Annotated in this window: 50 protein-coding genes and 1 tRNA gene (1 of these 51 cut by a window edge); 26 read left to right on the forward strand and 25 right to left on the reverse strand. The window is 65.3% G+C overall.

The features are described from left to right. The first annotated feature begins 61 nt into the window (after window positions 1-61). From moaA to GRX03_RS07180, 5 genes are all read left to right on the forward strand, one after another. Window positions 62-1129, forward strand: a complete 1068-nt coding sequence (gene moaA / locus GRX03_RS07160; RefSeq protein WP_159763513.1) for a GTP 3',8-cyclase MoaA — start codon at window positions 62-64, stop codon at window positions 1127-1129. A 47-nt stretch (window positions 1130-1176) separates the two neighbouring features. After that, window positions 1177-1773: a MogA/MoaB family molybdenum cofactor biosynthesis protein gene (locus tag GRX03_RS07165; protein WP_159763514.1), complete on the forward strand. Its 597-nt coding sequence runs from the start codon at window positions 1177-1179 to the stop codon at window positions 1771-1773. 48 nt (window positions 1774-1821) lie between these two features. Then, window positions 1822-2379: a DUF420 domain-containing protein gene (locus GRX03_RS07170; RefSeq protein ID WP_159763515.1), complete on the forward strand. Its 558-nt coding sequence runs from the start codon at window positions 1822-1824 to the stop codon at window positions 2377-2379. A gap of 61 nt (window positions 2380-2440) precedes the next feature. Continuing rightward, window positions 2441-2851: a cytidine deaminase gene (cdd, locus tag GRX03_RS07175; RefSeq protein ID WP_159763516.1), complete on the forward strand. Its 411-nt coding sequence runs from the start codon at window positions 2441-2443 to the stop codon at window positions 2849-2851. Next, window positions 2848-3675 (forward strand): nucleoside phosphorylase, encoded by an 828-nt coding sequence (locus GRX03_RS07180; RefSeq protein WP_159763517.1) that lies wholly within the window; start codon window positions 2848-2850, stop codon window positions 3673-3675. The genes cdd and GRX03_RS07180 overlap by 4 nt, the downstream gene beginning before the upstream one ends. 28 nt (window positions 3676-3703) lie before the next feature. Here the strand turns inward: GRX03_RS07180 and GRX03_RS07185 are convergent, their stop codons facing one another. The 3 genes from GRX03_RS07185 to GRX03_RS07195 all read right to left on the reverse strand — a co-directional run bounded on the left by GRX03_RS07185 (window position 3704) and on the right by GRX03_RS07195 (window position 6535). Next, window positions 3704-4567, reverse strand: a complete 864-nt coding sequence (locus GRX03_RS07185; RefSeq protein ID WP_159763518.1) for a hypothetical protein — start codon at window positions 4565-4567, stop codon at window positions 3704-3706. Window positions 4568-4672: 105 nt separating this feature from the next. After that, the gene (locus GRX03_RS07190; RefSeq protein WP_159763519.1) at window positions 4673-5839 is read right to left on the reverse strand and encodes an NAD(P)/FAD-dependent oxidoreductase; all 1167 of its coding nucleotides are present in this window, start codon (window positions 5837-5839) and stop codon (window positions 4673-4675) included. Between the two features lie 162 nt (window positions 5840-6001). Continuing rightward, on the reverse strand, window positions 6002-6535 hold the full coding sequence (locus GRX03_RS07195) for an Rrf2 family transcriptional regulator (protein ID WP_159763520.1): 534 nt from the start codon (window positions 6533-6535) through the stop codon (window positions 6002-6004). 205 nt (window positions 6536-6740) lie between these two features. Between GRX03_RS07195 and rocF the strand changes: the two genes are divergently transcribed. Beyond that, window positions 6741-7643, forward strand: a complete 903-nt coding sequence (rocF, locus tag GRX03_RS07200; protein ID WP_159763521.1) for an arginase — start codon at window positions 6741-6743, stop codon at window positions 7641-7643. A gap of 11 nt (window positions 7644-7654) precedes the next feature. Here the strand turns inward: rocF and GRX03_RS07205 are convergent, their stop codons facing one another. Together GRX03_RS07205 and GRX03_RS07210 are read right to left on the reverse strand one after the other, a co-directional pair. Continuing rightward, complete coding sequence (locus tag GRX03_RS07205; RefSeq protein WP_159763522.1) at window positions 7655-9646, reverse strand: AMP-binding protein; 1992 nt, start codon at window positions 9644-9646, stop codon at window positions 7655-7657. Between the two features lie 49 nt (window positions 9647-9695). Then, the gene (locus GRX03_RS07210; RefSeq protein ID WP_159763523.1) at window positions 9696-10964 is read right to left on the reverse strand and encodes a hypothetical protein; all 1269 of its coding nucleotides are present in this window, start codon (window positions 10962-10964) and stop codon (window positions 9696-9698) included. A gap of 102 nt (window positions 10965-11066) precedes the next feature. Between GRX03_RS07210 and dnaJ the strand changes: the two genes are divergently transcribed. Both dnaJ and GRX03_RS07220 read left to right on the forward strand, forming a co-directional pair. Then, the gene (gene dnaJ, locus GRX03_RS07215; protein ID WP_159763524.1) at window positions 11067-12209 is read left to right on the forward strand and encodes a molecular chaperone DnaJ; all 1143 of its coding nucleotides are present in this window, start codon (window positions 11067-11069) and stop codon (window positions 12207-12209) included. Beyond that, on the forward strand, window positions 12210-12986 hold the full coding sequence (locus GRX03_RS07220) for a hypothetical protein (protein WP_159763525.1): 777 nt from the start codon (window positions 12210-12212) through the stop codon (window positions 12984-12986). Here GRX03_RS07220 and GRX03_RS07225 read toward each other — a convergent pair. From GRX03_RS07225 to GRX03_RS07245, 5 genes are all read right to left on the reverse strand, one after another. Then, entirely contained in the window at window positions 12952-13149 is a 198-nt protein-coding gene (locus tag GRX03_RS07225; RefSeq protein WP_159763526.1) for a DUF7333 family protein, read from the reverse strand. The genes GRX03_RS07220 and GRX03_RS07225 overlap by 35 nt on opposite strands. A 133-nt stretch (window positions 13150-13282) precedes the next feature. Further along, entirely contained in the window at window positions 13283-14023 is a 741-nt protein-coding gene (locus GRX03_RS07230) for a hypothetical protein (protein WP_159763527.1), read from the reverse strand. 48 nt (window positions 14024-14071) lie between these two features. Beyond that, on the reverse strand, window positions 14072-14884 hold the full coding sequence (locus GRX03_RS07235) for an aldo/keto reductase (protein WP_368278149.1): 813 nt from the start codon (window positions 14882-14884) through the stop codon (window positions 14072-14074). Between the two features lie 125 nt (window positions 14885-15009). Next, window positions 15010-15393, reverse strand: coding sequence for a hypothetical protein (locus tag GRX03_RS07240; protein WP_159763528.1), 384 nt, complete (start codon window positions 15391-15393; stop codon window positions 15010-15012). Window positions 15394-15480: 87 nt separating this feature from the next. Further along, window positions 15481-16860: a geranylgeranyl reductase family protein gene (locus tag GRX03_RS07245; RefSeq protein WP_159763529.1), complete on the reverse strand. Its 1380-nt coding sequence runs from the start codon at window positions 16858-16860 to the stop codon at window positions 15481-15483. Window positions 16861-16999: 139 nt separating this feature from the next. Between GRX03_RS07245 and GRX03_RS07250 the strand changes: the two genes are divergently transcribed. The 3 genes from GRX03_RS07250 to GRX03_RS07260 all read left to right on the forward strand — a co-directional run bounded on the left by GRX03_RS07250 (window position 17000) and on the right by GRX03_RS07260 (window position 20404). Next, on the forward strand, window positions 17000-18070 hold the full coding sequence (locus tag GRX03_RS07250) for a hypothetical protein (RefSeq protein ID WP_159763530.1): 1071 nt from the start codon (window positions 17000-17002) through the stop codon (window positions 18068-18070). Window positions 18071-18124: 54 nt separating this feature from the next. Further along, on the forward strand, window positions 18125-19393 hold the full coding sequence (locus GRX03_RS07255) for a geranylgeranylglyceryl/heptaprenylglyceryl phosphate synthase (protein ID WP_159763531.1): 1269 nt from the start codon (window positions 18125-18127) through the stop codon (window positions 19391-19393). Window positions 19394-19723: 330 nt separating this feature from the next. Continuing rightward, window positions 19724-20404: an HD domain-containing protein gene (locus tag GRX03_RS07260; protein WP_368278151.1), complete on the forward strand. Its 681-nt coding sequence runs from the start codon at window positions 19724-19726 to the stop codon at window positions 20402-20404. On the opposite strand, the gene GRX03_RS07265 is transcribed toward GRX03_RS07260, so the two are convergent. Further along, window positions 20401-21081: a LysE family translocator gene (locus tag GRX03_RS07265; protein WP_159763532.1), complete on the reverse strand. Its 681-nt coding sequence runs from the start codon at window positions 21079-21081 to the stop codon at window positions 20401-20403. The two genes, GRX03_RS07260 and GRX03_RS07265, sit on opposite strands and share 4 nt — an antisense overlap. A 205-nt stretch (window positions 21082-21286) precedes the next feature. On the opposite strand from GRX03_RS07265, the gene GRX03_RS07270 reads away from it, so the two are divergent. After that, entirely contained in the window at window positions 21287-22372 is a 1086-nt protein-coding gene (locus GRX03_RS07270) for a DoxX family protein (RefSeq protein WP_159763533.1), read from the forward strand. A gap of 26 nt (window positions 22373-22398) precedes the next feature. On the opposite strand, the gene GRX03_RS07275 is transcribed toward GRX03_RS07270, so the two are convergent. Beyond that, window positions 22399-22692: a DUF7116 family protein gene (locus tag GRX03_RS07275; RefSeq protein WP_159763534.1), complete on the reverse strand. Its 294-nt coding sequence runs from the start codon at window positions 22690-22692 to the stop codon at window positions 22399-22401. A gap of 60 nt (window positions 22693-22752) precedes the next feature. Further along, window positions 22753-22992 (reverse strand): DUF5816 domain-containing protein, encoded by a 240-nt coding sequence (locus tag GRX03_RS07280; protein WP_159763535.1) that lies wholly within the window; start codon window positions 22990-22992, stop codon window positions 22753-22755. A gap of 83 nt (window positions 22993-23075) precedes the next feature. On the opposite strand from GRX03_RS07280, the gene GRX03_RS07285 reads away from it, so the two are divergent. From GRX03_RS07285 to GRX03_RS16970, 5 genes are all read left to right on the forward strand, one after another. Continuing rightward, entirely contained in the window at window positions 23076-23474 is a 399-nt protein-coding gene (locus GRX03_RS07285; RefSeq protein ID WP_159763536.1) for a universal stress protein, read from the forward strand. 85 nt (window positions 23475-23559) lie between these two features. After that, the gene (locus tag GRX03_RS07290) at window positions 23560-23940 is read left to right on the forward strand and encodes a winged helix-turn-helix domain-containing protein (RefSeq protein WP_159763537.1); all 381 of its coding nucleotides are present in this window, start codon (window positions 23560-23562) and stop codon (window positions 23938-23940) included. Between the two features lie 63 nt (window positions 23941-24003). Then, complete coding sequence (locus tag GRX03_RS07295; RefSeq protein ID WP_159763538.1) at window positions 24004-25047, forward strand: glycosyltransferase; 1044 nt, start codon at window positions 24004-24006, stop codon at window positions 25045-25047. Window positions 25048-25377: 330 nt separating this feature from the next. Then, window positions 25378-28503 (forward strand): adenosylcobalamin-dependent ribonucleoside-diphosphate reductase, encoded by a 3126-nt coding sequence (locus GRX03_RS07300; protein ID WP_159763539.1) that lies wholly within the window; start codon window positions 25378-25380, stop codon window positions 28501-28503. A gap of 24 nt (window positions 28504-28527) precedes the next feature. After that, a complete protein-coding gene (locus GRX03_RS16970) occupies window positions 28528-28647 on the forward strand; it encodes an HVO_2523 family zinc finger protein (RefSeq protein WP_303646652.1) in 120 nt (39 codons plus the stop codon). Here the strand turns inward: GRX03_RS16970 and GRX03_RS07305 are convergent. Next, complete coding sequence (locus GRX03_RS07305; RefSeq protein WP_159763540.1) at window positions 28641-29303, reverse strand: TVP38/TMEM64 family protein; 663 nt, start codon at window positions 29301-29303, stop codon at window positions 28641-28643. The genes GRX03_RS16970 and GRX03_RS07305 overlap by 7 nt on opposite strands. A gap of 59 nt (window positions 29304-29362) precedes the next feature. Here GRX03_RS07305 and GRX03_RS07310 point away from each other — a divergent pair, with 59 nt between their 5' ends. Next, entirely contained in the window at window positions 29363-29743 is a 381-nt protein-coding gene (locus tag GRX03_RS07310; RefSeq protein ID WP_368278153.1) for a DUF5830 family protein, read from the forward strand. Here GRX03_RS07310 and GRX03_RS07315 read toward each other — a convergent pair whose 3' ends face one another. The 4 genes from GRX03_RS07315 to GRX03_RS07330 all read right to left on the reverse strand — a co-directional run bounded on the left by GRX03_RS07315 (window position 29744) and on the right by GRX03_RS07330 (window position 36330). Continuing rightward, window positions 29744-30799 carry a DUF7115 domain-containing protein gene (locus GRX03_RS07315; protein WP_159763541.1) on the reverse strand — a complete coding sequence of 352 codons (1056 nt, stop codon included), beginning with the start codon at window positions 30797-30799 and terminating at the stop codon, window positions 29744-29746. A 52-nt stretch (window positions 30800-30851) separates the two neighbouring features. Beyond that, window positions 30852-32999, reverse strand: coding sequence for a phosphoribosylformylglycinamidine synthase subunit PurL (gene purL, locus GRX03_RS07320; protein ID WP_159763542.1), 2148 nt, complete (start codon window positions 32997-32999; stop codon window positions 30852-30854). An 88-nt stretch (window positions 33000-33087) separates the two neighbouring features. Then, window positions 33088-35166 (reverse strand): DHH family phosphoesterase, encoded by a 2079-nt coding sequence (locus GRX03_RS07325; RefSeq protein ID WP_159763543.1) that lies wholly within the window; start codon window positions 35164-35166, stop codon window positions 33088-33090. A gap of 108 nt (window positions 35167-35274) precedes the next feature. Further along, entirely contained in the window at window positions 35275-36330 is a 1056-nt protein-coding gene (locus GRX03_RS07330; protein ID WP_159763544.1) for a M20/M25/M40 family metallo-hydrolase, read from the reverse strand. Between the two features lie 78 nt (window positions 36331-36408). Here GRX03_RS07330 and GRX03_RS07335 point away from each other — a divergent pair, with 78 nt between their 5' ends. Both GRX03_RS07335 and GRX03_RS07340 read left to right on the forward strand, forming a co-directional pair. Next, window positions 36409-36696, forward strand: a complete 288-nt coding sequence (locus GRX03_RS07335; RefSeq protein ID WP_159763545.1) for a hypothetical protein — start codon at window positions 36409-36411, stop codon at window positions 36694-36696. A gap of 38 nt (window positions 36697-36734) precedes the next feature. Beyond that, a complete protein-coding gene (locus tag GRX03_RS07340; RefSeq protein WP_159763546.1) occupies window positions 36735-37688 on the forward strand; it encodes a zinc-dependent metalloprotease in 954 nt (317 codons plus the stop codon). A 10-nt stretch (window positions 37689-37698) separates the two neighbouring features. Here the strand turns inward: GRX03_RS07340 and ubaA are convergent, their stop codons facing one another. Genes ubaA through rpl7ae form a run of 5 tightly spaced genes read right to left on the reverse strand, consistent with a single transcriptional unit; the run spans window position 37699 to window position 39999 of the window. Then, entirely contained in the window at window positions 37699-38508 is an 810-nt protein-coding gene (gene ubaA / locus GRX03_RS07345) for an SAMP-activating enzyme E1 (protein ID WP_159763547.1), read from the reverse strand. Window positions 38509-38556: 48 nt separating this feature from the next. Continuing rightward, window positions 38557-39021 (reverse strand): nucleoside-diphosphate kinase, encoded by a 465-nt coding sequence (gene ndk / locus GRX03_RS07350; protein ID WP_159763548.1) that lies wholly within the window; start codon window positions 39019-39021, stop codon window positions 38557-38559. Then, entirely contained in the window at window positions 39018-39395 is a 378-nt protein-coding gene (locus GRX03_RS07355) for a 50S ribosomal protein L24e (protein WP_159763549.1), read from the reverse strand. Before GRX03_RS07355 ends, ndk begins: the two co-directional genes overlap by 4 nt. Further along, complete coding sequence (locus tag GRX03_RS07360) at window positions 39395-39625, reverse strand: 30S ribosomal protein S28e (RefSeq protein WP_159763550.1); 231 nt, start codon at window positions 39623-39625, stop codon at window positions 39395-39397. The genes GRX03_RS07355 and GRX03_RS07360 overlap by 1 nt, the downstream gene beginning before the upstream one ends. Window positions 39626-39636: 11 nt before the next feature. Further along, the gene (gene rpl7ae / locus GRX03_RS07365) at window positions 39637-39999 is read right to left on the reverse strand and encodes a 50S ribosomal protein L7Ae (protein WP_159763551.1); all 363 of its coding nucleotides are present in this window, start codon (window positions 39997-39999) and stop codon (window positions 39637-39639) included. Between the two features lie 292 nt (window positions 40000-40291). Between rpl7ae and thyX the strand changes: the two genes are divergently transcribed. The 6 genes from thyX (at window position 40292) to GRX03_RS17040 (ending at window position 55337) form a co-directional block, all read left to right on the forward strand. Beyond that, the gene (gene thyX, locus GRX03_RS07370) at window positions 40292-41035 is read left to right on the forward strand and encodes an FAD-dependent thymidylate synthase (protein ID WP_159763552.1); all 744 of its coding nucleotides are present in this window, start codon (window positions 40292-40294) and stop codon (window positions 41033-41035) included. 223 nt (window positions 41036-41258) lie between these two features. Then, window positions 41259-44396, forward strand: a complete 3138-nt coding sequence (locus GRX03_RS07375; RefSeq protein ID WP_159763553.1) for an FAD-binding and (Fe-S)-binding domain-containing protein — start codon at window positions 41259-41261, stop codon at window positions 44394-44396. Window positions 44397-44463: 67 nt separating this feature from the next. After that, complete coding sequence (locus GRX03_RS07380) at window positions 44464-45648, forward strand: helix-turn-helix transcriptional regulator (RefSeq protein ID WP_159763554.1); 1185 nt, start codon at window positions 44464-44466, stop codon at window positions 45646-45648. 67 nt (window positions 45649-45715) lie between these two features. Continuing rightward, window positions 45716-45790 (forward strand) — tRNA-Glu (locus GRX03_RS07385). A gap of 239 nt (window positions 45791-46029) precedes the next feature. Further along, entirely contained in the window at window positions 46030-46368 is a 339-nt protein-coding gene (locus tag GRX03_RS07390) for a hypothetical protein (protein WP_159763555.1), read from the forward strand. After that, on the forward strand, window positions 46365-55337 hold the full coding sequence (locus GRX03_RS17040) for a choice-of-anchor D domain-containing protein (protein ID WP_159763556.1): 8973 nt from the start codon (window positions 46365-46367) through the stop codon (window positions 55335-55337). Before GRX03_RS07390 ends, GRX03_RS17040 begins: the two co-directional genes overlap by 4 nt. An 89-nt stretch (window positions 55338-55426) precedes the next feature. Here the strand turns inward: GRX03_RS17040 and GRX03_RS07400 are convergent, their stop codons facing one another. Beyond that, window positions 55427-57253 (reverse strand): hypothetical protein, encoded by a 1827-nt coding sequence (locus GRX03_RS07400; protein WP_159763557.1) that lies wholly within the window; start codon window positions 57251-57253, stop codon window positions 55427-55429. Window positions 57254-57255: 2 nt separating this feature from the next. Continuing rightward, a protein-coding gene (locus GRX03_RS07405; RefSeq protein WP_159763558.1) for a hypothetical protein crosses the window boundary here: on the reverse strand, window positions 57256-57356 show its final stretch. The gene runs 1366 nt beyond the window's last position; only the last 101 of its 1467 coding nucleotides appear in the window; the start codon falls outside the window, past its right edge; the stop codon is at window positions 57256-57258.

Raw genomic sequence — 57356 nt, forward strand, 5'->3', positions numbered from 1 at the left:
TCCCCGCTCAGCGAACATATTCACCATACATCTATAAGCCCTCGCCTACAGAAATTATGGTATGCCCCTCGAAGACGAGTTCGGTCGGGAAGTAACGGGGATTCGTATCTCGCTGACCGACCGCTGTAACTTCGATTGCGTGTACTGTCACAATGAGGGGTTGGGTGACACGCGCGGTCCGATGGATCCACAGGACGACGAGATGACGGCCGACGAGGTGGTCCGCATTCTCGAAGTCGTCTCGGAATTTGGCATCGATTCGGTCAAGTTCACCGGTGGGGAACCGATGCTTCGGGACGACCTCGAAGAGATCATCCGTCGCACGCCCGAGGAGATGGAGGTGTCGATGACGACGAACGGAACCTTCCTCCCGGGGCGGGCGACCGACCTCGTCGACGCCGGCCTGGACCGCGTCAACGTCTCGCAGGACGCACTCGACCCGGACGATTTCGCGGAGTTGACCCAGAGTGGCGCGTACGACCGCGTCATCGAAGGCGTGGAGGCGGCGCTGGACGCGGGACTCGCGCCGGTGAAACTGAACATGGTCGTCTTCGAGCCGACGGCGGGGTACGTCCCGCAGATGGTCGATCACGTCGCCAGAAACGACGGGCTCCGTCTGCAGTTGATCGAGTACATGCCCGAGATCTCGGGCCACCCGGAGTGGGCCATCGACATCGACCGCGTCCACGACTGGCTGGCCGAACAGGCCCACCGCATCGAACGCCGTGAGATGCACGGCCGGGCGCGGTATTTCATCGCCGAGGGCGAGGCGACCGACGAGGAGCCAGTGCGGATCGACCTCGACAGCGGCGACACCGATCTGGAGGCGCTCCCCGAGACCGCCGGTGAGGGGATGGTCGAAATCGTCGATCCCGTCGAGAACGCCGAGTTCTGTGCGAACTGCCACCGGGTTCGGGTCACCCACGACGGTAAGTTCAAGGGCTGTCTGAACCGCCACGACGACCATCGCCCGATGGGAGCGATGTCGAAAGCGGAGATCCGGGAGAGCTTCCGCGAAACGGTCGCCAACCGGGTCCCCTACTACGGCGAGTACATGGTCCGCGAGGACGGCGAGTGGGTCCCGAACGAGGAGTATCTCGACGCGGTCGAATCACCGGCCGACGACTGAGTGACGCGTACTTTCTTACTGCCGGCGGGCGAATCCCCGACAGAGCAATGAGCGATCACGATCACGGTGAGTCCCACGACCACGGTGGATCGGAGGGAGACGGTCACGAGCACTCACACGGACACGATAGCGGAGACGACGAGGGGCACCAGCACAGCCATCTCGAACTCGATACTGTCTCCTTCGCAGTGGTGACCGTCTCGTCCAGTCGCACCCTGGAGAACGACCCCGGCGGCGACCGACTCGAGGAGTTGATCGAGGCGGGCGGCCACGAGGTCGCAGTCCGGGAACTGGTCGGAGACGAACGCGAGGCCATCGCGGCGACGGTCGAGGCCCTCGTCGAACGGTCGGACGTCGAAGCGGTGGTGTTGACCGGGGGTACCGGTCTCTCCCCGGAAGACGTGACCGTCGAGGCGGTCCGGCCGCTGTTCGATCAGGAGATTCCCGGTTTCGGCGAGCTATTCCGGATGCTCTCCTACGAGGACATCGGGCCGCGCGCCCTGCTCTCGCGGGCCTTCGCGGGGTCGAAAGACGGCGTCGCGGTCTTCTGTCTCCCGGGGAGCGAGCAGGGTGCGGCCTTCGGGACCGAGGAACTCGTTCTCCCGACGGTCGCACACGTGCTCGGGCACACCCAGGGGGAGTGAGCCGAGACCAAACACAACGTATAGGCGTCCGTGGTCGAACCAACAGGTATGCAACTGCAGGCACGTGAGCACGTCCCGGCGCTGACCGGACTGCTGACGGTCATCTCGCTCGCGCTGGTGTTCGGTGCGGTCGGCGGGATGGTTCCCGAGGGGGTGCTCCCTCACGTCGGGGGACTCGTCTCGGTGATTCCCCACGTCAACGCCGCCCTGAGCCTCGCCGCGATCGGAACGATCAGCTACGGGGTGGCCTCGATTCGGCGCAACAACGTCGTCGAGCACCGCCGCGCGATGCTCACGGCCACGGCGTTGTTCGCGCTCTTTCTGTTGCTCTATCTCTACCGCATCTCACTTGAGGGGACGACGGAGTTCGGCGGTCCCGAGCTGGTCTACCAGTACCTCTACCTCCCGATGCTCGCGGTCCACATCCTGCTCGCGATGCTCTGTATCCCGTTCGTCTACTACGCGCTGCTGCTGGCCGGCACTCACTCGATCAGCGAGCTTCCGGAGACGAACCACCCGAAGGCGGGGAAAGTCGCAGCAGTCCTGTGGCTGGTCTCGTTCGCGCTCGGCATCGCTGTGTACCTGCAACTGTACGTCCTGTTCTGAGGCCGAGGTGTCGTCTCCGACACCGGTGGCTATTTTGTGGACTCTGCCCGACAGGCCTGGTATGGAGGAAACCGAACTGCTCGCCGCCGCACGGGAGGCCTTCGAGACGGCGTACACCCCGTACTCGGAGTATCCGGTCGGCGCGGCGCTGGAAGCCGTCGACGGAACCGTCTACACGGGATGTAACGTCGAAAACGCGAACTACTCGAACAGCCTCCACGCGGAGGAAGTCGCCGTCGGAGCCGCGATCAGCGACGGCAAAGACGAGTTCGAGCGCCTCGCCGTCGCCTCGGCGGCGGCGGACAACGTGACCCCGTGTGGGATGTGCCGACAGACGCTCGCGGAGTTCTGCGGGGACGCCTTCGAGATTCTCTGTGGGACGCCCGCGGAGTTCGAGCGCCACACGCTCGGGGAGCTGCTTCCGGAGACGATTACCAGAGCACACCTCGACACCGCGGAGGGAGAGCGATGAGCGAACACACCGGCGACGAGGATCCCAGGGAGGACGAACAGTACCACCTCGAAGTGACCGAGGACGACGTGGCCGACAGTGTGCTGTTACCCGGCGACCCGGGCCGAATCGAGACGATCACCGACTGCTGGGACGAGGCCGATGTCGTCGCGGATCACCGCGAGTACAGGACCGCGACCGGGACGACCGACGGCGCGCCCATTTCGGTCACCTCGACCGGAGTCGGGTCGCCGGGTGCCGCGATCGCCGTCGAGGAACTGGCGCGGGTCGGCGCGGAGACGCTGATCCGGGTCGGCTCCTGCGGAGCCATCCAGCCCGAAACCGATGTCGGTGATCTGATTATCACGAGCGGGGCCGTGCGACAGGAGGGAACCAGCGACGAGTACATCCGCGAGGACTATCCGGCGGTGGCGGACCACGCCGTCGTGGCTGCCCTGGCGGCCGCCGCCGAGGAGTTGGGCTACGAGTACCACGTCGGTCTGACAGCCAGCACGGACAGTTTCTACGCGGGCCAGAGCAGGGAAGGATTCGGCGGGTTTCGGAGTCGAGACAGCGAGGCGGATATCGAGGAACTCAAGCGAGCGAACGTGCTCAACTTCGAGATGGAAGCCAGCGCGATCCTGACCCTCGCGAACATCTACGGGCTTCGGGCCGGGGCCGTCTGCACCGTCTACGCGGACCGGACGACCGGGGAGTTCGAGGTGACGGGCGAGCAACGCGCTGCGAAGACGGCGAGCAAGGCGGTGAGTCTGCTGGCCGAGATGGACCGGGCGGTAGACGATGCGGACAGTTCAGCGTGGCACGCAAAACTCGGGCTGGAGTAATCCCCGTCGCCTCGACGGGCGAGGCGGCTCAGAGATTGTAGTTTTCGGTTTCGGCCTTTCCGACCACGTACCGCCCGTCCTGGGAGAGGTCGACGAGCGTCGTGCTGTCGTCCTCTTCGATCGAACCGATCAGATCGTCTTCGTTCTCGTCGAGAACCGTCTCGGCGTCACTGGCCGACTCGAACAGGATGTGGACCTCCATCAGCGCGTTGCCGCCGTCCGCCGAACTGATTCCGACTCCGCCTCGCAGCGGTTCCGCCGCCAACTCGGCGCTCGTGACAGCCTCGTCGCCCGAGACAGCACCCGACAGTGTGGCAGAGGAGACGCGATCGATTGTCGTCTTCAGATCGCCGCTACCGTCGTCGACGGTCGAGACGTTGCCGTTGTCGGCGTCGATGAACGATTTCGGTGACGGCGCGATGATGAGCGCCGACTCCCCCAGCGCGACGTTCGATCCCCGGCCCTGGGTAGCGACCTGGTATCCGTTGTACTGTTCGGTCTCCTCGGCCGGGACGGAGAACGTATCGAGTAGTTCCTGTGGGTTCAGCGGCGCGACCATAATCACGACCTGTGCCCCGTTTTCGGCCGTATCGGTCACCGTGATGAAATCTTGGATCTCCGACGGCTCGACGTTGTACTGCTCGGAGAGGCTGTCGATGCCCAGATTACTCTGTGCCTCGTCGGGAAACTCCGCGACCGCCGACGGCACGTCGAGGTGGATTATATCGGTCTCTCCGGCGACCGCAGACTGCGGAATCCAGCCGAGCCACTCGGCGCTGCCACTAGAACCGCTGGAAGAGTCATCGTCCGGCCCGCTCGAACAGCCGGCGAGTGCACTCACGGTGAGGGTCCCGGCTGCCAGCAGCACCTCTCGTCGGTTTCGATCTATCATACCGCGTATTGTTTCACGGGGGATAAAAAATCACGGGGATCCATCGGAGGTCTGCGAGTACGCTGTATCCGTACTGCGAGCGTGTTCGAAAAAGGTGAGGCGAGGTTACATGTCGGCCCAGGCGTCCACCGCGCGCCCGACGCCGGTGATGTCCGAGATCCAGTTCGCCGCGATGGCCTTCTTCAGCGTCCGGGCGGGGAACCCGCCGAAGGTGTCGACGAACGGGATGATGTAAACGTCGTGAGCGACCGCATCCTCACCGACGGAGACGACAGTTCCTTTGTCTTTGTACGTCCAGTTTTTCAGCGGCTGACCGCGGATCTCGCGGGCGATGTTCTCGCCGGCGACTTCGGCGGCCTGCCAGGCGGCCTGTGCCGTCGGGGGGGCGGGGTCGTCGCCTGGCTGGTCGATCAGCGCCGCGTCGCCGATGGCGAAGACGCGGTCGTCGGAGGTCTGGAAGGTCTGGCCGGCTTCCAGCCGGTAGTTTCGCTCGTCCTTGTCGACGTTGGCATCTCGGACCGCTTCGCGGCCGGTGATACCGCCGGTCCAGATCAACACGTCGTAATCGAGTTCGGTCTCCTCGCCGATGTAGACAGTGTCGTCGTCGACTTCGCCGATGAACTCGCCGGTGAGAATGTTCACGTTGCGTTCCTCGAGGAGGTCTCGAAGCGCCGACTGGATGCTGTCGTCGTTCCCGGGGAAGATTTCGTCGAGGCCTTCGACGAGGTGGATATCAAGCGGTGCGGACCGTTCGTCGCGGAGACGGGCAATCTCTCCCGCGGTCTGGATGCCGGATAGCCCCGCGCCGCCGATGACGATCTGGGCGGGATCGGTCTGGGTCGCTTCGTCGGCCGCCGCGACGACAGCGTCGTGAATACCGAGCGCGTCGTCGAGACTCTTCAGCGTGTGTGCGTGTTCCTTGAGGCCATCGATGCCGAAGAAGGCTGTTTGGGTCCCGAGACCGACCAGGAGGTAATCGTACCCGATCGTCTCGCCGTCTTCGAGGTCGACCGTCCGCTCGTCGGTATCCACGCCCTCGACTGTCGCCTGGATGAACTCGGTCGAGGAGGATTTGATCTCCTCGATCGGAATCGCGACTTTCTCTTTCACGCTCGGGTCGCTGATACAGCGGTGGGTCTCGTGCAGAATGAGATGATAGTCGACGTCCGATACCCACGTGATCTCTGCGTCGCCCGAGAGCGACGATTCGAGGCTCTGAACTGCTCCGGCACCAGCGTACCCGGAGCCGAGAACGACGACCTGCTCTGTCATATCCTCCCGTCAGTAATCCGCCGATACAAAGGTTTGCAATTTACCCTACAATGACGTGTGATAACATATGTCACCAAGGTCGTCGGGGGAAGAGACGGCGGCGCGATGGCTGACGAGTGCGACCCGCGCCGACATCACCCGCACGGCAACGGTACGACCCGGTCAGTGATCCGGTTCTTCGACCGGGGCCTGCATATCGTCGATCGTGAGAATCAGCGCGTTGTCGGTGTCGTCTTTCCCTTCGAGCGTGCCGATGATCTGTAGCTTCGACAGCGGCGTCGGGCCGACAGTTACCTTGTCGCCCTCGTCGAACCGCGAGAGGGAACCGCGCATGTTGATCTTCGCGCGACACTCCTCCGGGTGGTGGACGCTGGTCAGATCGATCTGTTCGACGTTGGCCTCCTCGATCAGTTCGCCGTTGTGATACAGCGGAACGTCGGCGGCCTGGTCCATGTCCTGAATCTGGAGTGCGTCGTAGGCCGTTCCCGTCGGCTTGTACCCCCCTTTCGGCCCGGGTACCCCCTCGACCAACTGCAGGGCCTTCAGACTCTGCATCTGGTTCCGGATCGTCCCGGGATTACGGTTTACCTCCTCGGCAATATCCTCACCCTTGACTGCGCTGTCGGACTCCTTGTGGAGATTTATCAACTCCTGGAGAATAGTTTTCTGACTCGGTGTCAGTTCGATTGATGACATAATCAGATTTTCGGCGCTTGCGTTCTTAAAGCCGACGGTAACAATCATGATATTTTGATGTTTTGTTAGAGAGGAACCACCGAGTGAGCTATCCCGGCGGCTTTGCTGGTATTCCGACGGCAGACGGCCGGCAATGGTCGTTCTGATGGGTCATCCGTTTCGAGCGCCGGATGGGTTTTTGTGAGTCGCTCTGTTCTGTCGAGATATGGACCAGCCAGTGGACCTGATCGGCGTCCCGATGGATCTCGGTGCCGACCGGCGGGGCGTCGACATGGGGCCGTCGGCGATTCGGTACGGAGGGCTGCGCGATCAGTTGGAATCGCTCGGTATCGACTGCACCGACAGCGGTGATATCGGCGTTCCACAGCCGGAGCACTGCCGATCTGAGTCCGACATCGAGGGCGAGGCGAAGTACCTCGACGCGACGCAGACGGTGTGTGAACAGGTGAGCGAGCGGGTGCGCGAGATCCGAGCGACGGAGACGGTACCGCTCGTCCTGGGGGGCGATCACTCGATTGCAATCGGGACGGCACACGGCGTCACCGACAGGCCGACCGGACTGCTCTGGTTGGACGCCCACGCCGATCTGAACACGCCGACGACCACGCCGAGCGGAAACGTCCACGGGATGGCGCTGGCGGCGATTCTGGGGGAAGGGCCGTTCAGCGAGATGGACTGGGCACATGCGCCGAATATTCGACCGGAGAACGTGGCCGTCGTCGGTCTCCGGAGCGTCGATCCGGGCGAGCGATCTCTGCTCGAATCCAGTCCGATTCACGCGTACACGATGACCGACATCGACCAGCGCGGCATCTCGACGGTCGTTCGAGAGGCGCTAGAGGCAGTGACCACGACGACCGATCAACTCGCGGTCAGCCTGGATCTCGACCTGCTGGATCCGAGCGAAGCCCCGGGCGTCGGAACCCCCGTCAAGGGCGGGGCGTCGTACCGCGAGGCGCACGCCGCGATGGAAATCGTCGCGGAGACATCGACGGACCTCTGTTCGCTCGAACTCGTCGAGGTGAACCCGATTCTCGACGAGTCGAACCGGACCGCCGAGTTGGCCTGCGAACTCGCCGCCAGCGCCCTCGGCAAGCGGGTGCTGTGACCCCCGGGCGGTCACCGGGCGGCTTCGATCTCCTCCAGCGCTTCGGGATTCTCGATGCTGGAGAGGTCTCCGAGTTCCTCGTCCTCGTGGACCGCCTGGATGAGCCGTCGGACGATCTTGCCGCTCTGTGTCTCGGGGAACTCGTCGACGAAGTACAGTTCGGACGGACGGAACGGCTTGCCGAGTTCCTCGCCGACGTGGTCGGTCAACTCGGCCCGCAGGTCGTCTGTCTCCTCGTAGTCCTCTTCGAGGATGACGTAGGCGACCACGGCAGTGCCGGTGGTGTCGTCGTCGGCGCCGATCACCGCGGCGGCGTTGACCGCCTCGTGGTCGATCAGCGCGCCTTCGACCTCGGCGGGGCCGACCTTCCGGCCGGCGACGTTGAGCACGTCGTCCGCGCGACCCTGCAGGAACCAGAAGCCGTCCTCGTCCTTTTCGGCCCAGTCGCCGTGGTCCCAGAGGTCGTCGAAACGCGACCAGTACTCCGCCAGGTAGCGCTCGTCGCCGCTCCACAGCGACTTGGTCATCGACGGCGCGGAGGAGCGACAGACCAGATACCCCTGCTCGTGGTCGTCCGCAATCGACTCGCCGGTCGCGTCGACGATGTCCACGTCCATCCCCAGCGCCGGCGCGCCCAGCGTCCCGGGTTTCAGCGAGTGCGTCGGGGAGGGCTGGAGGAAACAGCCGAAAATCTCCGTCCCGCCGGAGATGTTCATGATGGGGGTCTCGCCGTTGCCGACCCGTTCGTAGAACCACTGCCAGGACTCGGGGTCCCACGGCTCGCCGGTGGAACCGAGCAGCCGAAGCGTCGAGAGGTCGTGTCCCGACAGCCACTCGTCGCCGTGTTTGCGCAACGCGCGAATCGCGGTCGGGGAGACACCGAAGACGCTCAACCCGTGTCTGTCGATCATCTCCCAGTACCGGTCCGGCTCCGGGTAGTCCGGCGCACCCTCGTAGATGAAGATCGTGCCGCCGAAGACGTGGTTGCCGATCAGCGTCCACGGCCCCATCATCCAGCCGATATCCGACACCCAGAAGAATCGATCAGAGGGCTTGTGATCGAACGAGAAGTACAGCTCTTTGGCCGGCTGGACGAGGCCGCCGGCGTGGGTGTGGACGATCCCCTTCGGCTTGCCGGTCGTCCCCGAGGAGTACAGTAGCATCGACTCCTGGTCCGAGGGGAGTGATTTCGTCTCGTAGCTGTCGTCGGCGGTCGCGACCGAGTCCGTCCACCACTCGTCGCGGCCCTCCGTCATCGGAATCTCCGCCCCCAGCCGGTCGAAGACGATCACGTCCTCGACGTGGCCGGCCTCCGCGATTGCCTCGTCGGCCTGGGACTTGAGCGTGATCTCCTCGCCCCGGCGGTAGAAGCCGTCGCCGGTGAACAGCACCGAACACCCCGCGTCAGCGATCCGGGTCGCGGTCGCGTCGACGCCGAACCCGGAGAAGATCGGGACGGCAATCGCACCGGCCTTGAAACAGCCGTAGAGAATCGAGACGATCTCCGGGACCATCGGCATGTACAGCCCCACCGTGTCCCCGGTCTCGATCCCCTTCGATTCCAGCGTGTTGGCGACCTGGTTCGCCTGGCGGTGGAGTTCGTGGTACGTGACTTCGCGAACCTCGCCGTCTTCGCCCTCCCAGATGGTCGCGACCTTGTTCCGGGTCTCGGCGGTCGGATCGGCGTGTCTGTCGACGACGTTGTGAGCGATATTCAGTTCCCCCCCGACGTACCACTCGGCGAACTGCGGCCCGTCGCTGTCGTCGCGGACGGTCTCGTACGGCTGGTCGAACTCGATGCCGAGCGTGTCGACAATCTCGTCCCAGAACCAGTCCAGACCGGAGGCCTCGACGCCCTCGACGTCGGTCGTCGACCGGCGGTGTAGCTCCTCGTAGTCGTCGATCCCGTGCCGTTGCATGAACTGCCAGATGTTGCTCTCCTCGACGAAGGACTCCTCGGGATCGTAGACGACCTCGTCCGTTCCCGTCAGTGAGTCTGACATGAGTGTGACTCACAACCGGAGACGACAAAAAGCGTCGGGTTAACTCGACTCAGACCATCCCGAACAGCGGCAGCGCGAGTCCGCCGAACCACGCGAGCAACCCGGCGGCGATGAGCACGCCGCGTTCCTCGTCAATCGCTTCGGGGTCGTCGCTCACTTCGCGGGCGACACCCAGCGCGAGGACGCCGAGCGTGAGCGCGAGACCGAACCGGTGCAGAAACACCTGCACCGGGACGACGCCGAGTCCGACCCACATCGTGTCGGCCGCGAGTGCGGCGACGAGTCCGAACACCGCGAAGCCGAAGGCGGGAAGCGGGCTGAGCCGTCTGGCGAGGACGGCGACGACCGCTGGCGGTCCCAGCGCCAGGATCGGATACGCCACACCGGCGAACACCTGGGGGTACGTCTCGGTGAAGGTGTTTTCGAGAGCGAGCGCAAACGCTCGCGTCCCGACGACCGTAACGACGAGTCCGGCCGCGAGCACGAACCCGGCCCAGTTCGTCCGTGCCCACGAACCGAAGTTCCGGGTCAGCGACCACACGGCGCGGCGCGTGCTGGCAGAGACGACACTCCCCAGCGCGAATACCCCGAACAGTGCCGTCGGGATCAGCGCTCCGAGATGGATGGATACCGTCCAGCCGTCCGTCCAGCGTCCGCGGGTTCCGAAGTACTCGCGGCTGACCCGGTCGACGAACGGCTGGTCGAGAAACTCGTCTTCGAGCATCTGTCCGGAGTCCTCGATATCGACGACGTTGTGCCGGAGTTGGAAGAAATCGAAATACTCCCGGTGGATCTGGATGGCGGTGTACTCGCCGTCAGGATCTTCGTACGCCCGAATGTGTTGTCGTTCGCCCATGTAGTTCCCCTCGTGGAGTTGGTAGCTCTCCCTGAGCCACCTGCCGCCGCCGTCGTCCTGGATGTAGATGTACCGCGGCGACCCACTCGCGTCGTTCCAGTCGAGTTCGCTGTCTTCGATGTCGATCTGGTAGGTCTCGTTGCCCGCCTCGGACTCCTCCGCGGGTAGTTCCTCGAACCCGAGGTCGGAGCGGTCTGTCAGTGCTGTCCGCACGTCGCCGGGGTCGCCGTGGATGACGACGTTGATCGGCAGTGTGCGCCCGCTCGTCGAGCGTCGCTTGCTGGTGTACGGGTAGAGTTTCGAGACGTTGTCCGCCGGCTGAACGAGTTTCGGGTCGGGGGGGCTCGACGTGTCCGGTGTCGATTCGGTCGGGGGATCCACTGCGCTCGCGCCCGCGTACGAGAGGGCGACGAGACAGAGGGCGGCGAAGACGAGGCCGACTAAAACGCGGCGGCGCGACATACCAACAGGACGGCAGCTAGACGACAAGAGCGTTGTGGTCGTCCACGCCAGCGGCCAACCCGGTCATCTTTAGTATCCAAGTGTCGTAGACGCGGATAACTGATGACGGAGGATTTCTACGATATCCTCGGCGTCTCGCGGGACGCCTCCGAGGAGGAAATCGAGAGCGCGTACCGCGAGGCAGTCCGGGAGTATCACCCGGACGTGAGCGACGACCCGGACGCCGAGGAGAAGTTCAAGAAGGCAAAGAAAGCAAAGGAGGTGTTGACCGACGACGAGAAACGCCGCATGTACGATCAGATGGGCCACGAGCAGTTCGTCGAGGCCGAGAAACGCGGCGCGACTGACGCCGGGGACGGTCGCGGCCGCGGCGGCGACCCCTTCGGGGGCGCCGGTGGCGGCGGGTTCGGCAACATGCAGGATATCTTCGACCAGTTCTTCGGCGGCGGCTCCGGCGGCGGCTCTCGTCGCGGGCAGGATCTCAAGACCAAACTGACGATCGACCTCGAAACGGCGTACCACGGGACCGAAAAGGAGCTAACGGTCACCCGGCCCGAGACCTGCGACGACTGCAACGGCCGCGGCCACCCGCCCGGCACGGACTCGCGGACCTGTCCGGAGTGCAACGGCCGCGGCGAGAAGACGCGGGTGCAGGAGACCGCCTTCGGTCGGATGCAACAGCGGACGACCTGCCGGCGCTGCGAGGGCGAGGGGACGATCTACGAGCAGCGCTGTCAGACCTGCCGCGGCGACGGCATCGTCCAGAACGAGACGACACTCGCCGTCGAGATTCCGGCCGGGATCCAGAGCGGCCAGACGCTCCGCATGCGCGGCGAGGGCGCACCGGGGGACCACGGCGCTCGCAACGGCGACCTGCTCGTCGAGATCGAGGTCGAGGACCACCCCGAGTTCGAGCGCGAGGGCGCGGATCTCCAGACCCGGAAGGCGATCTCGTTCCCGCAGGCGGTCTTCGGGGACACGGTCGAACTCGAAACGCTCGACGGCGTCGTCGAGTTCGATGTTCCCGCCGGCACGCAGAGCGGCGAGACCTTCCGTCTGGAAGGGAAGGGAATGCCCCGCCCGCAGCGGCGCGGACAGGGAGATCTGTTCGTCAAGGTCCAGGTCGTCACGCCGGAGTCGCTCAACGAGGAGCAGCGCGAGGCTCTGGAGGCGTTTGCCGACGCCGGCGGCGAGGACATCGAGGTAGAGCAGGGCTTTTTTGATCGGCTCCGTAACTCCTTCTAGATGGAGACTCTCAAAGACCTCGTCGCGGAGTGTCGCGACGCCTCGGGGACCGTCATCGAGACGCCGACCCGTACCGCCCCCTACACCTACGACGATTTCGTCCCGAACGCCTGGAAATCCGGCAACCTGCTCGGCCACTACGGCGTCCATCCCGGCGCCCCCGTGACGGTCGTCGCCGGCCCCAAGGACGCGGACGCCTCGGAGACAGGCCGCCGCGTCGACGCCGCCGATCCGCTCCTCGCGGCAATCGGGGCGACGCTGGTCGGCGCGACCGTCGAACTCGAACCGCAGGAGCCGGTCGACTCCCGGGCGCTCGTCCTTCCCGCAGGCTGGACCGAACGGTACGATCTGACGCCACAGTGCACACAGATCGCCTACGGCGGCCCGCCAGAGGAGGCCGACGTGGTCCACTTCGAGCAGGAGATGTGGAGCGAGAATCCGATCGAGCCGCCGGAGCGAGTCGCGCCCGACGACTCCGCCGTCGTCGACAGCGACGAGGAGTACAGCCACGCGGACCTGCTCTCCGTCGCGACCGATCTCCTCGAAGAACACGGACTCGACGCCGAAAGCACGGTCGTCCTCGACACACCAGTGGTCGAACCCGGAGCCTTCGTTCCGTTTCTCGCCGCGCTGGCCGCCGAGGCGACGCTCGAACTGGCACAGGTCGACAGCGGGTCGATAGAGGGAGATCTGGTCGTGAGCGAGGACCCGGCGGGGGAGAACGAAGTGAGCGTCTCCGGACTTACAGCCCGCTTGCGCGATACTCGCCGTGCTTGACGCCGATTGCGAAGACGATTGCTGCGAAGACGAACATCGACGGCGTGACCATCATCAGCGTCGTCTGTGTCGTCATTCCGATGGGAGCGAAGATCAGCCCGGCGGTACCGGCCACGATTATCGCGAGGACGATACCGGCCGAGACGGGGAAGTTGAGTTCCATACGCGACAGTAGGCGTTCATAATAAAAAGCCTTCAGAAAACGGTGAGATGTTTACCCGGGGTCACCGCCCGGGCGGGGTCTCACCCGAGGAAGTCTCTCCCGTCATCTCGAATTCGAGCGGACGGGGAGTGGGTTACTCGCCCGTGGGGCGGATCAGATCCGCCAGCGAGACGAGCAGACCCAGGATCCAGCCGATGGGGAACGAGAAGACGAACCAGATGATGACGTGGTGGGCCTCCTGGCGGTCGAACCGGCCGAGTTGCTCCTGCACGAAGTCGGGGCTGGCGAAGAACAGATCCCGTGCGAGTTCGTCGCTACGGGCGATGATGAGGTCTTCGAGCACGGGGTGAAACAGCGCCGCGACGACCGGCGGCAGAAACAGCGCCGTCATCGCGAACGGGTAGGCGAGAAACACCGTCGTTCCGCGGCCACCGAGCTGCCAACAGCCGAACGACAGCGCCGAGGAGACGACTGCGACGGCTCCCGCGGCTCCGATTGCGATTATCTCGACGGTGCTGAACGTGCTCTGGAAGCCGAACCAGATCAGCGCGACCAGTCCGCCCCACAGGAGGACGAACACCCCGATGACCCCGAGGAGTCCGATCCGCGCCGCCGTGACGTTTAGCTTGCGGGCCTGGAATCGGACGAAGTATCCGGCCAGCAACAGCGGGTAGGAGAGACCGACGATCAGCACGCCGAAAAGCGAGACGAGGCGATACACCGCCAGTTTCCACGTCTCCTCGGGTTCGTACTTTCCGAGGACCGTGTCTTCGGCGTTTCGCTGGCGCGGATAGAACAGCTCCATCCACGTCTCGTGCAGCAGCGTCAGATCGTATTTGATCGCATCAGCGATACCGCGGTTCCCGGCTGCCATACCCGTCAGTTTGACTCCGGCCGGTATATGTTTTCGTACTCGTGGCGCTCACCACGACGCGGGGGCGAAGTCGGGATGGACCTGCCGCTCCCGGCGTTCGATGGCGTCGATCCGCTCGATCTCGTCGTCGCTCAGCTCCAGCGTCCGGCTCTCCCAGTTGTCCCGGATGTGGGCCTCTCCGGTGGCTTTCGGAATCGCCGTGATGTCGTGTTCGCGCAGCCAGGCGAGCGCGACCTGAGCCTCGCTCACGCCGTGGTCGTCGGCAATCTCCCCGAGGGTCGGATCCGAGAAGATCTCCGTCCGGGCCAGCGGCGAGTACGCGACCAGTTCGATATCGTTCTCCGCGGCGTACGAGCGCAGTTCCTCCTGCTGGAGGTACGGATGGATCTCGATCTGGTTCGCGAAAATCGGGGCGTCGAGAATCTCCGCAGCCTCGTCGATGTGCTCGGGCTCGAAGTTGGAGACGCCAATCCGCTCGATTGTTCCTTCGTCGTACAACTGGTCGAACGCCGCCAGCGTCTCCTCCGGTTCGTACTCCCGTGCCGGCCAGTGGATGTACAGCAGGTCCAGGTAGTCGGTCCCCAGACGGTCGAGGCTCTTCCGCGTCGTCTCGAGCACGTCGTCGTGAGAGAGGTTGCTGATCCAGACCTTGGTCGCCAGGAAGATATCCTCGCGGTCGACGTCTGCCGCCGCGATGCCGTCGCCGACGGCGTCTTCGTTGCCGTACGCCTGGGCCGTATCGATGTGTCGATAGCCCATGTTGAGGGCCGTCTCGACGCTGTCGGCGCACTCCGCAGCGTCGTCGTTTTGCCACGTTCCGAGACCGAGCATCGGCATGCCTGAAGCGGTTGGGACGCTCATATCAAACGGTGGGGGCGTCAGCGGAATATGCGTTTGGAAATCCGAGTTCGATGCCAGCAGGCTGACCAGTGACTGGCGTCTCCGTCACCGGGGGACGAGCCCGGCTGTGAGAACCGCCGCGGCCACTACGGAGAGGGCTCAGTGCGAGCACTCACCAGGAGATGGGGAACGATGACCCCGACGAAGAAGACGATGCCGAAGATGACCTCCGAAGAGAGCGCTGTTTCTGCACTGAGGACGAACAACAGCCCCATCGCAGTCAGGACGCAGGCCGCGATGATCCCGTTCTCCTCGGTCACCAGCCCCTCGCGTCGGATGGCCGTTCCCAGCGAGAGGACGACGAGTAACAGGATGCTGACGAGCGCGGCGACGACTAGCTCGAGAGAGCCCGTGAACAGGCTGACGAGGAGGGCAACACCGGTAACGACGTACGTCACTCCGAGCAGCAGGTCCCAGGTCGAACCCCGGAGAATCGCAGAGACGGCGGAGTCGGCGTTTCTGTCGGGCACGTTCCGACACCGAGGAGCGAGAAGAAAGTTGTTTGTCAAACAAATCTGACAGGACGGTCACGGGCGGAGAGTGTCGCCCGGCGGTGGTCAGTATTTGGGTTCTGCGCCGGTAATCTCGTAGACCTCGTCCATGAGTTCGTCGCGCTTGGCCTGCCAGGCCTCGAACTCCGACGGCGTCGTCGGGTACTCGTCGTAGATAGATTTGAGTTCGGAGGCGAGGTTGCTCACCTGATAGCCCTCGTAGAGGACGTTCCAGTGGCCGCGGGTCTCGAAGGCGGTGACCAGTCCCGTCTTGAGTTTATCGAGGACGCCGAGTGTCGTCTCGCCTTTCTTCCCCATCAGGTCGATCAGCATCTGGCCGGGCAGGGCCGTCACCACGTCGGTCAGTTCGTCGACCTCGTGGGCCGTCCCGAAGATGTTGTACAGGTCCATCGCGGCGAATCGCTTCCCGAAGTCGGTCTGGACGCGCCGGTTGTACTCCCACAGCGCGGACTCGCTCAGATCGCCGTCTGCGATCGCTTCGGCGGCGATTTCGGCCGCCCAGTGGCCGGCCTTCGCCGCGCCGGGAATACCGCCTCCTGTAGTCGGGTTGACGTGGCCGGCGGCGTCACCGACGGACATGAACCCGGGTGCGACGGCGGAGTCGTACGGCCGGCGGGTCGGCAACGCGGCCCCGAGTTTGTCCTTGACCTCGGCGTTTCGGAACTCGGGCTGGTTCTGGAGGTCCTTTTTGAGCACGTCCACCAGCGGCATCGGTGGCTGGTCCATCTGAAAGCCCAGTCCGGCGTTGATCTCGCGGTCGGTTCGCGGGAAGTACCAGAGATAGCCGAGTTCCTCGGTCGGCTTGAACACGATTGCGTCGTCGTACTCGACCGGCTGCTCGGTCTCGATGACCTCTCGGTAGGCCGAACAGAACTGGGAGTAGTCGACGTTCGTGTCGTAGTTCGTCCCGGCGAAATCGACCTTGTCCTGCAGAAGCGAGAGAGCGCCGGCGGCATCGATCACGATATCTGCCTCGTATTCGACGTAGTCGCCCTCGCGAATCCCTTCGACGCCGGTCACTCGGCCGTTCTGAGTCACGTCCTGAACGACCGTGTCGAAGTGGATATCGGCGCCCGCCCGCTCGGCCTCTTCGAGTAACACCTCGCCGTAGCGTTTGCGGTCGACGACGGCGCCGGACTCGCCCTCGAAAGGGATATCGTAGTTGTCGCCCTTCGGATTGATAAAGTGCGCTCGCTGGATGTTCTCGTTCGTGAAAGATTCTTCCCGGAGATACTCGCGGTCGATCACGTCCGGGAACGTGCTCTTGCCCTTGATGGCGTCACCGCAGGCGATGTGGCCGCCGTCCTCCTCGCTTTTCCGTTCGAGGAGGACGACATCGAGCCCGTCCTGTGCGGCCGTCGCGGCGGCGAAACAACCGGCAGTGCCGCCGCCAACGACGACGATATCGCGGGTTTCCGTTGTCATCACTGACCGTCTTGTACCCTGGCTCATAAAAAACCCCAATATCTCCATCGGGGATCCTGACCGGCTCAACTGGTCGGATTCGGGCGGTTGCCGCCGACCGACAGGATGAAGGGGAGACCGGGCAGACAGGAGAGACAAGATGCTCAGGCGAGGGGCCGGTCGAATCGCCGCCGTCGATGCGATGCCGACAGCCGTCCGTGCCGTGTTCGGCTACTACGCCGACACGGGAGCGTTCGACGCGGGTAGTCTCGGCTTGAAGCGACGCGTCGACGCACGGGTCGAGGAGATGATCGAGACGGCGTTCGCCGAGGTCGAGGCGGCTATCGCCGAGGAGTTCGGGTACGACTTCGTCCAGTTCTCCTACGACACCAAACTCGTCCTCCCGGCCAAACTCACGCTCGGCTACCTCTATCGACGGCTCGACGACGCGCAACACCGCGAGGCAGAGGCCGTGACTCGGCTGGCCGTCGAGGCGCTGATCGACGGCGACATGCGCGACGCGCTGAACGACGCCGAGTACGGGGATTTCGGCGTCGACTTTCCGACCGCTGAGGCGGACCGCGAACGGATCGCAGAGATCGCACAGTCGGTACTGCAACGCCGTGTCGACGAGCAGTTCGAGTCCTATCCCGACGAACTCAGGGAGTACTACGACTGGGCCGTCGAGATCTCGGAGGCACACCAGGAGGAAGACGAGGAGTTTCGCAACCTGATGAGTCGGGCGCGAGCGGGCGAGGAGGCCGCCCGGGAGGCGATCCGCGACCGGTACAAGTACGGCACCTTCGAGGAGGATCCGACGGTGTTCAGCGCCGAGGAACTCGAACTCCCGTATCTGAAGACCCAATACGACCGGGTGGGCGTCATCTACGACGGGATGATCGAGATGTACCGGGCGGCCGGGTTCGATATCGAACCCGCGTTCAAGCGGTCGATCGTGCTGGCGATCATCGGGGCGCAAATCTGGCTCGACGATCTCGACGACTACGAGGTCGACCTCGCGGACGGCCAGCTAACGCCGGTGACGGCGGAGTATCTTCTCGCAGACTCCGGCCCCGAGGCGAAGGCCGCCGTGATCGAGATCAGCGAGTCCTATCTGAACCGTGCCCGACAGCAGGCCACCGCGGTCGACTCGACGCTGACCGGCATCGCGACCGAGTACATCCACCGCGACGGCGATCCGAGCGTCCTGCCGCGGAGGCTCCCGGAGTGACCGGCCCGAAGTGGACACGTTTTTACCGACCAGCGCGGACGTGTGAACCAAGAGATGTCGCTGACACAGTTCGCGAAACGGTTCGAGTCGGCCGCCTCGCTGCTCTCGATTGCCGGCCGGACATTGCTGGGGCTGGAGACGAACCCCGTTCCGGGCGAGTGGACCCACATCACCAAGGTCGACCCGGAGGGTGAGAAGCGGCTGCCGCTGCTCTTTCCGAGCTATCTCTCGCACACGAGCGCCGTCTCGGTGGGCGGGTCACAGGACGTGACCGACGAGAACACCGAACAGACCTTCGAGTTGCTCACCGACAGCGGCGTGACCGCCTTTCACGAACCGAGCGAGGCGACCCACGTGACCGAGAAGACGCGCGACCACGCCAACTTCCTGGCCGTCCCCGAGGTGCTCAACGGCGACAGCGAGTCGCTCGTCGGAACGCTCGGCAAGGGTATCGACTACGTCCGGGAGGATCTCGGTCCGGAGATTCTCGAACAGAAGACCGGACTGCCGCTTTCGGAGTTCCTGGGCGACCGCGCCGGTGATTTCGTCGCCGGCATGATGATGGACGAAGCCGTCTTCGAGGCGTACATCATCATGAACGTCGACAGCGCCGCCGCCCGGGAGGCGAACGTCACCGAGGAGGACCTGCTGAGCCCGCAGGAGGCCAAAGAGCGCGCGCTCGCCGCACAGCACCACCTCGAAAGCGAGATCATCTACCTCGAATACTCGGGGACGTTCGGCGGTGACGAGGCCGTCGAGATGCTCGAAGCCATCGACGACGGGGTCACCTGGTCGCAGATCTGGTACGGCGGCGGCCTCGACAACAGCGAGAACGCCCAGCGCGTTCTCGACGCGGGTGCAGACGCGGTCGTCGTCGGGGACGCCTTCCACCGGGTGGCGGAACTGGAGGCCGAACTGTTCGACCGGGCCCGCGAGGAGTTCGACGGCGACGCCTCCGCCGAGCAGTTGCAGTCCTGGGTGGACGAGACCGTCGATATCGAGGACAGCGAAGCCGTCAACTACCTGTCGACGATCCCGGAGGTCACGGAGCCGGAACAGCGGGCAATCGAGTACCTCGCCGCCGGCCTCGAGTTCGGACTCGCGGTGGCGGACGTGGCCGAAGAGCTCTCCGACCCGACTCCCTCGGAGATCAGAACGGCCGTCTCCGACCGGCAGTTCGCCGTCGAATCGACGTTCCGTGCGATTCCCGGAGCGGACGCGAACGGGATGGTCGAGGAGTTCGCCGGGGGACTGCTCGCGGACCACTTCGACCTGGAGATGCCCGAACGAGCCGTCGCGGCACACTTCGGGATCGACCTCTGAGTGGCCCGGCCGACTCGTTCTGATCGAGAGCGGTTCCCCGCCGCGAACTGCACTGTCGCGTCGACTCACCACTGGTGCTGTCCCGGGTGCCGGCCGAGATACATCGGATCGCGGATAATGAACGACAGTTGTCACTTATCCGCAGGTAGTACCGTGTTACCACGAGACAAAACAGGGATGTGAGCGGTGAACACACCAGTTGGACCGGGTTTCAGATCGGCGTTGTCTCCGGAAATTTGGCCGAATCGGGTGTCGTAACGCTAAAGAGCTAATCTCACCATCTATAAGGTAAGATGAACAACGCACGTTTCCGTTCGGGGAGGTGGTGCTGTGGGTGTTGAGATTCGCGAGTCACCCGTTTCGGATGCGGAATTTCGGGAGATGGAACAGTTCGTCCACGATTATCTGGCCGCGAGCGTACAGGCCGAGGAGGAAGGTGGACGAATGCGATGGTATCCGTGGCACTCCGCGGAGTACCGGTTCAATCACATCCGTAACGTGGTCGAACTCGCCGAGGAGATTGCACAGCGAGAGGGCGCGAACACCGATATAACCCGTGTTGCAGCGCTGTTTCACGATATCGCCAAACTCGAAGTCGATCAGGATATCCACGCCGAGGAGGGGGCTCGCATCGCCCGCGAGTATCTGGAGATCCAGACGGACTACCCCGACTCGTTCGTCGATCAGGTCTGTTCGGCGGTCGAGGATCACTCCTACCAGGGAGATATCGACGACCTGCCGCTGGAAACACAGTGTCTGATCGAGGCGGATATCCTCGACAAGGTCGGCGCGAACGGCGCGGCGCTCATGCTCTTACGGATGGGTTACGAGTCCCGGACGCACATGGACAGCGCCGAGATGGTGGGCCGCGTGCTGGAACGCGGCGAGGAGGCCAAAAAGCGGGTGCGGAGCCAGACCGCGACGGATATCGCACACCGTCGACTCAAGCGGGTTCGGTGGTTCAGGGAGTGGCTCGAAGACGAGATTGCGGGTATCGAGTTCGAGGCCTAGACCAGCGTCGAGAGCCCGTCGATCACGAAGAGCACGCCCGCCCCGACGAGGACCAGACCGCTGACGACAGCCACGGCCGGTGCGAGGCGGTCGACCCGGTTGCGACCCGTCACGAGCGCGGCGGGAAAGCCGACGATCCAGACGACGATGCCGCCGAACAGTCCCCCGACCAGCAACGGGCTCCCCGTTTCGACGACGACCAGACCGGCCAGGGCGTCTCCGACCAGCGGGAGCACGCTCAGAACGTCGAGCGTCCCCGAGGAGAGCAGGCCGACGCCGACCGTGAGCCAGAACAGGATCTGATAGGGGTTCGTGATCGCGAGGACGAAGGCCTTGAGAAATCCTCTGTTGGGGCCGCCGTCGGACTCGCCGGTCAGCGTCTCGCCGACGCTTGCGAGCGCGCCGTAGCCGAAGTACAGCATCAACACGCCGCCGACCGCGACCATGGCTGCCCGGACGCGGGGGGCGGCCTCGATGACGGCGACCAGACCGGCGAGCGCGAGCAGGAAGAAGACGAAATCCGCGACCATCGCGCCGAGTCCGGCGCGGAATCCCGCACCCCAGCCGCGACGGACGCTCTCCTCGGCGATAATCGCGTTCATCGGTCCCGGTGGGGCCGCCAGCGCGAGGCCGAACAGAACGCCGGCACCGACGGTCAGTACGGCGGTTCCGACCATCGCCCGCGGCTTGGGCACCGCGGATCATAAACGTAGCTGTCCGGCGAACCCAACCGACTCTGCTCCCGGGAAAATTCTCGCCCCGTCGTCGTTCAGGCCGTGCGCGACCCCGACACTGTCTGATTTCTCTCGGACCTACCGGCCGGTAGCCGCCGATCATCTGACGCATTTTATAATCGTCCAACACGTATTCAGGTTCGGTATCATGGGACACGTCCGTCGGATCGCGGGGGCGGCCGCGGCTGGTGGGGCAGTCGTCGCCGGACTCGCCGAACCCGCCGCCGCACACGTCGATTACGTCACAGACGAGGACGCCGCCGGGTCGGCCCGGGAGCTGTTCGCCGCGGTCTTCTCGGATCCGGTGAGCGTCGCGGTGCTTCTGTTCGGGAGCCTCGCCGTGCTCGGACTCGCCGTCGGCTATCTCAGGTTCGCGGGCTCGCTCCGGGACATCACCGTCGCCCGCCGGACGCTGCAGTCCTACCAGCCGTATCTCCCGTGGATGCTTCGGCTGTCGGTCGGACTCCCGCTGGTCGGCGCGGGGTTTGCGGGCTACCTCTTTACGCCGGTTGTCGGAGCCGATGCTCGGCTGCTGCAGGTCGGCATCGGGTTTCTGCTGCTGTTCGGTCTCGGTACTCGAATCGTGGCCGCCCTCGGGCTGGTTACCTATCTCGGCGCACTGTTTACGGTCGGGACGCCGATGCTGTTGGCCAGCGAGTACATCGCCGGCTTTCTCGCGATTCTCGTCGTCGGTCCCGGCCAGCCGAGCGCCGACCTGATGCTTCGGCGGCTGGTCGTCACCGACGGGACGCTACTGAGCCGGTTCCGCGGGATCAGGACGGTCGGTGGATTGCTCACAGACGCCGGGATCGAGCGCGGGGCTGCCCCAGTTCTGTTGCGGCTCTTTCTCGGGCTCAACTTCCTCTATCTCGGAATCGCGCAGAAGTGGCTCGAACCCGCCTCGGCGCTGGCCGTCGTAGAGAAGTACAACCTCGTCGCCGTCGTCCCCGTCTCGCCGGAACTGTGGGTGTTCGGGGCGGGACTCGTCGAAGCAGCCGTCGGGGTCGCCTTCGTAACCGGGACGTTCACCCGCGGAGCCGCGGCCACCGGATTCGTGCTCCTGACGACGACGCTGTTCGGTCTACCCGACGATCCTGTGCTCGCACACATCACGCTGTTCGGGCTGTCCTCGGCGCTGCTGATCACCGGCAGCGGTCGCTTCTCACTCGACAGTACGATCCTGCCGGCGCTGGGGCACCGGCTCGATCCGGAACAACAGCCCGCTGCCGACTGAGTGCGACAGACGTGCCGCGGCGGTGCTTACGACCGGCAGACCGAGTAGCCGTCGTCCTCGACGCCGATGATCGCCCACTCGTACTCGGGATCGGCGAGTTCGAGTCTCTCCTCCAGCGCAGAAACCGTGTCCGCGTGCGTGACGAAACACCGGAGCTCCCCCGAACTCGGCGGTTCGGCCGGTTCGGCCATCGGTGTGACCTGTACGACCCGCCACTTCCGTTGGGCCTGCATCTCGGCCCCTTCCGGCGTGACCTCGTAGCCCAGGTCGGTGAAGATCGATTCCGCCTCCTTCTGTAGTGAGGTGCTCACGGCACTCATTCGGTATGTCATACCACCCCAAACATCATAAACGTATCCACTGCTCGAATAGTTGACAACTCACTCGTGAGCGGAGTCCCACTCCTCGGCTTTCGTCCGGTTGCTGCACTCGTTGCACTGGACGCGGCCCATCGAGTCGACGGCGCTGTCGGCCGTTTCGCAGTGTCCGCAGAAAAAGCCCCATCGAGTCTCGGCGTCCTGGTCGGCGTAGACGACGAAGAAGGGGCCTTTCTGTCCGCGCTTCCCCGCGGTCCGGTCGACGAACAGCGATTGGTCGTTCGGGCCAGTGATTCGGTCCATACACGCACATCACAGTCGAGCGACAAAGACGCATTGGGTCGAGCCGACACGCTCAGGTGCCCCCGGATGGAAACACCCGGTGAATGACACAGGTCGTCGTCCCGGTCAGATACCCACTCAGCGAGCACTCGCGGGAGACCCTCGAAGAGGCGATCCGGATCGCGTCCGAGGAGGATGCCTCGCTGACGATCCTGCACATCAACCTCTATCAGAGCGCGAACCAGGTGACGAGAAGCCAACTCAAATCCACCGTCGAGGACGAGTTCGGCACGCTCCCGAACGTCCGCTACTCGGTGAGGAAAGGGCTGCTCGTCGAGCAGTCGATTCTCGAGGAGGTCGCCGCGGAGGAAGCGGATATCGTCGTCATCGGAAAGAAACAGGTCAGCCGCTGGCGGGAGATGATCCGACGGCTCACCGACGATCCGGATATCGAGTCCTTTCTGCGGGGTCGGGTCGACTGCCGGGTCGTCACCGTCGGGTAACACCGCAGTATTGGCGGGGTACATAAACCAGCCCGGATATCTGTGGTGCATCCTGGGGTGAGAGCAACCGGTAGAGACGAGTACAATGAGTTCACGGCAAGGCGGCCGATTCCGACGTTCCCCCCAGCGACAGACCGAACAGACCATCGACGACGAGACGGAGATTTCGACGCTGATGGGCGCACTGGAGGACAGCGACTGTCGCGCGATCCTCGAAGCGGCGAGCGACCGGGCGCTCTCGGCGAGTGAACTCTGTGAGATCTGTGATCTCCCGTCCTCGACGGCCTACCGGAAGGTCGACCAGTTGACCGAGGCGGGACTGCTCGAGGAGTCCGTTCGCCTCTGTACGAACGGATCCCACACCAGCGAGTATAGCCTCGCAGTGGCCGATCTAGAGATCGATCTCCAGGGCGGGGTCGAACTGACGATGACAGAGGGTGCGGCCCCGCCAGCGGCGGCCGACTAAACCCCCGACGGCGGCCACCCGGATGGATGGGATTTTTGTTCGCCGGCACCGTCGCTCCTCAGTATGCGCGTCGCGCTCGTTGCGATGGAGACGGCACAGCAGGTCGATAGCGCCGGCGCGCGACGGTTCGAGCGGATTGGCCGCCTGCTCGCGGATCGCGGCCACGAGGTGACGGTCTTCTGCGGCCAGTGGTGGGACAGCTACACCGACGAGTGGACCGTCGGCGGTCTCCGGTACCGCGGGGTGACCCTCGGAAGCGCACTCGCCTCGTTCTGCGTGCGTCTCCCCGCACTACTCGGAGCGTACGATCCCGACATCGTCCACGTCCGTCCGGTACCCGGCGAGCAGGTGCTCGCCGCGGCCGCCGGGAGCCGACTCGCCCGAGCGCCGCTGTTCGCGGAGTGGTTCGGCGACGAGCAACTGTCCGAGCGGCGTCGGACGTGGGCGGCGACGGCCCCTACTCGCGCGGTAACGCCGTCGCAGTTGGTCCGGACGCGGATCCGCGAGTACGGTGCCACGGAGGAGCAGACGATGGTGATCCCCGAGAGTATCGACACCGAGCGAATCGAGGCGGTCGACCCGGCCGAGGGGATCGATATCGTGTACGCACACCGACTCGACGAGAGCGCGAACATCGAGGATTTCCTGCTGGGGATGGCGGAGTTGCGCGAACGGGACTGGACGGCGACGATCATCGGGGACGGACCGAAGCGGAGCGACTACGAGCAGGAGGCGGCCGATCTCCGGATCGACGACAGGGTGACGTTCGTGGGTGCCTGCGACCGACAGCGCCGTCTGGAACTGTACCGCGGGGCGCACGCCTTCGTCCAGACCGCATACCGGGAGGAGTTCGCGACGGAGTTGCTGTGGGCGCTGGCCTGTGGCTGTATCGGGATCGTCGAGTACCAGGCGGAGTCCAGCGCGCACGAACTGATCGAAAACTACGAGCGGAGCTACCGCGTCACCGACCCCCAGGAGTTGGCCGACGCTATCGTCGACGCGGGCGGGTTCGAGCACCGGACGCGCGACGACCACTGGGACTCGCACGACCACGGCGTGGTGATCGAACGGTATCTCGACGCCTACCGCGACCTCCGGGGGCAGTGACCCCCGAAATCTCCAGGCGAAACCCCCCACCGTTTCGACTCTGACCCGCTCGCTGTCTTGCAGATCTTCGCTCGGATTTTCACTTTCACTCCGGTCTAGACACCGTTAAGAGTGGTCGACCACTCCAATACACTGAGCCGAAGCGTTCGGGTAGCGGCTGTGCTATCCGGACGTTTGAGAATTATGACACATAAAACAACCTAAAGGAACCCAGAGACAAAACCTATATTTGGGTCCAAACCGAACAGAAGTTCCGTCACAAATGATAGTAATGGGAGCACGCACACGGCGGCGGATCGGCGCAAAACCAGGGGTACGAGGTGGGAGCCAATGAGTAAGGAACTCGCGGCTGACGACCTGTCACTACCGATCAAACGCACAGAAGGAGAGACGCTCGAAGAGCGGCTGACATCGAACGCATACCACAACATCCTACCGGCACGGTATCTGAAGAAAGACGCCGACGGCAACGTTGCCGAGGAGCCGGAGGACCTGTTCGAGCGCGTCGCGAAAAACATCGCGCTGGCCGAGGCGGTCTACGAGGCCGACAACCGAGGCATCGAGATCACCGTCACCCCCGACCAGGTCAAACCCGACCACCCGCGACGGGACGAACTGGCCGAGGAGGTCTTCGGCAAAGGGACGACGACCGGCGACGACGTCGAAACCGTCCTGAACGAGTACAACGTCAACAAGTTCGCCTACGACACCATCGTTCCGGAGCTTCCGGAGGGCGTCCGCGAGCACGTCGAGGAGACCGCAGCGGAGTTCCAGGAACAGATGGAACAGCTCGGCTTCATGCCGAACTCGCCGACGCTGATGAACGCCGGCGACGAACTCCAGCAGCTCAGCGCGTGTTTCGTCGACTCGCCCGCGGACGACATCGACGACATCCACCAGACGGCCAAGGAGGCCGCACAGGTCTTCCAGAGCGGCGGCGGCATGGGCTACGCCTTCTGGAAGCTCCGCCCGTACGGCGACCCCGTCGGGTCGACCGGCGGCATCGCCTCCGGACCGATCACGTTCATGCGCACGTACGACCAGATGTGCGAGACTATCGCACAGGGCGGTGCCCGCCGCGGTGCACAGATGGGCGTCATGCGCGTCTCTCACCCGGACGTGATCCAGTTCATCCACGCCAAGAACAAGGACGTGTCACTGGCGAATACACTGCGACTGAACGATCCCGACGACTTCACGCACACCTCCTTCGCGGAGGCGCTCGAAGAGGCCCGCGATCTGATCGACGACGAGGGTCGCGTCCCGGAACACCTCCGGAACGCCGTCGAGGGCCACCTCTCGAATTTCAACATCTCCGTCGGTATCACCGACGACTTCATGGAGGCCGTCAAGAACGACGAGGAGTTCACCTTCACCAACCCGCGCACCGAGGAGCCGCACATCGCCACCGAGGAGACCGAAGAACTGTACGAGATGTTCGGACTCGGTGAGTACGTCGAGGCCGGCGAAGTGCTCTCCGTGCCCGCCCGCGAGATCTGGGACGACATCGTCCAGGGCGCACACGAGAACGGCGAACCCGGCGTCGTCTACCTCGAACGGATCAACAAGAAACACTCCTTCGACGTGGAGGAGCACCCGGATCACGAGATCCTGGCGACGAACCCCTGCGGCGAGCAGCCCCTGGAGGAGTACGAGGCCTGTAACCTCGGCCACATCAACCTCTCGACGCTGGCCGCGACGAACGCTCCCGACTGGCGTGTCTGGTCGGAGCGACACGCCGACGAGTACGACAGCCAGGAGGCGGCCATCGGGGCGTTCCTCGAAGAGGCGATCGACTGGGAGGAGTTCGACCGCCGGATCGAACTCGGCACGCGCTTTCTCGAAAACGTCGTCACGATGTCCGATTTCCCGGTCGACGAGATCGAGGAGACGGTCCGGGAGATGCGCAAGATCGGACTGGGCATCATGGGGCTGGCTCAGCTGTACGTCCAGCTCGGCATGCGGTACGGCAGCGACGAGGCCAACGAGACGGCCCGTCAGCTGATGACCCATATCAACCACGAATCGAAACAGACCAGCCACGAACTCGCGGAGGAGCGCGGCACATTCGGCGAGTGGGAGAAATCGAAGTACGCAGATCCCACCGAGTACCGCGAGTGGTTCGAGCACCACACCGGGCTGGACGCCGACGAGTGGGAAGACGGCTTCCCGATCCGCAACCACAACACGACGACCATCGCGCCGACGGGCACGACCAGCATGGTCGGCAACACCACCGGCGGCTGTGAGCCCATCTACAACGTCGCCTACTACAAGAACGTCTCCGACGACGTGCAGGGCGACGAGATGCTCGTCGAGTTCGACGACTACTTCCTCCGCACGCTGGAGGAGAACGGGATCGACGTCGACGCGGTCAAGGAGGAGGCCCAAGAGCAGATGGCCAACAACGAGTTCGACGGCGTCGACGGCCTGACGACGGTGCCCGATGCGATCGGTGAACTGTTCGTCACGACGGGTGACCTCTCCGCCAAGGAACACGCCGGCGTCCAGACGGCCTGCCAGCAGGGTGTCGACTCCGCCATCTCGAAGACGGTCAACGCCCCGAACGACTCGACGGTCGAAGACGCAAAGGAGGTCTTCGAGTACATCTACGACCACGGCGGCAAGGGCGTCACCTACTACCGCGACGGCACCCGCTCGAAGCAGGTGCTCACCACGCGGGCGCAGAACACGGAGTTCGCCGACATGGACGAGAGCGAACTCATCGAGCAGATCGAAGAGGTCTTCGGCGGCATCGAGGGCTTCCTTGACCACGAGGAGGTCCAGGCCGCCCTCGACCAGCAGGTCGAGGATCTGCTCGCGTCGGCCGACAACGAGCGGGCCTACGCACAGAAACAGAGCCGACCGGACGTGCTCCACGGCATCACCCAGCGCATCGACACGGGCTACGGCAAACTCTACGTCAACATCAACGAGGATCCAAAGGAGGACCGGCCGTTCGAGCTATTCGCCAACATCGGCAACTCCGGCGGCTTCACCGCCTCCTTCACCGAGGCGCTGGCGAAGACGATTTCGACGGCGCTTCGCTCGGGTGTCGATCCGAACGAGATTGCCGACGAACTGCAGGGGATCCGCTCGCCGAAAGTCGCCTGGGACAAAGGCGAGCAGATCCAGTCCATCCCCGACGCGATCGGGACGGCGATGCGACGCTATCTCGACGGCGACGTCGAGCGGGCGTACCCGCAACAGCAGACCCTCGAAGAGACAACCGAGGAGGCCGAATCCGACACCGCGAACGAACGCGTCGAGACCGAACCCGAGACCGACGGCGGTGCCGTCTCGGCGGGTGCGAACGCGGACGCAGGATCGAAGACCGACCAGCAGTCGATCATCGATTCCGGCGAGAGTCCCGAGTGTCCGGACTGTGGCGCGCTCTCGCTGTACTACTCGGAGGGCTGCAAGACCTGCGAGTCCTGCGGCTGGTCCGAGTGCTGAACGAAGGACACTACGGAGCCAACGATGACAGACGACGGCGGTCGGCCGTGTCCGCGCTGTGACGAGCCGATGTACCGCCGCCACTGCAAGTACGTCTGTCCACGACACGGCGTCGTCTACGACTGTTCTGACACCTTTTACTGACGGTCGAGCGAGTTTCCGGACCGGAGGCGCCGGTAGACGGGACCGGCCAGCAGAAGTACGGTCAGTCCGGCGAGCGCGACGATCAGCTCCGGCGGAAGGGCGAACGAGGAGAAATCCAGCGTCCGCATCGACGCGCCGGCGAAGACGGCGACGAAGGCCCACGGCACCTCCCCGACCATCGTGCCGAGCAGGAACGGTCCGGCCGAGACACCCGACAGTCCGGCGGCGTAGGAGATCGGATCGCCGGGAATCGGGGAGAACCGGGCGGCCACGACCCCCCGGAGATCACCGGTGGCAGAGAAGAACTGCTCGGCGGTATCGCTGACGTAGCCGAACAGGCCGATACTGTCGTCGGCGTACCGGCCGAGCAGATACGGCGGGAGCGCGGTCAGCGCCGCGCCGGCAATTGCGAGGCCGAACCCGGCGGCCGGGCCGTAGAGATAGCCCAGCAGGACCGCGACGGAGGTCACTGGCCAGAGGAGAAACGGCCGAACGAGGTAGAGACCGACCAGCGCCGCCGCGAAGAGGAGCGGACGGGAGGCGAGATGTTCGAGCCACACGAGGACGGCCCCGGGCGAGAACAGCACCGCCGCGAGGCCGGCAACGCTCAGCAGGCCCGCGAGCCCGAGAAGTTGTCGCCTCGTCGCAGCGCGCATCATCGGATGACAGGTCCACGTCATCAAACGCTTTGTGGTCCGCGCCCGTTGATCCGGGTGTGACGGAGGACCCGCCAGCCGAACCGGTTCGCGAGCGGATCGAACTCGGCGTCGAACTGCTCGCCCACTGTGAGGACGATCAGATGCCGCTGTCGGACGCGGTCGACCGGATCGAGACGATCACGAGCGATCCGGCGATCACCAGAGAGATCCTCGATACCGCGGAGATGCGCGGGATCATCGACCGGGGCGACGGCGTGATCCACACCAACTCGGGATCGGTTCTCAGTTTCGAGGCCGACGTGGTCGAGCGAGAGGGGGAGTTCACCTGTCGACGCTGCGGGGCCGATATCTCGACGGGCTATTTCGTGACCTTCGAGGCGGGCGAACACGGCCCCTTCGGGTCGTCGTGTATCCGGAAAGTCACCGGGCGAGAGTGATCAGGTCTGGCGGCGGAGCTCCTCGATCAGTTGCTCGATGGTCTCGCGCTGGGTCTGAATCTCCTCGCTCTGCTCGGCGAGTTGCTGCTGTTGGGCCTCGACGGCCTCGGTGAGCGTTTCGACCTGCTCGCGCAACCGTTCGAGTTCCTCGCCGCGGTCCTGCTTGGCGTCGTCGGTGTCCGGGGTCGATGTCGGTCGCCCGCCGCCGGAGGGGTCCGCAGACGGAGCGTCCGTCTCGGCTTCTGCGACGACTGTCGCCCCATCACCCCCGACAGCGGGACTCTCAGTGTCGTCTCCTGCCGTCTCGTGGTCGGACTCGTGGCTGTCGTCATCGTCGTCGCCGACCAGCGGCGAGATGTTCTCGTCGAGGCCGAGTCCACTCTCTCCGGTCGCGTCGGACGGGGAGTCAGTCTCGGCTTGCTGACCGATCTGTTTGTTGAGGGCCTCCAGGGAGTCGACGTCGTGGTAGGCAAACAGCGCGTTCGTCAGCGTCTGTCGGAGCCGGCGGGCCTCGTCGCTGGGAGCCTTGATCCGCTGTGGGCGGCCGCCGACCGAGATGACGACCTGGGTTGCGACGCTGCCCTCCTCGAACTCCAGCCCGGTGACATCCTCGAAGGCGTACTCCTCGAAGTCGGGGTCCCAGACGTACGCGCCGACGTGTTTGAGCAACTGTGAGTCGGTGACGACGAGCGTGAGTTCGCTGAACAGAAAGACGCCGGCGACGGCCTCCTCCTCGTCGATGACGCCGGCGGCCCTGAGCACGCCGGTGAGCAGCCGCGAGAGTACCTGATCGGCTCGGTTGCTCGCCACCTTGAACTTCTCGACGCTGTCGACGTACTCCAGGGCGAAGGTCGTCTTGCGGCGGCCCTCGGAGAGGTTCAGTCGCTCGATATCGTGGCTGTATGTGTCGACGCTCTCGTCGCTCAACAGTCCCTCGCCGCGGTACAGAAGGGTCCGTGTCGGCGTGAAACAGATCACGTCGTCGTCGCCGAGGCTCACTGCCGACTGGATCGTCTCCCCGTCCGCAGCCGCTGCGATCCGGTCCGGAATCTCCATGCTCGGGATGTTCCCGTCAGCGTATATAAATCCGCGGGTCGGGAGCGAACGCTCACTCGAGCGTCTCCGCGATCACGTCGCGGTAGGCCTGAATCTGCTCGGCTTCGAGGGTCGTCGTCTCGCCGTCGAGCGACAGCGAGAGCGTCCCGGAGCCGTCGGCGCTCCCGAGTTGGGTCACCGGCGCGACACCGTCGAACGCCGCTCGAACGTCCTCGGGGGCGGTCGTCTCGACGACGACCCGGCCGGGTCGTTCGTCGAACAGCGCCGGAGTCGAGCCGTCGACGGTGACGGAAGCCCCCGCATCGCCCGAGACCATCTCCGCCAGGGCGACCGCGAGGCCGCCGTGGCTCACGTCGTGGGTGGCGAGTGTCGTCTCGCGGTCGGCGACGGCCGCCGCCGTCTCGACGAACCCGCTCGGGTCCTCGGGGACGGCCGGGAACCGATCGGTCCCGCCGAAGGCCGACAGGTACTCCGAGCCGCCGAGCCGAGCCTCTCGCCCTCCCGCGACCGGCCCCTCACCGACGAGCAGAATATCGCCCTCGCCGGACAGCGACAGCGGCGGTGCGTCGTAGCTGTCTTTGGTTCCGACGACAGCGAGCGTCGGCGTCGGTGGGATCGGGCCGCTCGGTGAGTCGTTGTACAGCGAGACGTTGCCGCCGACGACCGGCACGTCGAGTCGCCGGCACATCTCGGCCAGTCCGTCGACGATATCCGAAAAGCCGCCGTATACGTCCGGTTTCTCCGGGTTGCCGCCGTTGAGACAGTCCACCGCCGCGTGGGGAACGGCGCCTTTCGCGGCGAGGTTGGTCGCGTTCTCCAGTGCGACTGCCCGCGCCCCGTCGTACGGCGCGGCGTCCGTCCAGTTCGGATCGGCACCCGAACTGAACGCGAGCCCCACGTCGGCCTCCCGCACCGCGAGCACGGCGGCGTCGTCGCCCGGTCGCACCGAGGTTCGGACCTGGACTTCGTGGTCGTACTGCCGGTAGACCCAGCGTTTCGAGGCGGTGTTCGGACTCGACAGGACGGATTCCAGCGCCGCATCGAGGTCGGCGTCGGGGAGGTCGCGCTCGGCTGTCGGCTGTGGCTCGGTGGGCAGGTCGTTCATCGGTGCGCCCTCTCCCAGGAAGTGGGCGTCGACATCGACGACAGTCTCGCCCTCGAACGTACAGCGGTAGTTGCCCTCGGTGACTTCACCGATGACGGAGGCGCCGAGGTCGTACCGCTCGGCGACCGCTTTCACCTCCTCGACGTTCTCCGGGGTGACCTCGTAACACATCCGTTCCTGTGACTCCGAGAGGAGAATCTCCAGCGCGGTCATGTTCGGTTCGCGCTGGTGGACGGCGTCGAGTTCGATGTCAGCGCCGAGACCGCCCTTGGCGACCATCTCGCTCGACGCGCCGCCCAGACCCGCCGCGCCGAGGTCGCGCGCGGATTCGATCAGGTCTTCGTCGAGGAGGCGTTCGCTGGCCTCGATCAGCAGTTTCTCCGTGTACGGATCACCGACCTGGACCGCGGGGCGGTCCTCGGTCTCGGCGTCTTCGGAGAGGTCCTCGCTGGCGAAGGAAGCGCCGCCGAGACCATCGCGGCCGGTGGCGTTGCCGACGAGGACGAGTTTGTTACCCGGCTGTTGTGCCTCTGCGGTGACCATCCGGTCGGGGTCGTCGATCAGCCCGATACAGGCGACGTTCACCAGCGGGTTGCCCTCGTAGTCGTCGTGGAAGGCGACGCTGCCCGTCACCGTCGGGACGCCGATACAGTTGCCGTAGTGGCTGATCCCCTCGACGACCCCCTCGAAGAGATACCGGGAGTGCTCGCGGTCGAAGTCCCCGAAGTACAGCGAGTCGGCCAGTGCAATGGGATAGGCGCCCATCGAGAGCGTGTCCCGGACGATTCCGCCGACGCCGGTCGCCGCGCCGTCGAACGGGTCGACGTAGGAGGGGTGGTTGTGACTCTCGACACCCATCGTGATGTACGCCTCCGAGCCGTCCTCGCCGGCGGGCAGAGAGACGACCGCCGCGTCGTCGCCCGGGCCGACGACCACCTGTTCGCCCTCGGAGTCGAAGGCGCTCAGAAGCGGCCGCGAGGAGCGATACGCGCAGTGCTCGCTCCAGAGGTTCTCGAACAGTGCCGCCTCCGCCGGCGTCGGTTCGCGACCGAGGTGGTCGACGATGAGTTCGTGGTCGGAATCGTCCAGACTCATTGTGTTCCCGTTGCCAGAGGCCGGTGAAAGCGCTTACTATGCCGGCCGCAGCGAAACGGAGAAGAGACGAGTTCGTCCCGAGAGTCGATCAGGCCGCCTGCAGCGCGGAGAGTTCCTCGGCCAGCGCCTCGATCAGCGCCTCCCGGGCGGCGTCGCGCTTGCCGGAGAGGAACTCGATACGGCCGTCACGGGCACCGCGGACGTCGAGCGCCGCACCGGGCGCGTTCTCGCCGGCGCGTTCGGCCACGCCGCGGATATCGACGCCCGACTGGCTCCGGATGTACGCCTCGTCGGTCGCGACGCCGATCAGCGCGCCGGCGTCGTCGCGGTGCCGGCGGAACAGTTCGTCGAGCAGCAACGGCTCCGGCGGGAACTCGTACTGGTGGGTGTACGAGTCCGTGTCCAGGACGAGAATCGTCTCGCCGTCGACGGTCCGCTCCTCCAGATTGGCCTCGGCCGTCTCGATTTCGGACTCCAGCCGCGTCCGGAACTGCTCGCTGATGTGCTCGGCCAGTCCGACCGGGTCCTCCGCCTCGTCGGCAAAGAGCAGATCCGAGATCAGTTCGCGTTTGTCCTCGTAGGACTGGTAGAACGCCTCCAGGGCGACCGCTTCCCGGAGTTTTCGGGTATCGTCGGCGCTGTAACCGGTCTCGGCGGCCAGCGCCGTGTACTGGTCGGGCGCGTCCTCCCAGAAGCTCACGGCCGGCAGGTGGCCCAGTTCCGTCCGCACGTCGGGATTGACGTGTGCGCCGACGGTCGCGCCGAGCACCGTCGCGGTCGTCTCGTAATCGCCTTCCAGCGTCGGGCTGACGAGGATGTCGACGGCCTCCGCGACGCCCTCCTCGATTGTCCGCTCGTCGACGACGACCCGTCGTGCGTCGTAGGTGTCGAGCAGGTCGAAGCCGTCGATGGACTCCGCCGACCCGCCCGCGCCGACGAAGACGAACAGCGGCAGGGTCTCGCCGTGTCGGTCGCGATTCTGGAGCATCGTCGTGATGTCTTTCGTCGCGTCGTTCATGTCGTAGACCGACCCTTCCAGCGGCCGTCGGTCGAAGTAGTGATATTCCGCCTCGCCGGCGCCGTGTTCCTCGCGGATCAGCGGCAGCGTCGCCCGCTCGATGGCGGAACTGGCCGCGTAGCCGTCGGCGGTGCCGGCGTGTCGGACGACGATCGGCCGCCCCTCGATGACGGCCCGTCGGATCGCCGTCGCGGCGTCGCGAATCGGCTCCGCGACGGCCTCGACCGCGGGGTCGTCGGTCAACGGCTCGAACTCGGCGGGGCGAGCGCGCTGGACGACCGCTTCCTCCATCCGCTCGGTGACTGCATCGCGCTCCTCGTCGGTCAGGATCACCAGCGCCTCGGTCTCGACCTGAATGTCGCCGCGCCGCCGTTCGACCTCGCCCTCGATGCGGACGATGTCTCCCTCGTCGACCTCGGGGTAGGCTCGGACGCCCGCCTCCTCGAAGGCCGCACACTCGACGGTGCCCGTCTCGTCACGAAGCTCGAAGACCGTCGGACCGCTCGTCTGGCGCGCGGTCTCGATTTCGCCTTCGAGGCGAACGCGCTCGCCGACGAGTTCGTCGAGGTGATCGACGGTCGCCTGCTCGAACTCCGCGGTCGGCTCCTCGGAGTCCTCCTCCGCCTCCGGCTCGGAGTCGTCCTCCGCCTTCGCTTCCGTCTCGGGCTCGGACCCCTCCTGGGACTGCGAGACCGGTTCCGGCTCGCCGATGTCCGGCTCGGAGTCGCTCCCCGTCTCCTGCTCCTGCTCGTCCGCGCTCTCTTCCTCGTCGAGCAACTCCTGGCCCGCGTCGGGGTCGTCGACGAGCGCCCCGCGGAACCGGGATTTCTCCTGGCGGATCGACCAGCCGAGGTCGACGTTGCCGTTGTCTCTGACGTTCTGTACCTGGACGAAAATCGTATCGCCCGGATCGAAGTCCATGCTGTCGAGTCGCTGGTCGAGTTCGCTTTTGTGCAACAGTCCGGTGACGCTGTCACCGATGTCGACGAAGATACCGAACTCGGCGTAGCCGTCGACCGTACCGCGGTAGTACCGATTCGGTGTCAGCTCGTCCGGTTCCGTCCCCCGGAACTCGAAGACGACATCCTCTTCGTGAAGCTCACAGACGCGTCCATCGACAGATGAACCGCAGATGATACACGATCCCATTGCCGTTAGCAAGTGCGTCCGGCCTAAAACTGTTGTCGGATTGGCTCTGTCACGCGGCCCGACAGAACGCGTTTGTTCCTCCGAAGGAATCGATACTCCCGACTCCCCTCAGAAGTCGACGCTGAATCGGTACGCCTCGGCCCTGGCGGCGAACTGGCCGAGCAGTTCCGCGGTCGCGTCCAGGTCGGCCAGTTCGAGCATCTCCGTCGGCGTGTGCATGTACCGGTTCGGGATCCCGACGTTCAGCGAGGGTGTCCCGCCCCGGGCCGTGTAGAAGGCGTCCGCGTCCGTCCCGGTTCGGGTACCGGTCGCTTCGAGTTGGATCTCGATGTCGGCCTCGGCGGCCACCTCGCGGACGGCCTCGACGACGTTCGGGTGGTTCGCGCTCCCGCGGGCGACCGAGGGGCCGCCTCCGAGTTCGACGCCGCTTGACTCCTTGCCGGGCGCTCCCGGTTCGTCCGTCGCGTGGGTCACGTCGGTGGCGACGACGGCGTCGGGGTCGAGATCGAAGCCGACCATCTGCGCGCCGCGGAGACCGAGTTCCTCCTGAACTGTGCTCACGGCGTAGACAGTCGCCTCCGGGTCGGATTCCGCCGCCCGGCGAAAGCCCTCCGCGGCGGCCCATATCCCGACGCGGTTGTCCAAACCCCGGCCGGCGATCCGTCCGTTCGCCAGTTCGGAGACTCGTTGCTCGAAAGTGATCGGGTCGCCGCGTTCGACGAGTTCCTCGGCCTCCTCGGCGTCGGCCGCCCCGATATCGACGTGCTGTTCGCTGATGTCGGCAGTCTCCTCGCTGTCCCGGTCGCGGAGATGGATCGCCGTCTGGCCGATCACGCCCGGGACCGGGCCGTCAGCCGTGTGGATCCGGACGTGTTGGCCACGGGTGACCGTCTTATCCGAGCCACCGATCGGCGTCAACTGGACGTAGCCGCTGTCGGTGATGTCCCGGACCATGAACCCGATTTCGTCGCCGTGGCCGGTCAGCGCGACGGACTGGTCGCCGCCCTCCAGTACGGCGACTGCGTTGCCGTATTCGTCGGTTCGCACGTCGTCGGCGTACTCCTCGACGTAGTCGATCCAGACTCGCTGTGCCGCCGACTCGAAGCCCGACGGACTCGCGGTTTCGAGCAGTGCGTCCAGAAACTCCCGCTGTGTCGACTCCATACGTGTCGTTGTCGGGTCGGCCCCCTAACGGTTGGTGTAGTCACAACGGGTAAATGTGAGGTGACCGAACTGAACGGTATGGTCGAAATCACACTCATCGAACTCAACGTCGAGGACGGATCGTTCGACGCCAACCTCCCGTTCAGTGGGAGCGCTACCACCGGCACAGACGACGCGGGCGAGGACGAGGACGCCGCGACAGCCACCGAGGACGACTCCGGCGGAAACAAGGGACTCGCCCTGCTCGGCGTGCTCGTCTTTCTGATCGTCGCGACAGCCGCGGTGAAGTATCTCACCGGCGAGGACGACGACCCCGAGGTGGCAGTCGAAGCCGAGGAGGGGACGCCGTCGGTCACAGCCGAGTAGGATAAAGGCCTATATTGCTGACACCGTTCGTGACAGGCATGAGCATTTATCGAAGCGTCCGGGCCGTCACCGGGGCGTCCGGCGACGGACCGGTCGACTGGGGGGCGGTCACAGACGCTGCCCGCGCCTCCACGGACCCGGGTGACATCGAGATGGACGCCGCCGAGCAACGGGGCTACGCGGAGGACGTGGCCGATGCCCGCGACCGCGTCCGCGAGGTGACGGCGCTGGAGTTCGACCTCCCCGACCGGGTCGAGGTGATGAACCGACACCACTGGCTGGATGCAAACGTCGGCACCTTCGAGCGCGTGATGGACCCAATCGAGCAGCAGGCGGAGGTGATGCCCGGGTTCGCTCGGGTCATCAACACCGGTTCGATGGCGTTCGCGCTGTCGTTTCTCTCCAATCACGTCCTCGGCCAGTACGATCCCCTGTTGCTCGCCGACTCTGAGGCACACGCGCTGTATTTCGTCCGGCCGAACATCCGGCGAGTCGCGGAGATGCTCGACGCGGAGTACGACCGGTTCCGCCGCTGGATCGCCTTCCACGAGATCACTCACGCCGCGGAGTTCGGGGCCGCCCCGTGGCTTCCGGACCACCTCGAATCGACGATGATGGAGGCCGTCGAGACCCTCTCGACGGGGTCGATCGACCGGGAGAGCCTGGGGGAACTGGATACGACGATGACCGCCGTCGAAGGGTACGCGGAGTTGATCATGGACGAGGCCTTCGACGACGAGTACGCCGACCTCCGGCGGAAACTCGACCAGCGCCGGCAGGGCCGCAGCCCGATCGAGCAACTGATCCGGCGACTCCTCGGGCTGAGCGTCAAACGCCGGCAGTACGAGCGCGGCAAGAAGTTCTTCGACAGCGTCGTGCAGGCCCGCGACATCGAGACCGCGGGCCGGGTCTGGGAGTCCCCGGAGATGCTCCCGACCGACGCCGAGTTCGACGATCCACAGGCGTGGCTCGCTCGGATCGACCGGCTGTAAACCGCCGTGTTCAGTCTCCGAGTGTGCACGCGCCGGCGTACTCGCCCTCGGTCACGGAGTCGATGTGTGGCTGGTCGCCACAGACCGGACACTCCGGATTCGGTGCAATCGGGACGAAATCGAAGCTCATGCCGCCGGCGTCGTAGGCGAGCAACCGTCCTTCCAGGGTGTCGCCCTCGTCGAGGATGAGTTTGATGACCTCGGTGGCCTGGATCGCACCGATAGTGCCCGGAAGCACGCCGAGCACGCCCGCCTCGGCGCAGTTCGGGATCGTCCCCTCCGGCGGCGCTTCGGGGAACAGACACCGGTAACACGGGCCGCCGGTCAGTGTCGTCGCCTGGCCCTCGAACTTGTAGACCGCGCCGTGGCTCAGCGGCTTATCAGCGAGCATGCAGGCGTCGTTGAGCAGAAACCGCGTCGGGAAGTTATCCGAGGCGTCGACGATCACGTCGTAGCCCTCGATCAGTGATTCGGCGTTGTCCTGAGTGACACGCGTCTCGTAGGTGTCGACATCGACATCGGGGTTGAGCGCGGCGATGAACTCCTCGGCGCTGTCGACTTTCGGCCGGCCCACGTCGTCGTTGCCGTGGATGACCTGCCGCTGGAGGTTGCTCAGTTCAACCACGTCGTCGTCGGCGATGCCGATGTGGCCGACGCCGGCGGCGGCGAGATACTGCAACACCGGCGCACCGAGCCCCCCCGCGCCGACGACCAGCACCGAACTGTCCAGAAGCGCCGCCTGTCCCTCCGGTCCCACGTCGTCCATGATGATGTGCCGAGAGTACCGATCCAGCTGCTCGGCGTCGAGATCTAATGCCATGCCTACGGCTACGCCGTCGGCAAGTAAAAAGCGGTGGGTCGGCGGCCGCTACTCGTACAGCCAGGTCTCGTCGACTCGCTCCCACTCGACGAGTTCGTCCTCGTCGAAGAAGAGATCGATTTCGCGCTCGTTCGCGCCCGGATCCTCGTGATCCGAGGCGTGGATGACGTTGCGTCCGAGGTCGAGTCCGAAGTCGCCGCGGATCGATCCGGGCGGGGACTCGGCGGGGTCGGTCTCCCCGACCATACTGCGGACCTGTCGGGTCGCGTCCTGCCCTTCCCAGACCATCGCCATCACCGGATCGGCGGTGATGAACTCGACGAGGTCGTCGAAGAAGGGTTTGTCCTCGTGTTCGCCGTAGTGGTCTTCGGCCAGATCCTGATCGATCTGGATGAACTTCGCGCCGACGAGTTTCAGTCCGCGCTCCTCGAACCGGGAGATGATCTTCCCGATGAGTCCGCGCTGGACGCCGTCGGGCTTGACCATCACGAAGGTGCGCTCGGTCTCGCTCATGCTTCGGCTTCCTCCTGCTCGGCCTCCTCGGACTCCTCTGCCTCAGAGTCGTCGGTTTCGGCCTCCTCGGCCCCCTCGTCGTCCTCGCTGGCGTCCTCGGCCTCCTCTTCTTCGGAAGCCGCCTCGTCGGTCTCGGTCTCCTCGGCCGCTTCGGAGTCGTCCTCCTCGGCCTCCTCTTCGTCGGCTGACTGCTCGGCTTCCGCTTCTTCGTAGCCGATCCATTCGAGATCCCGGGACTCCCGGCCCATCATGTAGTTCTTCTGGGCCTTGGAGTCTTTGAACCAGAGGATCGTGCCGTCTTTCTTGACGAACATCTTCCCGGTTCCGGGCTCGATCTCCTCGCCGGTGTAGTCGCAGGTGCGTTTCTGGACCATTATTGTCCTCCGATCTGGTCGGCTTCGCGGGCTGTCTCGCGCAACTGGAGCACGTCGCCCTCCCGGACCGGACCGAGCACGTTTCGGGTGATGATCCGACCCTTGTTCGAGCCTTCACGGATGCGGCACTTGACCTGCATGGCCTCGCCGTGCATCCCGGTCCGGCCCACGAGCTCGATCACTTCCGCGGGCGTCGATCCGCCGCTGTCTTCGGATTCCTCTGCGCTCATATGCAGTCACCTCAGCGGAGCTCCTCGACTTTCTCGACGATGTCCTCGACATCGCTCGTGGCGTCGCCGGCGTCGACGATGGCCGCGGCGGCGCTGCCGACTTCGAGGCCGGCGGAGCGTCCGAGGTCGTCCTGTGCGCCGACGAAGACGTACGGGACGTTTTTCTCGTCGGCGATCTCCGGGAGATGCATCACGATCTCTTCCGGCTGCACGTCCTCGGCGACGTAGATGAGCTCGGCGTTGCCGCGCTCGACTGTCTTGGTTGTCTCGTTCGTTCCCTTCTTTACCGTTCCTGTGTCCCGCGCTACTTCGAGGGCTTCGAGTGCGTCGTCCTCGAGATCCGCAGGGACGTCAAAGTCAGCATATACTGGCATGATTTGGTCACCTCCCGTGCGTGGGCTCACACTTCCCCGCTCTCGTGGGCTCGACCCACGTTCCGCCACGCGGCGGCAGATCCTATTCGAGCTGGAAGCGTCATCAACCCCGCACAGGCTGTACACACAACTGGCTCAGCAGGCCTAAAAGTGCTTTCGATGGGACATCCGCGTGCGAGAGCGGCCCACGCGTCCGGAGTGGGGGGGATCGCTTCCCGCGGCCGGGGGCCGTCGAAACGGTGCCCGCGACGCAGAGAGAACTGTTATACTCGTGGCGTCCACCCGAGTGAGTATGGAAGTGGAACTGCTCGAAGCGACCGACCGGCCCGAGCGGCTGATCTGTCAGGCGGCGCGCAACGACTACATGGAGGACTTTGTCGGCGAGACCGCCTTCGAGGACGTGATGAGCGACATCGAGGGGGAGACGCTCGAGGACCGCAAAGAGACGCTCATCCACCGCCTGCTCGACCACGGCCACTTCGGCCCGTTCGAGCACCCTCACGCCACGATTGCGGTCAAGGGGATCAGCCGATCCTGCATGGCACAGATCACCCGACACCGCCACGTCTCCTTCGACATCCAGTCGATGCGGTACGTCTCCTTCGACGAGGTCGACCCCGCCGAGGTGCGGGAGGGGGAGATGGTCGTCGTGCCGCCGTCGGTGACTGATCCGGACTGGGTCGGGCGCAACCAGAAGACGGCAGACGTGGACGAGGAGACCGCCGCCGAGCGCGAGGAACTGTTCCGGGACACCATCGAGACGGCCTTCGAGTCCTACCAGGAACTGCTGGATCTCGGCCTCCCGCCCGAGGACGCCCGGTTCGTGCTGCCCATCGGGACGAAGGTGAACATGGTGATGTCGATGAACGCCCGGATGCTGATGCACGTCGCGGACATGCGCGCGGCGGCTGACGCCCAGTGGGAGATCAGGGAACTGACCGAACAGGTGCTCGACGTTGCCGCCGAGTGGTGTCCGATCACCTTCGAGTACTACGAGGAGCACATGAAAAACCGGAAGAACCGACTCGCACCCTGAACGTCTGCCACAGCGCGGTACAGGTTGGCGCGGTCGGTCCCCCTCGGCCGGTGACGGGGAAACCCCGGACGTGCCCGCCGAGCGTGTTCCGCGAAAGGAAGCTATTTTTCGACCGGGCCGGTCGACAGAACTACCCGCAGGAGGGCCGACGACCGTCGAGCGGACCCGGCCGGGAGACGGAGAAAGCCGGTGGTTTAATCCGTCCCCAGACGTAGCCGGGAGCATGTCACGTCGGGGCGACACAGGCCGGACTCCGTGGAACCAGTCGACCGATCAGGACCCAGCGAGTCGGCCGGGTCCGGCCGCGGACGAGCGGGCCGACTACGACTACACCGGCGGCCCGGTCGAACGGCCGGCACCGGCAGCAGAGTTACAGGAGCGGATCGACGGTGACGTACGCTTCGACGACCTCTCTCGACAGCTCTACGCGACCGACGCCAGCGCGTACGAGGTGACGCCGATCGGCGTCGTCTATCCGACATCGACGGCCGACGTGAAAGCCGTCGTCGAGTACTGCAACGCCCGGGAGACGGGAGTGCTCCCTCGCGGCGGCGGGACGAGCCTGGCTGGCCAGTCGGTCAACGAGGCGGTCGTGCTCGATTTCACGCGGTACATGGACGAGATTCGGGCGATCGATCCGGACGAGCGGAAAGCGCGGGCGCAGCCGGGGGTCACCCTCGGTGACCTGAACGCCGCCGCGGAGCCGGCGGGGCTGAAGTTCGCGCCCGACCCGGCGTGGGGAGAGAAAAGCGCCCTCGGCGGTGCGATCGGGAACAACTCGACGGGCTCGCACTCGCTTCAGTACGGGAAAACCGACGCGTACATCGAGCGCTGCGAGGCAGTCCTCGCAGACGGGACGGTCACCGAGTTCGCCACGGTGTCCGTCGAGGAACTCGAAGCGGGTGCCGCCGGCGAACTGGACCTCTCCGAGGCCGAACGGCGGATCTATCGCGCCGTCTGCTCGATTCTCGACCGACGGGAACTCGTCGAGCGGTCGTATCCGGAACTCAAGCGCAACGTCTCGGGGTACAACCTCGACCGACTGATCGCGGAGGCCGAGTCGGGAGAGGTGAACCTCGCGAGACTGCTCGCGGGCAGCGAGGGAACGCTCGCAATCGTGACCGAAGCGACGGTCTCGCTCGAACCGATTCCGCCCGAGAAGGCGGTCGCTCTGCTCAGGTACGAGACCGTCGGGGACGCGATGGCCGACGTTGCGCCCATCGTCGAGCACGACCCCGCCGCGGTCGAGGTGCTCGACGACGTGTTGCTCGACCTGGCCCGGGAGACCGAGGAGTTCGGCGACCTGGTGGCGGAGATGGTGCCGGAGGGGACCGCTGCGGTGTTGCTCGTCGAGTTCTACGCGGACTCGCCGGAGGAGGGCAGGGAGAAAGTACAGGCGCTTCTGGCCGACCGCCTCCCGGACGGGGACGGTTCCGACCAGGGAGCGGGCGACGCGCCGAGGTACGCCCGCTCGGCCAGCGAGGCCTACGACGCCGACGAGCGGGCGCGGTTCTGGAAACTCCGCAAGAGCGGGCTGCCGATCCTCCTCTCGCGGACGAGCGACGCCAAACACGCGAGTTTCATCGAGGACGTTGCGGTCCCTCCGGAGTCGCTACCGGAGTTCGTCGCGGACTTCCAGGAGGTGCTCGAAGAGTACGACACGTTCGCGAGTTTCTACGGGCACGCCGGCCCGGGCTGTCTGCACGTCCGGCCGCTGGTCAACACGAAAGAGGAGTCCGGCATCGAGCAGATGTCGGGCATCTCGGAGGCGGTCACGGACCTGGCCGTCGAGTACGGCGGCAGCGTCTCCGGCGAACACGGCGACGGCCGCGCGCGGACGAAGTTCAACCAGAAGCTCTACGGCCAGGAGGTCTGGGAGCTGTTCCGCGGGTTGAAGACGGCGTTCGATCCCGACTGGATTCTCAATCCCGGACAGGTCTGTGGCTACGCGCCAGACGAGCAGTTGCCCGACGAGGTTCCCGGCCGGGCAGTCGCCGTCTCGATGACCGATAACCTCCGGTTCTCGCCGGAGTACGACGCCGACATCGACTTCGAGCCGACGATGGAGTGGGACAACGACAACGGGATGCAGGGGATGGTCGAACTCTGTCACGGCTGTGGCGGCTGTCGCGGACCGCAGGAGACGACCGGCGGCGTGATGTGCCCGACCTACCGCGCGAGCGACGAGGAATCGACCAGCACGCGCGGCCGCGCGAACGCGCTCAGACAGGCGATCAGCGGTGATCTCGCGCTGGAGGAGACCGACGAGGAGTTCCGCCGGGAAGTGATGGATCTCTGTATCGGCTGCAAGGGCTGTGCGCGGGACTGTCCGAGCGAGGTCGACATGGCCAAACTCAAGGCGGAACTGCAGCATCAGCACCACGAGGAGTCCGGGCCGGCCCTCCGTGATCGACTGTTCGCGAACGTCGACCGGATCAGCGCAATCGGGAGCACGCTCGCGCCGCTTCCGTCCCTCCTGCAGCGCCTGCCGGGGAGCGGACTCGTCACGGAGAGACTGTTCGGCATCGCACGCGAGCGAGAGCTACCGACGTTCCGTCGGGAGACGCTGGTCGACTGGGCCGACGACCGCGAACCCCAGGTGTCCGCCGAGCAGAGCGCGCGGAAGGTGTTGCTCTTTCCCGACACGTACACGAACTACAGCCACCCGGAGGTCGGACAGGCGGCAGTTCAGTTGCTCGAAGCCGCCGGCGTCCACGTCCGCGTCGCGGACTCGGTCACCGCGAGCGGGCGGGCCGCTCACTCGAAGGGATTTCTCGACACGGCGCGCGAACGGGCACGGACGAACGTGGACACGCTGGCACCGAAGGCCGCGACCGGTTGGGACATCGTCGTCCCGGAGCCGTCCGATGCGGTCATGCTCCAGTCCGACTATCTCGACCTCCTGAGCGGCGAGGATGCCGAGCGTGTCGCGGCGAACACGTACGGCTTCTGTGAGTATCTCGACCGGTTCCGCCTCGACGAACGGCTCGATTTCGAGGCTCGGACGGAGCAGTTGGTGTATCACGGGCACTGCCACCAGAAGGCGAGCAACAAGGACCGCCACGCCGCGGCCGTTCTTCGCAGGGCGGGCTACGCCGTCGACGCGCTCGATTCCGGTTGTTGCGGGATGGCCGGTAGCTTCGGCTACGAGGCCGAACACTACTCGATGAGCCAGTCCATCGCCGATATTCTCGACGACCAGATCGAGCAAAGCGACGGCGAAGTGGTCGTCACGCCCGGGGCGTCCTGCCGGAGCCAACTCGGCCACCGACGCGACGCCGAGGATCCGTTCGAGCGACAGAGCGACCTCCCGCCACACCCCGTCGAGGTGCTCGCCGGGAGCTGTCGCGACTGTTCGTGATAGTTGTCTGATGGGTTGCGTTCGCAGGCGTAGTGTTTTTACCCTGCCTACCGGTGTTTGAACATAGATGGATCGCCGAGTGCTCGTCGGCATTGCGGTTGCGATCGTTCTGGTGGGAGGAGCCGGTATCGCGATTTTCGGCGCCCCGGTAAAGCCGGATCCCGCGAGCGAGCGGACGCCGTCGAGGTCGGCGCTGGAACTCTCACAGGTCGAGGAGGCGAACGAGACTCGGTTCCAGGCGACGGTCTTCGAGAACGGGGACGCGCGGTGGACCGTCGAGTACCGCCAGCGGATCACGACCGAACAGGAGCGAGAGAACTTCGAGCAGTTCGCCGAGCAGTTCAACACGACGGAGACGGAGACGTTCACGAACTTCAAGACGCGGGCGAATCGGCTCACCGAGGACGGCACCCGACTCACGGGGCGACAGATGAACGCGACGGAGTTCCAGCGCGAGGCGCTGTATCTGACCTCGCCGAATCCCGCGGTGATGGGTGACGGCGTGATCAGGATGTCGTTCCGGTGGACCGGCTTCGCGGAACAGCGCGGCCAACAGGTCGTCGTCTCGGATGTCTTCGACGGCGGGTTCGTGATCCTGGAAAACCAGCAGTTCCGGATCGTCAGCGGTGAGAACGTCAGTTTCGACAGCGTGTCACCGACACCGGATCGCGTCGAGAGCGGCAACGCGTCGAACCCCGGGTCGTACGTCGAGTGGAACGGATACAGGGAGTTCGAGTCGGGAGCCATCGACGTGCGGCTCTCGCCGCCGGACGTCTCGCCGGACGGTGCCGACGGCCAGAGCGGCGACGGCTCCGCGACCCCGACCGACGACGCGAACAGTGGCTCGGGGATGACGGTTCCGATTATCCTGGCCTTGCTCGTCTTGCTCGGCGTCGGCGGGACCGCGGTCTGGTACACGATGTCCGGAACCGCCGACAGCGACGACGAAGGAGCGACAGAGTCGGCGGCAGAGCCACAGCCAGCGGCCGACAGTCAGGCGGATCTCGACGCCGATCAACTGCTCTCCGACGAGGACAGGGTGCTCAAACTGCTCGAAGAGAACGGCGGCCGGATGCGGCAGGTGACGATCGTCGAGGAGACCGACTGGTCGAAATCGAAGGTGAGCATGCTGCTCTCGGAGATGGAAGACGAGGGAGAGATCAGCAAGCTACGGGTCGGCCGCGAGAACATCATCAGCCTCGCCGGCGAGGAGCCAGAGGCCGCCGGTTCGCCGTTCGACGAGGAGGAGTGATCCCGGCGAGCGGTCGGGCGAAAACGCAATGGTTAAACGGATACTCCCAGTACGTGTGACTGCCGGCGCTCCGGTGGTGTAGTCCGGCCAATCATATTGCCCTCTCGAGGCGATGACCTGGGTTCGAATCCCAGCCGGAGCATACTTCTGTCGGCCAGCGTTCGAGCAGTATCGGTACTCTTCGGAATTCGACCCGGAACGGCCAGTCAGGACGTAATTCTTTCCGAACACGTTCCGGCGTGTTATTTGATCTGAAAACCGAGCCCGAACCGTCATTATACGAACTTCGATAGTGGCAGGGAAATGGGGGCGGGAGTAGCAGATGGTCGGACAGACGAGAAACAGACATACGGTGACGGCACAGCGACGGAACGCGACGGTGTGGCGCACAGCAGACGCCAGTTGGTTCTTCTCGCGCTGTTCGCGCTCGGACTGGTTCTGGTCGGGGCGCCGACGGACGGCGCCGCAGCGTCGAACAACGTTACCGATCCGACGCTCGTGTACGTGCAGGAATCGTCGGGCAACCTCACAATCGTCGACAGCGAAGGGACGAAAGTCTACACTGGAGTCAGCCACGACACCTCGAACAGTCACTACATCAAGTCAATCGGACCGTCGGTGGACTACGACGGCGACGGAACGCTCGAAGTCCCGTACACGAAACAGGACGGGACGAACGGGCCGCACTGCGGATCGTCGACGTCGAAACCGGGAACGTGACGACGCTCGTTCAGGATACCTACGACAAGAAAAGCAAGCTTGCGATCGGGAACTTCGATCAGGACAGCCACCCGGATCTGTTCTACGTCACGCCGAACAACGGGGTCGGGCGGGTGGACAACGACACCACTCCGACGGAGGTAATCGTCAGTGACAGCGACAGCACCGACGCGAAACCGAAGGCGTATCTGGGCGTCGTCGACGCCACTGGGGACGGGATTCGTGACGTGATCTGGTACGACGACAGCAGTGCGATCAAGTACATCAACTACAGCGTTCCGGACGATATCAAGAAACTCACCCTCGATACGACGCCGGGATCGAACAAGAACACCGGTGTCGGCGAGCCGCGGGATTTCAACGGCGACGGAGAGGTTCGGGTGCCGATCATCGACGGCTCGAAGAATCCGCAGGTGCTCGACCCCGACGGACCGAACGACCTGCAGTTGGCCGACGACGGCCCGGCGTACAAGACGACCGTCGGGACGGCGGACGTCGTCAACGACTCGCAGGCAGAACTGCTCTTCGTCAAAGACTCCTCGACGGAGATTTACTACATCGAGACAGACCAGGAACTCGACGCGCCGTACGACATCCTCTCGATCAACGGCAACACGTACGACGCGGACGCCAGTCTCGGCGGTCTCGCGTCGGGAGAGACGACGGTCACACAGCGGTTCGAGGGGCTCGATTCGACGAGTCCGGCGATCTCCGACGGCTCGGTGCCGGCGGACAACGGCTACGTCGAGGTGAGTTTCAGCGAAGGGGTCTACGCGAACAGCGACGGAACTGGCGGGCTGACCGCCAGCGACTTCACCGCGACGTTCGCCCGGAACGGTGGTTCCGCGACCGGCGTGAGCATCGACAGCGTGACCAACACGAGCGGGCAGAGTCCGTCCGGGGGCGAGAAGACGCTTCGCCTGCAGATCAGCGTGAGCGACGCCCCCGCCTCCGGCGACGAAACTGTCGAAATCCAGCCCGCCGACGGGAGTTCGATCTACGACAACGCCGGCAACGCGATGACCGACACCGAGTCGACTGGACCACTCTCACTGTCGGACCGTCGGAGTCCCGCGTACACGAGCGGCCCATCGACAGAGAACGTCAGCACGAACGGCTTCGATATCACTCTCACCGCCGACGAAAACGGCACGGGCTACTACGTCGTCCTTCCCGACGGTGCGGCCGAGCCGTCTGTCAGCGACGTGAAAAACGGGCAGGACGGCAGCGGTACCACCGCGGCGGACAGCGGCAATGCCAGCATCGCTGCGGGGACGACAGAGAGCTTCTCTGCCTCGGGGCTGAGCGAAGACACCGCATACGACGTGTACGTCGTCGCCGAGGACACGAACGGTAACGCGAACAAATCCACGAGAGTCGATCAGTCGACGGCGGATACGACCGCACCGAACTACACCACCGGCCCGTCGACGGGCAACGCCGGCGGCAGTGGCTTCGACATCGATCTGACCGTCGACGAAAACGGCACGGGCTACTACGTCGTCCTCCCCGACGGCGCGACCGAACCGACCCCCACAGATATCAAAAACGGTCAGGACGGCGACGGGAACACCGCCGCGGACGACGGTAACAAGTCACTCACTGCGGGCACGGGAGAGACGCTCACGGCGTCCGGGCTGAGCGAGGACACCGCATACGACGCGTTCGTCCTCGCGGAGGACACGAGCGGCAACGCCAATAAATCGGCTCGACTCGATCAGTCGACGACCGACATCACCGCGCCGGGCTACATGAGCGGCCCGTCGACAGGGAACGTCGGGACCAACGGCTTCGATATCAACTTCACCGCGAACGAAAGTGGAACCGGCTACTACGTCGTCCTCCCCGACGGCGCGAGCGAACCGTCCGTCAGCGACGTGAAAGCCGGACAGGACGGGGACGGAAACGCCGCATCGGACAGCGGTAGCGCGAGCATCAGCGCAGACACCAAGCAGACCGTCTCTGCCTCGGGGCTGAGCGAGGACACCGCCTACGACGTGTACGTCGTTGCTGAAGACGCCAGCGGCAACGCCAACAAGTCCGCAAAGGTCGATCAGTCGACGGCAGATACGACCGCGTCCTCGTTCGGTAGCGGACCGTCCACGGCCAACGTCGGCGCCGACGGATTCGACATCGAGTTCACGACAGACGAGAACGGCACGGGCCACTACGTCGTCGTCGGAGACGGCTCCCCGGCCCCGTCGGCGAGTCAGATCGAGAACGGCAACAACGCCTCGGGCGCGCCCGCCCGCAAGAGCGGGAGAGGCGGGGTCACCGGCGGAACCACCACCAGCCTCCGGGCCGCAGGCCTGAGCGAGTACACCGCCTACGACGTGTACGTCCTCGTCGAGGACGACAGCGGCAACGCTCGCGCCGCCGGACCGGTCGACGAGGTGACCGACCCCGCGGGCGTGACGTTCCCGGTCGACGCGGCGTTCGACGGCTCTGATCCGGCGGGCTGGCTGCTCGACAGGCGGGCGAGTTCCGGAGTCGAAGTCGGTGGCGAGAGCGAACCGGCGGCCCGGTTGACCGAGGCGAGCGGCGACCAGCAGGGGACCGCGCTGTACGAGCGCTCGCTGCCGACGGATAACGGGCTCACGACCGAGTTCCGGTACTACAGCGACGGCGGCGACGGCGGCGACGGGCTGTCGGTGATGTTGTTGAATGCCTCGAACGTCGACACGGACCGGTTCGGGGCCGGCGCCGGCGGCGACGGTCTCGGATACACCGGTAGCGACAGCACGGCCGGAGTCCCCGGCGGGTTCGTCGGCGTCGGCTTCGACGAGTCCGGGGCGTTTACCGCCGAGGATAGCTGTGTCGTCGGCGGGACATCGAGCGCACAGCCAGGTGTGACCGTCCGCGGTGCCGGCGACGAGGCGCCGACCGACAGAGCCTGTGACGGCAGCGGCGACGAAGGCTATCCGTTCCTCGACACCACCGCGGCGAGCGAACTCTCCGGCGATATCGACGGCGGCTGGCGCCGAGTCCGACTCACGCTCGATCCCACGGTCGGCGGGTCGACGGACGTTGGTCTGCGTGTCGAGATGAGCTTCGACGGCGGCAGTAGCTGGGAGACGGTCCTGAACACCAGCTACGCCGAATCGACGGTCGGAGCGCCGGTTCCGGACCGCGTCTCGCTCGCGCTCTCGGGGACGACGAGCACCGCGACGAACGTCCACGCGGTCGACGAGCTATCGGTCGGGACGCCGACGAACGCCACCGTCGAGACGACGAGTTCGCCCGCTGACGGACCGTACAAGGCCGGCGAGACGGTCTCCTACGACTTCGAGGTGACCAACGGCGGTCCGAACGCCGGCAACGTGACCCTCTCGCCGACGGTGTCAGTCGGACCGTCCGGATTCGAGCAGGTCGACTGGGACACCGACGACGACGGCAGTTTCGAGGTACTCGGGTCGGAGAACGCGACGGTATCGGTTCCGAGCGGCGCAACGAAATCGATCACGCTCCGGGGGACCGTCGACAGCGCGGCGAGGGGAACGCTTGACCACCGGGTCGAAGCGACGGCCGAGACGGGCCACATCGATCCGAACCCGTCGACAGCGAAGGACTCGGTCGCGGTGTCGATTCAGGACGCGCCCACGATGAGCGACGACGAGCGCTCACTGGCGCCCGTCGACGAGGATGCGACCGACCCCAACGGCACGACAGTCTCGACAGTCCTCGACTCAGCCGGAACGGCGAGCGATCCGGAAGGGGACGCCCTCGGCGTGGCAGTCGTCGGTGTCGACGACACTGGCGGTCAGTGGGAGTACTCGACGGACGGCGGGTCGACCTGGACCGCGGTCAGTGACGCCGCCCCGGACGGCGAGAGCGCGCTGTTGCTGGCTGGAGACGACCTGATCCGGTTGGTGCCGGACGCCGACGTGTCGGGAGCAATCGCCGGAAACGTGACGATTCGCGCCTGGGACCGGTACGGCGGATCGGCGGGAACGACGACCGCCGATACCGTCCCGAACGGGGGATCGACCGGATACTCACAGACGACCGGAACCGTCGGAGTGACCGTCCGGGACGCCCCGGAAGTCGCCACGATCAGCCGCGAGACCGAGAGCCCGACGAACGCCAGTTCCGTCGCCTTCGAGGTGACGTTCAGCCAATCAGTCTCCGGAGTCGACGCCGGGGATTTCGCCGCGACACAGAACAGCGGCGGCGTGTCCGGATCGGTCGCGGAGGTCAACACCAGCACCGGGACGGCCGTCACGGTGACCGTCGGTAACGTTAGCGGCGACGGGGAACTGAGTCTGGAACTGCTCGACGACGACAGCATCACCGACTCGACCGGGGTTCCACTCGGTGGGGTCGGAACCAGCGGAAGCGGTGACGGGAGTTCCACCGGGGGCGAGAGCCTCCAGATCGACAACACCGCGCCGGAACTCGCCAGCGTTTCACGAGTCGACGCGACGACGCTCGACCTGTCGTCGTCCGACGGCGTAGACATAGACGAGTCCACCGTCACCGCGGCAGACCTCTCGACGGACAACGGGTCGATCAGTTCCGTCTCGGTCGCGGAGAACGGGACAGACGCGAACGCGACTGTCGAGTTGGAAGCGCCCGTCGATGCGGAGACGGTCACGGTCTCACTGGCCGGGACAATCGCTGATCTCGGCGGGAACAGCGTCGACACCGGAGCGGTGACCGCAACGGAGATGGACGGGGCCGGACCGACACTCGTCGATGTCAGCAAGGTCAACTTCACGACCCTCTCGGTGACTCTCGCCGAGAACGGAAGCGGCATCGACGCCGGAACGATCGAACAGGCGGATTTCAGCGCCGACAACGGCACAATCGACAGTATCGACGCGACGAACGTGACAGACGGCTCGACCGGCGAGCAGACGCTCACGCTCACGCTCGCGGAGGCGGTCGAGACGGAGACAGTGACAGTCTCCGTCCAGAGCGGCAACGGCGGGATTGCAGACGTGGCGGGCAACGCCCGGACCGCCGGGGAGGGGACCGCCACGGGGATGGACCCGCTCGATCCGGCGGCGTTCGTCGAGGGGGCGATCACCGATCAGAGTCCCGACAAGATCGAGGTGACCTTCGACAAGTCGGTCTCGGTCACGGCGGGGGCCGACGGATTCGCCGCCGCGATCGAGGGGATCGAACGGGACATCGAGGCCGTCGATCCCGGCGCGAACGAGACGACGGTCGTGGTCACGCTGTCGGATACGACCGTCTCCGCCGGTGAGAACGTCTCCGTGCAGTACGACGGAGCCAGCGGTAACCTCCGCAACGCCGACGGCATCGGGACGGAGACGTTCTCGATCAGCACCGACGAGACGGACGGATTCTCGAACGACGTCGAGCCAGATGTCGGTGCCCTGACCGTCGACATCGACGAAGGGAGTAGCACGTTGAGCGCCACAGAGGGCGGAACCATCAGCGTCGATGCCCCCGTCACGAACACGGGCGACGCCGAGTTAGCCCAGACAGTCGAGGCCGAAATCGCGGGCGCTGTGCGGGACAGCGAGACGGTGACGGTCGGAGGTGGCGAGAGCCGGACAGTCACGCTCTCGTTCACCGCAGAGGCGTCTCTCGACGGCGAGTCAGTGACGGTCAGCACGGCCAACGAGTCGGCGTCGACGACAGTCAGCGTCGCGGAAGCGCCCGAGGGGGCCTTCTTCGGGGTGACCGTGGACTCGATCAGCCGGGAGGTGACCGCGGGCGAGTCCGTCCAGGCGACTGTCACGGTCGAAAACACGGGCGACCAGCAGGCGACGAAGGCTATCGAGTTACTCGACGACGAGGGTGCGGTCGTCGACAGCCAGTCCGTAACCCTCGCCGGCGGCAGTACCGAGACGGTCTCGGTGAGGTGGGCGACGAACACGGAGGGTGTCGGAACGGCAACGCTCGCGATCCGGACGCCGGACGATCAGACGACGGCCACGGTCGCCGTCGAGTCGCCGGCACCGGAGATTTCGGCGTTCGAGATGAACGGTTCCGAGTCGGGCGAACTCACTCTCACAGTCGAGAGCGACCGGCCGCTGGAAGAACTCGACGTTACGGTCTCCGGGCCGTCGGAGACGACGCTGGCGACGGAGGCGTCCGACGAACAGGCCAGCGGCGAGGGCTACACGTACACCGCGACGACGACGGTGACGGCGGCGGGCACCTACGAGGCCACGCTCGAAACGGCCCGAGACGCCGAGGGAACGGACGGCGCGTCCGGGCAGTCGGCGACTGTGCGCTTCGACGACGAGGTGGCGGCGGTCGCGACCGCTGACAGCTACGTCGTCAGCGTGAACGCGTCGGTCGGTCTCCGGGCGACGGAATCGACGGTATCGACCGACTCGGCGACCTACGAGTGGCGGGTCGACGGCGACGTGATCGGAACCGGCGAAACGACGACCGTCTCGTGGCCGACGCCGGGAGAACGGAACGTGACTCTCGTCGTCGCCGCGGGCGGGAAGACGGACACAGCGACGGTCTCGGTGACCGTCGAGGACGAGACCGATCCCGTCGCCCGATTGACCGCCCCCGAGACGGTCGAGTTCGGCACCGGAGCGGTCTTCGACGCGTCGAACGCGACCGACAACGTCGGGATCGACCGCTACGAGTGGGTCTTCGGTGACGGGAGGACCGCATCGGGGCCGGATCTCGTCCGCCCGGCCCACAGCTACAACGCGACCGGCGAGTACACCGTCGAACTGACCGTCGTCGACGCCAGCGGTGGGTCGACGACGACGAGCGCGCAGGTCTCCGTCGAGGGAGCGGACGTGACGGTCTCCGACAGCGGGCTCGAGTTCGGAGCGGTTTCGACCGGTTCCGAACGGACCGAGACAGTGACGCTCACGAACAACGGAACCGAGCCGTTCGTCGCCGAGAACGTGTCCGTCGCCGGTCCCGGGAGCGGTCCGTTCACCGCGGCGGAGGAGGTCCGCGTCAACCCCGGCGAGCGCCGGCTCCTTCCGGTGACGTTCGAGCCCGAGACGCCCGGCGAGCGGTCCGCGACTCTCGAACTCGGGGAGGTCGGCTCGCTCCCGCTGACGGCCACGGGGATCGAAGGCACACTCACCCCCGAAACGGGTAGTGCCGGATTCGGTTCCGTCCCCGTCGGTGAGACCGCCGAGACCACGGTCGCCGTCCGCAACGACGGCACCGAACCGGTCGCTACCGAGGAAGTCACAGCGACCGGCGAACAGTTCACCGCGACCGGCGGACCGGAACGGATCGCACCGGGCGAGCGGGGAACGGTCACCGTCGAGTTCACGCCGACCGCACCCGGCGAGGCGAGCGCCACCCTGACGGTCGCAGGCGGAGAGACGCGGGCGAGTCTCAGCCTCGCAGGGACCGGGGCGGGGCCGAAACTCTCGGTCGTGCAGTCGGCGGTGCAGTTCGGCACAGTCGGCGTGGACCAGCGTAGGCAGCGAACTCTCGAACTCGCAAACTACGGGACCGAGCCGCTCGGAATCGACGAGATAGCTACCAACGGGACGGCCTTCGAGGTGGTCGACGCTCCGGAAACGATCAGTGCCGGTGAGCGGGCGACCGTCGATATCGCCTTCTCGCCTGCGGAAGCAGGCGAGTACGAGGACAGCCTGCGAGTCCGGAGCAACGCCACGGGCGGTCCCGCGACGGCGGGCGTCTCCGGAACTGGGGTCGCGCCGAAGATCAGCCTCGACCGCCGGACGCTGGACTTCGGGAACGTCTCCGTCGGCGAGCGAAAGCTACTGGAGTTGGTCGTGACGAACAAGGCCAGTTCCAGAGCGCCGCTGTCCGTCACGAGAACGGAGATCGTGGGTGAGAATCCGGACGCCTTCGAGATTGTCGGCGGCGACGCCGAGTACAGCCTCGCACCCGGAGAGAACCGGACGATCACCGTCGCGTTCGAGCCACAGAGCACCGGGGTCAAGGAGGGACAACTCCAGATCAAAAGCACCGCGGCCAACCAGCCGCTGATAAACGTCTGGCTCTCGAACACGCGAACGTACATCGTGGTTCAGGAGGTCGACGCCGTCGACGGGGGCTCGACCGAGAGCGAGACGGAGCCGACCGACTTCGAGACGCGCTCGACGGAGCCGGTGACGATCAACGTCGACGGTGAGAACGCCGACGAGGGAAGCGAGTTCGTCGTCAATACGTCGACGCCGTCGGTCAGCGCGCGCCGCGCCGGCGTCGACAAACTCGATTACGAGCTCCAGCGAGCGGGTGGCTTCGAGCTGAACATCAATCACTCACAGCGTCCGCACGGGCCGACCTTCGAGGATCCGGGCAAAGCGGTCGCGGAGTACATCGAGATCGAACACGTAGAGGGCGATCCCGACTCGACGTACACTGACCCCGGGATGCAGTTCCGCGTCAGCAAGTCCGAACTGCCCGACGGTGCCGGTCCGGATGCTCCGACGCTGTACCGCTGGAACGAGAGTACCGAACAGTGGGTCGATATGAGCGACTCGACGACGCCCGTCGGAGAGACCGACGGCCACTACCGCTACCGGACGGATCTACCCGGCTTCTCGCAGTTCGCCGTGACCGTGCCGACGGCGACCGATCCCGTCCTCGAGATCCAGCGGCTGTCCGCCCCCGAGTCGGTCGAAGCGGGCGAGGAGTTCTCTGTCGACGCGGAGATCCAGAATACCGGCGGGACCGGCGAGGGGACTGTCGAGTTGACTGTCGGCGGCGAGACCGTCACCACGGCCACGGTGACGCTGGACGCCGGCGGAACTGAGACTGTGACACTGCGATATCAGCCCGAGACGGGCGACGGTCAAGTCACGCTCACGGCTACGACCGGGTCCGACGAGGCGTCGGCCACGACCGAAATCCGAGCCGCGGAGTCACCGCCACAGACCGAGAACTCCGGTGACGACTGTGAACTGCTCGGGCTGAACTTCGGTTCGTTCATCGTCTGCTGGTACTGGTGGGTGCTGCTGATCGCGGTCGGCATCGTCAGTGGCGCGTTTGTCTGGCGGCGGACGGGCGACGACTCCTCGCGGACGCACTACTGAGGTTGCGGTTCCTCTCCTCGGAACACGTTCTTTCAGGGGAATCCGAATAAATAAGCGACAGGGCGGCGCTTAGCCCCACTGCGGGGCGCTCACCCTGCTGATACACCGCCGACGCCACGGGCGCCCCGCGGGTCGGCGCCCGACCACGGGCCAGCGTCGGCGCTCGATAACGCCGGCATCTGGGCGGCAGCCGTCTGGTAACTATCGACCTGTACCGTCGCGTTGACTCCCGTCGGGCGGTGCGTGGCCGTGACCGTGAGCGACTCTGCCGGGTTGACGCCCACACCGGAGAGCGTCGACTCGTTCACGGTCGCGGAGAAGCCAGCGGTGGTGGTCTCTACCGTCGTGTTGTACTCTGTGGACCCGGGATCGGTCACGACGATATCGACCGTCTCGTTGGCCGAACTGGTCCCGTTTCTCGTCACGTTGCCCGTCATGGATAGCTCCTGTTGGTCGCCGGCGTCGTTCCACTCGGCGTCGAGATTGACGCCGATCTCGTCTCTACCGGCCGTTCCCTCGGTCGAGTCCGAACCGTCGGTGGAGTCGGAGCTATCAGTACCGGTCGAGTCCGACGTACTGTTCGTCGCATCCGATCCCTCGCCGGTCTCGCTGTCCTGTTCCGGTCCGGGGCCCGGATACGCCAGACGCTGGTTGAATCCGGACTCCAGATGTTCGAGTTCGATGTCGAACTCCTCAGTGATCGTAACATCCTCGGCAATCTCCGAACTCGGAATGCGTTGCTCGAAGGTGCCGTTCGCGTCGGTGGTGAACTGCTCGGAGAAGTTGCCTGTCGAGGAGTTGATCACCAGTTGCAGCCCCGCATCGGCCATCGGCTCCCCGTTTTCCGTGAGCGTGCCGTTGACGGCGAGATCGGTGCTGCTGCCGTTTGCCACCCAGTCGGCGGTTACGTTGGTCATCGCCAGGTCACCGAATCCGGTGCCGGTGTCGCCGCCGTCGGAGAGAAAGCCCGGAAGTCCGAACAGGCCGAGGACGTACGCGGCGGCGACGGCAATCGCGAGAATCGCGACGACAGCCCCGCCAGCGGCGAGCAGTTTGAGCCGGTTTCCGTCGTCGTCGCTACTGAGTGCCTTCTGTCGCTGTCTGCGGATCTGTTCGATCCGATCCTGATAGGTCTGGTAGGCCTGACCTGTCTCTCCGAGCAACTCCAGGCCGACGTACGAACCGGTCTCGATGACGACGTCGTACTCGTCCAGCGCGTTGCTGGACGGATTTTCCGCGACGACGAAGCCGCTCACGTCCGTGCTCAGATACTGTGCCACGTTCAGCGCGGCTTCGGGGTTCCCGACCCCGAGGCGGGCCTGGTCGAGAGTTGGCGGGTCGGCCGCCTCTTTCGGACTCTGGGAGAAGGCGCCACCGCTGGACTCCGAGAACGGGTCGAGAGCGTCCCCCGAGTTTCCGTACCGGTCGGTCGATCCCGAGTCGAGCGGGTCACCGTGCCGTCCGTACGACCCCCCGGAACTGAACTCGTCTCCGTCACCGAACTCGGAGGCGCCGCCGGTGAGCATCTCGACAACGTCGTCGAGTTTGTTCGTTTCGGGGGGGTTCCCCGAGGGGTCTCGATCCCCGATGACGTACCGGAAGAGTTCGGTATCGTCGGTCGAAGTGTCGAAGGAGAGGCCGTACTCGTCCTCGATGCGCCGTCGCAACGCGGTCGGGAACGCCTCGAACGCCTCTCGCTGTGAGGTCTGCGAGCGGTAGACGGCGTAGTACTGCTCGGATCGAGCGGCGCTCGACTCCCTGGCTCGGAAGAAACAGATGATCTCGTAGCTCCCACCAGTCTGCGTCCCAGCCAGTCTGACGCCGTCGAAAAACAGGTCCTTGATTCGCTGGCTCTGCGTTCCGCTGTCCGCGCGGATGCCGTCGCCCTGGGAGTCGTAGATGGTGAGGTCAGCCATGTTTAGAGTCGCCCTAGTTTATCGAGTAGTTCGTCGAAGCCGACAGTCATCACCGTGCCAGTGTCGTCGCGCATCGGCACCCGGTTGCCGTCGTCGTCGACTT

The organism is Halovenus carboxidivorans (assembly GCF_009831575.1).
In the GTDB taxonomy this organism is placed as follows: domain Archaea; phylum Halobacteriota; class Halobacteria; order Halobacteriales; family Haloarculaceae; genus Halovenus; species Halovenus carboxidivorans.

Excerpts from the sequence above, each read along its gene's own strand:
- GRX03_RS07210 (WP_159763523.1), bottom strand. The coding sequence starts at position 10,964 with ATGTCGCGCCGCCGCGTTTTAGTCGGCCTCGTCTTCGCCGCCCTCTGT.
- rocF (WP_159763521.1), top strand. The coding sequence starts at position 6,741 with ATGGACCAGCCAGTGGACCTGATCGGCGTCCCGATGGATCTCGGTGCC.
- GRX03_RS07280 (WP_159763535.1), bottom strand. The coding sequence starts at position 22,992 with ATGGACCGAATCACTGGCCCGAACGACCAATCGCTGTTCGTCGACCGG.
- GRX03_RS07220 (WP_159763525.1), top strand. The coding sequence starts at position 12,210 with ATGGAGACTCTCAAAGACCTCGTCGCGGAGTGTCGCGACGCCTCGGGG.
- GRX03_RS07250 (WP_159763530.1), top strand. The coding sequence starts at position 17,000 with ATGCTCAGGCGAGGGGCCGGTCGAATCGCCGCCGTCGATGCGATGCCG.
- GRX03_RS07235 (WP_368278149.1), bottom strand. The coding sequence starts at position 14,884 with ATGAGCGTCCCAACCGCTTCAGGCATGCCGATGCTCGGTCTCGGAACG.
- GRX03_RS07225 (WP_159763526.1), bottom strand. The coding sequence starts at position 13,149 with ATGGAACTCAACTTCCCCGTCTCGGCCGGTATCGTCCTCGCGATAATC.
- GRX03_RS07330 (WP_159763544.1), bottom strand. The coding sequence starts at position 36,330 with ATGGAGTCGACACAGCGGGAGTTTCTGGACGCACTGCTCGAAACCGCG.
- GRX03_RS07170 (WP_159763515.1), top strand. The coding sequence starts at position 1,822 with ATGCAACTGCAGGCACGTGAGCACGTCCCGGCGCTGACCGGACTGCTG.
- rpl7ae (WP_159763551.1), bottom strand. The coding sequence starts at position 39,999 with ATGCCAGTATATGCTGACTTTGACGTCCCTGCGGATCTCGAGGACGAC.
- GRX03_RS07190 (WP_159763519.1), bottom strand. The coding sequence starts at position 5,839 with ATGACAGAGCAGGTCGTCGTTCTCGGCTCCGGGTACGCTGGTGCCGGA.
- GRX03_RS07355 (WP_159763549.1), bottom strand. The coding sequence starts at position 39,395 with ATGGTCCAGAAACGCACCTGCGACTACACCGGCGAGGAGATCGAGCCC.
- GRX03_RS07275 (WP_159763534.1), bottom strand. The coding sequence starts at position 22,692 with ATGAGTGCCGTGAGCACCTCACTACAGAAGGAGGCGGAATCGATCTTC.
- GRX03_RS07305 (WP_159763540.1), bottom strand. The coding sequence starts at position 29,303 with ATGCGCGCTGCGACGAGGCGACAACTTCTCGGGCTCGCGGGCCTGCTG.
- GRX03_RS07265 (WP_159763532.1), bottom strand. The coding sequence starts at position 21,081 with ATGGTCGGAACCGCCGTACTGACCGTCGGTGCCGGCGTTCTGTTCGGC.
- ubaA (WP_159763547.1), bottom strand. The coding sequence starts at position 38,508 with ATGGCATTAGATCTCGACGCCGAGCAGCTGGATCGGTACTCTCGGCAC.
- cdd (WP_159763516.1), top strand. The coding sequence starts at position 2,441 with ATGGAGGAAACCGAACTGCTCGCCGCCGCACGGGAGGCCTTCGAGACG.
- GRX03_RS07230 (WP_159763527.1), bottom strand. The coding sequence starts at position 14,023 with ATGGCAGCCGGGAACCGCGGTATCGCTGATGCGATCAAATACGATCTG.
- thyX (WP_159763552.1), top strand. The coding sequence starts at position 40,292 with ATGGAAGTGGAACTGCTCGAAGCGACCGACCGGCCCGAGCGGCTGATC.
- GRX03_RS07180 (WP_159763517.1), top strand. The coding sequence starts at position 2,848 with ATGAGCGAACACACCGGCGACGAGGATCCCAGGGAGGACGAACAGTAC.
- GRX03_RS07245 (WP_159763529.1), bottom strand. The coding sequence starts at position 16,860 with ATGACAACGGAAACCCGCGATATCGTCGTCGTTGGCGGCGGCACTGCC.
- GRX03_RS07285 (WP_159763536.1), top strand. The coding sequence starts at position 23,076 with ATGACACAGGTCGTCGTCCCGGTCAGATACCCACTCAGCGAGCACTCG.
- purL (WP_159763542.1), bottom strand. The coding sequence starts at position 32,999 with ATGAGTCTGGACGATTCCGACCACGAACTCATCGTCGACCACCTCGGT.
- GRX03_RS07165 (WP_159763514.1), top strand. The coding sequence starts at position 1,177 with ATGAGCGATCACGATCACGGTGAGTCCCACGACCACGGTGGATCGGAG.
- GRX03_RS07380 (WP_159763554.1), top strand. The coding sequence starts at position 44,464 with ATGGATCGCCGAGTGCTCGTCGGCATTGCGGTTGCGATCGTTCTGGTG.
- GRX03_RS07360 (WP_159763550.1), bottom strand. The coding sequence starts at position 39,625 with ATGAGCGCAGAGGAATCCGAAGACAGCGGCGGATCGACGCCCGCGGAA.
- GRX03_RS07270 (WP_159763533.1), top strand. The coding sequence starts at position 21,287 with ATGGGACACGTCCGTCGGATCGCGGGGGCGGCCGCGGCTGGTGGGGCA.
- GRX03_RS07375 (WP_159763553.1), top strand. The coding sequence starts at position 41,259 with ATGTCACGTCGGGGCGACACAGGCCGGACTCCGTGGAACCAGTCGACC.
- GRX03_RS07340 (WP_159763546.1), top strand. The coding sequence starts at position 36,735 with ATGAGCATTTATCGAAGCGTCCGGGCCGTCACCGGGGCGTCCGGCGAC.
- GRX03_RS07400 (WP_159763557.1), bottom strand. The coding sequence starts at position 57,253 with ATGGCTGACCTCACCATCTACGACTCCCAGGGCGACGGCATCCGCGCG.
- GRX03_RS07290 (WP_159763537.1), top strand. The coding sequence starts at position 23,560 with ATGAGTTCACGGCAAGGCGGCCGATTCCGACGTTCCCCCCAGCGACAG.
- GRX03_RS07335 (WP_159763545.1), top strand. The coding sequence starts at position 36,409 with ATGGTCGAAATCACACTCATCGAACTCAACGTCGAGGACGGATCGTTC.
- moaA (WP_159763513.1), top strand. The coding sequence starts at position 62 with ATGCCCCTCGAAGACGAGTTCGGTCGGGAAGTAACGGGGATTCGTATC.
- GRX03_RS07205 (WP_159763522.1), bottom strand. The coding sequence starts at position 9,646 with ATGTCAGACTCACTGACGGGAACGGACGAGGTCGTCTACGATCCCGAG.
- GRX03_RS07195 (WP_159763520.1), bottom strand. The coding sequence starts at position 6,535 with ATGTCATCAATCGAACTGACACCGAGTCAGAAAACTATTCTCCAGGAG.
- GRX03_RS07185 (WP_159763518.1), bottom strand. The coding sequence starts at position 4,567 with ATGATAGATCGAAACCGACGAGAGGTGCTGCTGGCAGCCGGGACCCTC.
- GRX03_RS07295 (WP_159763538.1), top strand. The coding sequence starts at position 24,004 with ATGCGCGTCGCGCTCGTTGCGATGGAGACGGCACAGCAGGTCGATAGC.
- ndk (WP_159763548.1), bottom strand. The coding sequence starts at position 39,021 with ATGAGCGAGACCGAGCGCACCTTCGTGATGGTCAAGCCCGACGGCGTC.
- GRX03_RS07300 (WP_159763539.1), top strand. The coding sequence starts at position 25,378 with ATGAGTAAGGAACTCGCGGCTGACGACCTGTCACTACCGATCAAACGC.
- GRX03_RS16970 (WP_303646652.1), top strand. The coding sequence starts at position 28,528 with ATGACAGACGACGGCGGTCGGCCGTGTCCGCGCTGTGACGAGCCGATG.
- GRX03_RS07315 (WP_159763541.1), bottom strand. The coding sequence starts at position 30,799 with ATGGAGATTCCGGACCGGATCGCAGCGGCTGCGGACGGGGAGACGATC.
- GRX03_RS07255 (WP_159763531.1), top strand. The coding sequence starts at position 18,125 with ATGTCGCTGACACAGTTCGCGAAACGGTTCGAGTCGGCCGCCTCGCTG.
- dnaJ (WP_159763524.1), top strand. The coding sequence starts at position 11,067 with ATGACGGAGGATTTCTACGATATCCTCGGCGTCTCGCGGGACGCCTCC.
- GRX03_RS07325 (WP_159763543.1), bottom strand. The coding sequence starts at position 35,166 with ATGGGATCGTGTATCATCTGCGGTTCATCTGTCGATGGACGCGTCTGT.